General features: G+C 65.9%; 41 protein-coding genes and 4 pseudogenes (2 of these 45 cut by a window edge). 17 read left to right on the top strand and 28 right to left on the bottom strand.

Going from position 1 to position 57,671, the window contains the following annotated elements:
- Together IPL75_18540 and IPL75_18545 are read left to right on the top strand one after the other, a co-directional pair.
- Nucleotides 1-550, top strand: the 3' portion of a protein-coding gene (locus IPL75_18540) for a dehydrogenase E1 component subunit alpha/beta (GenBank protein ID MBK9242198.1). It extends 1,574 nt beyond the left edge of the window; only the last 550 of its 2,124 coding nucleotides appear in the window; the start codon falls outside the window, past its left edge; it ends in the stop codon at nucleotides 548-550.
- Nucleotides 551-850: 300 nt separating this feature from the next.
- Entirely contained in the window at nucleotides 851-1,792 is a 942-nt protein-coding gene (locus IPL75_18545; protein MBK9242199.1) for a hypothetical protein, read from the top strand.
- Between the two features lie 1,185 nt (nucleotides 1,793-2,977).
- Here the strand turns inward: IPL75_18545 and IPL75_18550 are convergent.
- From IPL75_18550 to IPL75_18565, 4 genes and pseudogenes are all read right to left on the bottom strand, one after another.
- On the bottom strand, nucleotides 2,978-4,558 hold the full coding sequence (locus IPL75_18550; protein ID MBK9242200.1) for a long-chain fatty acid--CoA ligase: 1,581 nt from the start codon (nucleotides 4,556-4,558) through the stop codon (nucleotides 2,978-2,980).
- A gap of 117 nt (nucleotides 4,559-4,675) precedes the next feature.
- Nucleotides 4,676-5,227 (bottom strand): annotated as a pseudogene (locus tag IPL75_18555) (c-type cytochrome).
- Between the two features lie 249 nt (nucleotides 5,228-5,476).
- A pseudogene (locus IPL75_18560) lies at nucleotides 5,477-6,229 on the bottom strand (cytochrome b N-terminal domain-containing protein).
- Nucleotides 6,229-6,687, bottom strand: a complete 459-nt coding sequence (locus IPL75_18565; protein MBK9242201.1) for a ubiquinol-cytochrome c reductase iron-sulfur subunit — start codon at nucleotides 6,685-6,687, stop codon at nucleotides 6,229-6,231. The pseudogene IPL75_18560 and the gene IPL75_18565 overlap by 1 nt, the downstream one beginning before the upstream one ends.
- A gap of 62 nt (nucleotides 6,688-6,749) precedes the next feature.
- Between IPL75_18565 and typA the strand changes: the two genes are divergently transcribed.
- Entirely contained in the window at nucleotides 6,750-8,588 is a 1,839-nt protein-coding gene (gene typA, locus IPL75_18570; protein MBK9242202.1) for a translational GTPase TypA, read from the top strand.
- A gap of 142 nt (nucleotides 8,589-8,730) precedes the next feature.
- Complete coding sequence (locus tag IPL75_18575) at nucleotides 8,731-10,359, top strand: DUF885 family protein (protein MBK9242203.1); 1,629 nt, start codon at nucleotides 8,731-8,733, stop codon at nucleotides 10,357-10,359.
- Nucleotides 10,360-10,366: 7 nt separating this feature from the next.
- Here the strand turns inward: IPL75_18575 and IPL75_18580 are convergent, their stop codons facing one another.
- From IPL75_18580 to IPL75_18590, 3 genes are all read right to left on the bottom strand, one after another.
- On the bottom strand, nucleotides 10,367-10,567 hold the full coding sequence (locus IPL75_18580) for a CPXCG motif-containing cysteine-rich protein (protein MBK9242204.1): 201 nt from the start codon (nucleotides 10,565-10,567) through the stop codon (nucleotides 10,367-10,369).
- 5 nt (nucleotides 10,568-10,572) lie between these two features.
- Nucleotides 10,573-10,941, bottom strand: a complete 369-nt coding sequence (locus IPL75_18585; GenBank protein MBK9242205.1) for a DUF423 domain-containing protein — start codon at nucleotides 10,939-10,941, stop codon at nucleotides 10,573-10,575.
- A gap of 69 nt (nucleotides 10,942-11,010) precedes the next feature.
- Nucleotides 11,011-11,457 carry a PaaI family thioesterase gene (locus IPL75_18590; GenBank protein ID MBK9242206.1) on the bottom strand — a complete coding sequence of 149 codons (447 nt, stop codon included), beginning with the start codon at nucleotides 11,455-11,457 and terminating at the stop codon, nucleotides 11,011-11,013.
- Nucleotides 11,458-11,526: 69 nt separating this feature from the next.
- Here IPL75_18590 and IPL75_18595 point away from each other — a divergent pair.
- Nucleotides 11,527-11,828, top strand: a pseudogene (locus IPL75_18595) (helix-hairpin-helix domain-containing protein).
- Here IPL75_18595 and IPL75_18600 read toward each other — a convergent pair.
- Genes IPL75_18600 through IPL75_18610 form a run of 3 tightly spaced genes read right to left on the bottom strand, consistent with a single transcriptional unit; the run spans nucleotide 11,819 to nucleotide 13,945 of the window.
- Nucleotides 11,819-13,456, bottom strand: coding sequence for an FAD-dependent monooxygenase (locus IPL75_18600; protein MBK9242207.1), 1,638 nt, complete (start codon nucleotides 13,454-13,456; stop codon nucleotides 11,819-11,821). The pseudogene IPL75_18595 and the gene IPL75_18600 sit on opposite strands and share 10 nt — an antisense overlap.
- 21 nt (nucleotides 13,457-13,477) lie before the next feature.
- The gene (locus IPL75_18605; protein ID MBK9242208.1) at nucleotides 13,478-13,771 is read right to left on the bottom strand and encodes a hypothetical protein; all 294 of its coding nucleotides are present in this window, start codon (nucleotides 13,769-13,771) and stop codon (nucleotides 13,478-13,480) included.
- A gap of 12 nt (nucleotides 13,772-13,783) precedes the next feature.
- Nucleotides 13,784-13,945 carry a nuclear transport factor 2 family protein gene (locus IPL75_18610; protein ID MBK9242209.1) on the bottom strand — a complete coding sequence of 54 codons (162 nt, stop codon included), beginning with the start codon at nucleotides 13,943-13,945 and terminating at the stop codon, nucleotides 13,784-13,786.
- A 373-nt stretch (nucleotides 13,946-14,318) separates the two neighbouring features.
- Between IPL75_18610 and IPL75_18615 the strand changes: the two genes are divergently transcribed.
- Entirely contained in the window at nucleotides 14,319-15,605 is a 1,287-nt protein-coding gene (locus IPL75_18615) for a beta-lactamase family protein (GenBank protein ID MBK9242210.1), read from the top strand.
- On the opposite strand, the gene IPL75_18620 is transcribed toward IPL75_18615, so the two are convergent.
- Complete coding sequence (locus IPL75_18620; protein ID MBK9242211.1) at nucleotides 15,524-17,005, bottom strand: alkaline phosphatase family protein; 1,482 nt, start codon at nucleotides 17,003-17,005, stop codon at nucleotides 15,524-15,526. The two genes, IPL75_18615 and IPL75_18620, sit on opposite strands and share 82 nt — an antisense overlap.
- Before the next feature lie 66 nt (nucleotides 17,006-17,071).
- On the opposite strand from IPL75_18620, the gene IPL75_18625 reads away from it, so the two are divergent.
- Nucleotides 17,072-18,070 carry a hypothetical protein gene (locus tag IPL75_18625; GenBank protein MBK9242212.1) on the top strand — a complete coding sequence of 333 codons (999 nt, stop codon included), beginning with the start codon at nucleotides 17,072-17,074 and terminating at the stop codon, nucleotides 18,068-18,070.
- Between the two features lie 34 nt (nucleotides 18,071-18,104).
- Nucleotides 18,105-20,741: a hypothetical protein gene (locus IPL75_18630; GenBank protein MBK9242213.1), complete on the top strand. Its 2,637-nt coding sequence runs from the start codon at nucleotides 18,105-18,107 to the stop codon at nucleotides 20,739-20,741.
- Here IPL75_18630 and IPL75_18635 read toward each other — a convergent pair.
- Nucleotides 20,710-22,437 carry a cation:proton antiporter gene (locus IPL75_18635; protein MBK9242214.1) on the bottom strand — a complete coding sequence of 576 codons (1,728 nt, stop codon included), beginning with the start codon at nucleotides 22,435-22,437 and terminating at the stop codon, nucleotides 20,710-20,712. The two genes, IPL75_18630 and IPL75_18635, sit on opposite strands and share 32 nt — an antisense overlap.
- Nucleotides 22,438-22,458: 21 nt before the next feature.
- Between IPL75_18635 and IPL75_18640 the strand changes: the two genes are divergently transcribed.
- Complete coding sequence (locus IPL75_18640) at nucleotides 22,459-22,902, top strand: VOC family protein (protein MBK9242215.1); 444 nt, start codon at nucleotides 22,459-22,461, stop codon at nucleotides 22,900-22,902.
- A 3-nt stretch (nucleotides 22,903-22,905) separates the two neighbouring features.
- Here IPL75_18640 and IPL75_18645 read toward each other — a convergent pair whose 3' ends face one another.
- The 9 genes and pseudogenes from IPL75_18645 to IPL75_18685 all read right to left on the bottom strand — a co-directional run bounded on the left by IPL75_18645 (nucleotide 22,906) and on the right by IPL75_18685 (nucleotide 39,122).
- Nucleotides 22,906-24,714: a hypothetical protein gene (locus IPL75_18645; protein MBK9242216.1), complete on the bottom strand. Its 1,809-nt coding sequence runs from the start codon at nucleotides 24,712-24,714 to the stop codon at nucleotides 22,906-22,908.
- A gap of 189 nt (nucleotides 24,715-24,903) precedes the next feature.
- Nucleotides 24,904-25,401 carry a transposase gene (locus IPL75_18650; protein MBK9242217.1) on the bottom strand — a complete coding sequence of 166 codons (498 nt, stop codon included), beginning with the start codon at nucleotides 25,399-25,401 and terminating at the stop codon, nucleotides 24,904-24,906.
- A gap of 219 nt (nucleotides 25,402-25,620) precedes the next feature.
- Entirely contained in the window at nucleotides 25,621-26,085 is a 465-nt protein-coding gene (locus tag IPL75_18655) for a hypothetical protein (GenBank protein ID MBK9242218.1), read from the bottom strand.
- Between the two features lie 72 nt (nucleotides 26,086-26,157).
- A pseudogene (locus tag IPL75_18660) lies at nucleotides 26,158-27,018 on the bottom strand (Fpg/Nei family DNA glycosylase).
- On the bottom strand, nucleotides 27,011-31,588 hold the full coding sequence (locus IPL75_18665; GenBank protein ID MBK9242219.1) for a DEAD/DEAH box helicase: 4,578 nt from the start codon (nucleotides 31,586-31,588) through the stop codon (nucleotides 27,011-27,013). The pseudogene IPL75_18660 and the gene IPL75_18665 overlap by 8 nt, the downstream one beginning before the upstream one ends.
- A gap of 60 nt (nucleotides 31,589-31,648) precedes the next feature.
- Nucleotides 31,649-32,953: a hypothetical protein gene (locus IPL75_18670; protein ID MBK9242220.1), complete on the bottom strand. Its 1,305-nt coding sequence runs from the start codon at nucleotides 32,951-32,953 to the stop codon at nucleotides 31,649-31,651.
- A gap of 10 nt (nucleotides 32,954-32,963) precedes the next feature.
- The gene (locus IPL75_18675; GenBank protein MBK9242221.1) at nucleotides 32,964-34,190 is read right to left on the bottom strand and encodes an aspartyl protease family protein; all 1,227 of its coding nucleotides are present in this window, start codon (nucleotides 34,188-34,190) and stop codon (nucleotides 32,964-32,966) included.
- 651 nt (nucleotides 34,191-34,841) lie between these two features.
- Nucleotides 34,842-36,482: a M28 family peptidase gene (locus IPL75_18680; GenBank protein MBK9242222.1), complete on the bottom strand. Its 1,641-nt coding sequence runs from the start codon at nucleotides 36,480-36,482 to the stop codon at nucleotides 34,842-34,844.
- 27 nt (nucleotides 36,483-36,509) lie between these two features.
- Nucleotides 36,510-39,122: a serine/threonine-protein kinase gene (locus IPL75_18685; protein MBK9242223.1), complete on the bottom strand. Its 2,613-nt coding sequence runs from the start codon at nucleotides 39,120-39,122 to the stop codon at nucleotides 36,510-36,512.
- 64 nt (nucleotides 39,123-39,186) lie between these two features.
- Between IPL75_18685 and IPL75_18690 the strand changes: the two genes are divergently transcribed.
- Nucleotides 39,187-40,137 carry a glycerophosphodiester phosphodiesterase family protein gene (locus IPL75_18690; protein ID MBK9242224.1) on the top strand — a complete coding sequence of 317 codons (951 nt, stop codon included), beginning with the start codon at nucleotides 39,187-39,189 and terminating at the stop codon, nucleotides 40,135-40,137.
- A gap of 7 nt (nucleotides 40,138-40,144) precedes the next feature.
- On the opposite strand, the gene IPL75_18695 is transcribed toward IPL75_18690, so the two are convergent.
- The 3 genes from IPL75_18695 to IPL75_18705 form a co-directional block, all read right to left on the bottom strand.
- Nucleotides 40,145-40,552 (bottom strand): type II toxin-antitoxin system VapC family toxin, encoded by a 408-nt coding sequence (locus IPL75_18695; protein ID MBK9242225.1) that lies wholly within the window; start codon nucleotides 40,550-40,552, stop codon nucleotides 40,145-40,147.
- Nucleotides 40,553-40,554: 2 nt separating this feature from the next.
- Nucleotides 40,555-40,827, bottom strand: a complete 273-nt coding sequence (locus IPL75_18700) for a prevent-host-death protein (protein MBK9242226.1) — start codon at nucleotides 40,825-40,827, stop codon at nucleotides 40,555-40,557.
- A 78-nt stretch (nucleotides 40,828-40,905) separates the two neighbouring features.
- Nucleotides 40,906-43,326 carry a protein kinase gene (locus IPL75_18705; protein MBK9242227.1) on the bottom strand — a complete coding sequence of 807 codons (2,421 nt, stop codon included), beginning with the start codon at nucleotides 43,324-43,326 and terminating at the stop codon, nucleotides 40,906-40,908.
- Between the two features lie 21 nt (nucleotides 43,327-43,347).
- Here IPL75_18705 and pgl point away from each other — a divergent pair, with 21 nt between their 5' ends.
- From pgl to IPL75_18730, 5 genes are read left to right on the top strand one after another with little or no spacing between them, the layout of a single operon-like run.
- A complete protein-coding gene (gene pgl, locus IPL75_18710) occupies nucleotides 43,348-44,118 on the top strand; it encodes a 6-phosphogluconolactonase (GenBank protein MBK9242228.1) in 771 nt (256 codons plus the stop codon).
- Between the two features lie 15 nt (nucleotides 44,119-44,133).
- The gene (gene gnd / locus IPL75_18715; protein ID MBK9242229.1) at nucleotides 44,134-45,153 is read left to right on the top strand and encodes a decarboxylating 6-phosphogluconate dehydrogenase; all 1,020 of its coding nucleotides are present in this window, start codon (nucleotides 44,134-44,136) and stop codon (nucleotides 45,151-45,153) included.
- Between the two features lie 3 nt (nucleotides 45,154-45,156).
- Nucleotides 45,157-46,341, top strand: coding sequence for a glucose-6-phosphate dehydrogenase (NADP(+)) (locus IPL75_18720; protein ID MBK9242230.1), 1,185 nt, complete (start codon nucleotides 45,157-45,159; stop codon nucleotides 46,339-46,341).
- A gap of 28 nt (nucleotides 46,342-46,369) precedes the next feature.
- Entirely contained in the window at nucleotides 46,370-47,326 is a 957-nt protein-coding gene (locus tag IPL75_18725; GenBank protein ID MBK9242231.1) for a hypothetical protein, read from the top strand.
- The gene (locus IPL75_18730) at nucleotides 47,323-48,246 is read left to right on the top strand and encodes a hypothetical protein (GenBank protein MBK9242232.1); all 924 of its coding nucleotides are present in this window, start codon (nucleotides 47,323-47,325) and stop codon (nucleotides 48,244-48,246) included. The genes IPL75_18725 and IPL75_18730 overlap by 4 nt, the downstream gene beginning before the upstream one ends.
- A gap of 27 nt (nucleotides 48,247-48,273) precedes the next feature.
- On the opposite strand, the gene IPL75_18735 is transcribed toward IPL75_18730, so the two are convergent.
- On the bottom strand, nucleotides 48,274-50,832 hold the full coding sequence (locus IPL75_18735) for a hypothetical protein (GenBank protein MBK9242233.1): 2,559 nt from the start codon (nucleotides 50,830-50,832) through the stop codon (nucleotides 48,274-48,276).
- 141 nt (nucleotides 50,833-50,973) lie between these two features.
- Between IPL75_18735 and IPL75_18740 the strand changes: the two genes are divergently transcribed.
- Complete coding sequence (locus tag IPL75_18740; protein MBK9242234.1) at nucleotides 50,974-52,143, top strand: DUF2029 domain-containing protein; 1,170 nt, start codon at nucleotides 50,974-50,976, stop codon at nucleotides 52,141-52,143.
- Nucleotides 52,144-52,263: 120 nt separating this feature from the next.
- On the opposite strand, the gene IPL75_18745 is transcribed toward IPL75_18740, so the two are convergent.
- The 3 genes from IPL75_18745 to IPL75_18755 form a co-directional block, all read right to left on the bottom strand.
- Entirely contained in the window at nucleotides 52,264-54,930 is a 2,667-nt protein-coding gene (locus tag IPL75_18745) for a PD40 domain-containing protein (protein ID MBK9242235.1), read from the bottom strand.
- Between the two features lie 222 nt (nucleotides 54,931-55,152).
- Nucleotides 55,153-56,658, bottom strand: coding sequence for a VWA domain-containing protein (locus IPL75_18750; protein MBK9242236.1), 1,506 nt, complete (start codon nucleotides 56,656-56,658; stop codon nucleotides 55,153-55,155).
- Between the two features lie 34 nt (nucleotides 56,659-56,692).
- Nucleotides 56,693-57,607, bottom strand: a complete 915-nt coding sequence (locus IPL75_18755) for a carboxypeptidase regulatory-like domain-containing protein (protein MBK9242237.1) — start codon at nucleotides 57,605-57,607, stop codon at nucleotides 56,693-56,695.
- Nucleotides 57,608-57,665: 58 nt separating this feature from the next.
- Between IPL75_18755 and IPL75_18760 the strand changes: the two genes are divergently transcribed.
- Nucleotides 57,666-57,671, top strand: partial view of a hypothetical protein gene (locus tag IPL75_18760; protein MBK9242238.1) — the 5' portion only. Its footprint extends 1,755 nt past the window's final position; only the first 6 of its 1,761 coding nucleotides appear in the window; it begins with the start codon at nucleotides 57,666-57,668; its stop codon lies beyond the right edge, outside the window.

Genomic DNA, 57,671 nt, shown 5'->3' on the forward strand with positions numbered 1-57,671 from the left:
GTATCCGTCCAACGCGCACGATGCGGCCGGCCTGTTGCGTACGGCCATTCGCTGCGACGACCCGGTCCTGTTCCTGGAACACAAACACCTGTATCGCCAGACGTACAACAAGGGCGGATACACGGGCACCGAGCACATGATTCCGTTCGGCAAGGCCGCCATCAAGCGCGAAGGCACAGACGTGACGGTGGTCACCTGGGGCGCACTCGTGCAGCGGTCACTGCTCGCCGCGCAACAGGCGGAGAAGGACGGCATCAGCGTGCAGGTGATCGACCTGCGCACGATCATGCCGTATGACTGGGACACCATTGCGACCGCGGTGCAGCAGACCAATCGCCTGGTCATCGCGCACGAAGACCAGCTCACCTGCGGCTTCGGCGCCGAGCTCGCGGCCCGCGCGGTCAGCGACCTCTTCGCGTATCTCGACGCGCCCGTGGCGCGCGTCGCTGCGATGGACAACCCCGTCGCCTACGCACCCGATTTGGAAGAAGTGATTCTTCCGGGATCTGCGGACGTGCTCGCCGCGATTCTCGCCACGGCGCGATACTGACGCGGACGGGCGCGCATCGACGCGCTGAAAATGGCGAAATGTCACAAATGTCCGAAATGGCGAAATGCGGACAAACCAATGCAGGGAAGAATGTGGGAATGTCTTTGCCCTCCAATGGTTGAATCTGCTTCTCCAAGATCATTCGTTCATTGCGCGCCTTCGACATTTGGGAATTCAGCCATTCACGCACTGCGCACATTTCGCCATTTCGGACATTTGTGGCATTTCGCCATTTTCATCGCCGGTTTGTGGCTGGCCGGAGGTGTCACGTTCGCACAGCCCGCAGCTTCGATAGAACGATTGCGACCGGTCGCCTCGTTGCCGGCCGAGATGTGTGGCCGGTTTCGCGAGGCCACCAGCTTTGTTCAAACATCCACCGGCGCGTACCTGGTCCTCGACCGGCGCGATCACACGGTGTTCAGCGTGGACAAGGCGCGCACGCGGGTGACCACGGTGATGAAGGCGGGGATGGAGAAAGGGAACGTCCTGCAGCCTGGAATGCTGAGCCTGTCGAAAGACGATACGTTTGCGGTGTCGGATGCACCGTTCGGTCAGGAACGTGTGCAGATGTTCTTCGACAACGGCGCGTCGCTCGGGGCGTTCCTGCTGCCCGGCATCACGGCGCCGCGGCTGACGACGGGGCCGCTGATCCTCAATGGCACCGGGTCGATGCACTTCACCGGCAAGACGCTCCTGATCAACGCACCCGACTCGGGCGCCCTGGTATCGGTGCTGAATCTGGAAGGTCACGTCGTCCGCCAGATCGGCACGCTGCGGGCCACGGGTCACGAAGCCGACAGGGCCCTGCACCTGGCGCTCAACGTCGGCTTGCCGCTCGAGACCGCAGACGGCGGAGTGATCTTCGTGTTTCAGACGGGCGTGCCGATGTTCCGCAAGTACGCAGCCGACGGCCGGCTCGAGTTCGAGCGGCACATCGAGGGCACGGTGCTCGACGGCTACGTGCAGACGTTGCCGACGACGTGGCCGACGCGCAAGATTGGCGACGGCACCTACCCGATGGTGCCACCCGTGATCCGCACGGCTGCCCTCTCGCCTGCAGGAGACCTCTGGGTCAGCCTTGTGGCGCCGTTCACCTTCGTCTACAACGCGGCCGGGGACAAGACCCGGACAGTGATGTTCGACGCGACGGGTGCGTTTTCGCCGACAAGCCTCTTCTTCAGCCGGGCCTCGGGGACGCTGAGGCTGCTCGTCATGCCGGGCTGCTACGAATTTTCCTCGTAGGGCGCGGGCCTCGGCCTTGAAGACGAGCTGCGTCCGAGGAAGCTCACGACGGTACGTAGCTGGTTGGTCGGGGGGGGGGGGGGGGGGGGGGGGGGGGGGGGGGGGCGGGGCGGGTGGCGGGGGCGGGGTGGGGGGGGGGGGGGGGGGGGGGGCCCCGCGGCGGGGGGGGGGGGGGGGGGGGGGGGGGGGGGGGGGGCGGGCGGCCCGGGGGGGCGGGGGCGGGGCGGGGGGGGGGGGGGTGGGGGGGGGGCGCGGGGGGCGGGGGGGGGGGGGGGCGGGGGGGGGCCGGCGGGGGGGGGGGCCGGGGGGGGGGGCGGGGGGGCCGCCCCGCCCGGGGGGGGGGGGGGGGGGGGGGGGGGGGGGGGGGCGGGGGGGGGGGGGGGGGGGGGGGGGGGGGGCGGGGCGGCGGGGGGCGGGGGGGGCGCGGGGGGGGGGGGGGGGGCGGGGGCGGCGGGGCGGGGGGGGGGGGGGGGGGCGGGGGGGGGGGGGGGGGGCCCGGGCCGGGGGGGGGGGGGGGGGGGGGGCGCCGGGCGGGGGGGCGGGGGGGGCGGCCGGGGGGGGGGGGCGGGGGGGGGGGGGGGGCGGGGGGGGGGGGGGGCCCGCGGGGGGCGGTGGGGGGGGGGGGGGGCGGGGGGGGGGGGGGGGGGGGGGCGGGGCCGCGGGGGGGGGGCCCGGCGCGGGGGGGCGGGGCCGGGGGGGGGGGGGGGGGGGGGGGGGGGCGGGGGGGGGGGGGGGGGGGCGGGCCCGGCGGGGGGGGGGGGGGGGGGGGGGGGGGGGGGGGGGGGGGGGCCGCGGGGGGGGGGGGCGGGGGCCGGCGCGGCGGCGGGGGGGGGGGGGGGGGGGGGGGGCGGGGGGGGGGGGGGGGGGGGGGCGGGGGGGGGGGGTGGGGGGGGCGGGGGGGGCGGGCGCGGGGGGGGGGGGCCGGGGGGGGGGGGCGGGGGCGGCCGCCCGGGGGGGCCGGCCGGGCGGGGCGGGGGGGGGGGGGGGGGGGGGGGGGGGGGGGCGGCCCGGGGGGGGCGGGGGGCGGCGCCGGCCGGCGGCGCGGGGGCGGCCCGGGGGGCCGGCGCGGCGCGCGCGGGCGCCGCTGCCCGCGCGCCCGGGGCGCCCGCTGGGCGGCCGGCGGCGCCCGGCCCGCGCGGGCTGCTCCTCAAGCCCGAGTGGCCCGGCCTTGAGACCCAGGCCGCCCTACGAGGAGCGCAGAGCGCGCTTGAAGACCTTACCGGTCGGTCCCAGTGGAAGTGACTCGCGAATCTCGACCGACCGAGGGTATTTATAGGCCGCGAGCTGTTCCTTGCTCCAGGCGATGAGCTCGTCGGCCGCGAGCGTCTGGTTGGGTTTGAGCACGACGAAGGCTCTGATTTCTTCGCCGAGGCGGTCGTCCGGCACGCCGATGACGGCGGCCACGGCCACGGCCGGGTGCGTCATCAGCACTTCCTCGATTTCACGCGGATACACGTTCATGCCGCCGCGCAGCACCATGTCTTTTTTGCGGTCCACGATCGAGACGTAGCCGTCGGCGTCGATGATGCCGATGTCGCCGGAGTGGAACCACCCGCCTTTGAGCGCCTCGGCGGTTTCCTCCGGGCGCTTGTAGTAGCCCTTCATGACGTTGTGGCCGCGGATGACCACCTCGCCGCGTTCGCCTGAGGGGACCGGCTGATCGTTGTCGTCCACCACGCGCACTTCACAGCCGAAGATCGGCAACCCGACCGTGCCCGGCTTGGATGGCAGCTGCACCTGGTTGAAGCACGCCACGGGCGACGTCTCCGAGAGGCCGTAGCCTTCGAGCACGCGCACGTTAAACGTCTTCTGAAAGTCTTCGAGCACGGCAACCGGCATCGGCGCACCACCCGACACGCAGAGCTTCATCTCGCGCGCAATCCCCGACACATCGGCGCCAGTCTGTCGAACCAGTTGCAGCAGGGCCCAATACATCGCGGGCACACCAATCCAGAAGTTGATGCGCTCATCCATCATGATCTTCAGGGTGGCGGCCGGGTCAAATCGCGGCAGCAGCACCAGCGTACCGCCGCTTGAGACGCCGGCGTTCATCTGCGCCGTCTGGCCCGTGGAATGGAACAAAGGCAACGTCACGAGGTAGCGATTCGTGGCCTCGGGTCCGCTGTTGAGCAGCGGCGTGTACATGTCGCGCGAGGCCATCGCATTCACGGTCATGTTGAAATGCGTGAGCTCGGCCGCCTTCGGCTGGCCGGTGGTGCCCGACGTGAAGAGCATCACAGCCGTGTCGTCAGGCGCAGACGGATGCGTGGGGCACACGGGCGGCTGCCCGTGCATCAACTGGCCCAATGTCATGGCGCGTTCTACGGTGGTGGGCGCCGCGGGGTTGGCCGTCATCACCACCATGTGGGCACAGGTGTCCACGCCATCACAGGCCTCGCGGGCCATGGCCGCCATAGGCAGTTCGGCGGTGCCTTCAAAGACCAGAACCGCTTTTGCGTCCGACTCTTTCAGATGGAACGCAATTTCGCGCGGCTTCAGCAACACATTGAGCGGCACGACGACCCCGCCCATCTTGAGGATGCCGTAATAGGCGATGGGAAAGTACGGCAGGTTCGGGCATGACAGCGCGACGTGGTCGCCGGCCTGCAACCCGAGCTTGCGCAGTCCCCCGGCCACCTGGCACGCCATGGCATTCAACTGCGCATACGTGAAGCGCGTCGGCCCCATCACCACAGCCTCGCGCGCGGGCGTCAGCTTCGCCTGATGGTCAAGCAAATGCGCAAGATTCAGTGTGGTCGCATTCATCTCCGCATCTCCCCAGTCCCCCAGTTCCTAACTTCCCCAGTTCCTAACTTCCCCAGTTCCTAACTTCCCCAGTTCCTAACTTCCCCAGTTCCCCAGTTCCTAAGTTCCCAATTTCCGACTAAGCCACTTCGCCAGCGCGCCTATCTCCGCCGGCGTCAGCTTGCTTGCGAATTCCTGCATCTCGCCATCGGGCTTCACAGACAACGGGTCGGTGATCTGCCGCACGAGACGGGCCTCGTCGATGCGAGCGCCCACATCAGTCAACGCCGGGCCGTCCTTACCGCCGACTGGCCCCATGACGTGGCACCGCAGGCAGTTGCGGTTGAACAACACGGCCACGGCCGACTCTTCGGCATGCACGACAGGCGCGGCGCCTGCCCGTCCGCGAGCGAGCGCCGCGAGAATGGCTTCGTTGTCGTGCTGGTTGGTCACAGGCGCGGTGCGCAGGCCCGGCGCGATCATCTGCGGGTCAAGCAGGTGCGACGCCACCCAGTCGCGCGGTTTGGAAACGCGTATCGGATCGATGACGCCGGCCATCTTGCTCTCGCCATGGCACGTGGCGCACGTCCCTTCCGACATCAACGCCAGACCGGCCTGCTCGCGCACATTCCAGTCGCCGCCCGCCGCAGGCGGCTTGTCCAGCGCGCCCATCACGGTGAGGGTGGTCATCGCGACCACACCGGCCGCGAGTCCGGTCAACAACCACTTCCGCTCTTTCAACCCACGCGTACGCGCGCGGTCGATCCACGGCAGCAACGCCAGCAGGGTCATCACCGCACCGGGAATGACGATGGCGCCGACCACTTCGAGACGGCCGGGAAAGTACTTCAGGAGTTGGAAGAGGCCGAGGAAGTACCACTCGGGGCGCGGAATGTAGTCAGCCGCTGTGGGGTCGGCCGGCGGTTCCAGCGGCGGCGCACCCTGCCAGGCCAGGGCGGCAAGAGCCACGCCCGCGACGATGGCGACGGTGAGGTCTCGCGCGGCCTGGTAGGGGAAAAACGACTCGCGGGTGCCCTGGCGCTCGGTGATCGGTCCCGAGATTCCGTGGCGACGCATCAAGTAGAGGTGAAGAGCCGTCAGTCCGAAGAGTGCCGGCGGCAGCACCAGCACGTGGACGCCGTACCACCGCGTCAGCGTGAGCGCGCCGATGTCCGGACCGCCGCGCAGCAGGTTCGCGACGAACTCGCCGGCGAACGGTGTGAGTTTCGAAATGTTGATGGTGACCACCGTCGCCCAGTACGCGCGCTGGTCCCACGGCAGCAGGTAACCCGTGAGGCCGAAGGCCAGGATGACGTGGAGCAGCACCAGGCCGACGATCCAGTTGAGCTCGCGCGGCGCGCGGTAACTGCCGAACAGCACCACACGCGCCAGGTGGATGACGGCCGTCACCACCACCAGGCTCGCGCCCCAGTGGTGCAGGCCGCGCAGGACGTGTCCGCCGCGGACTTCGGTGGTGATGTAGCGCACGCTGTCCCAGGCGTGGTCGGGTGTGGGCGCGTAAAACAGCGCGAGGAGCGTGCCCGTCACCACCTGCAGCGTCAGCCCGAACAGCAGGAGGCTGCCGAACGTGAAGGCCCATCCCGTTCCCGGGGGAAGGGGTTCGTCGAGCAGGTGATGTTTGATGGTGCGAAAGCCCGTGCGATGGTCGAGCCAGTCAAAAAGCCCGCGCATCAGACCTCCACCTCAAGTTCGGCCGTGTCGGGATTCACGCGCACGGGAAGTTGATGCAGGCCTTCCGGGGGTGGCCCCGCCACCACCTTGCCGGCCCGGTCAAACGTGCCGCCGTGGCACGGGCATTTGTAGTGCCCTTCCGCGGCATTCCAGGCCACGCTGCAACCCAAATGTGTGCAGGTGGCGGACAGGGCGCGGTAGGTGTCGCCGTCCTTATCCAGGAACACGACCATGCTCCGGCGGGTCTCGTGCCAGCCGTCGGCGTGCCGTTCGGTCAGGGTGGCCACCAGGGGGCCAGAGGGCGGAAGGTCAAACATTGAGGCGGCCGCCCGCCACTTGCGGGTGGTTTCCCGAGAACGCGGCACGGCCACGGCCGCGGTCAGTCCGGCCATGCCGGCGCCGATGAGCGCCGCGCCCGCCGCGACCAATCGAGTGAGGAAAGATCGTCGTGGTTCCATGTGCGGTAGGTATTCTAGCCGGACTCCTGCGCCGGGACCCTCCGGGGTAGTAAACTGGGAGGATGCTTTCGACGCCCGTGACCTCACAGAAGATCGCCAACCCGCTTCGGCGCAACATCGCCATCATCGCCCACGTCGACCACGGCAAGACCACCCTGGTGGATGCCCTGCTGCGGCAGAGCGGCATCTTCCGCTCCAACGAGCGGGTGGCCGAACGCGTGATGGACTCGAACGACCTCGAGCGCGAGCGGGGCATCACGATCATGGCCAAGAACACGGCCGTGCAGTATCACGACCACCTGATCAACATCGTGGACACGCCGGGCCACGCCGACTTCGGCGGCGAAGTGGAACGCACCCTCTCGATGGTGGACGGCGTCATGTTGCTGGTGGACGCCTCGGAAGGTCCCCTGCCCCAGACGCGCTTCGTGCTGCGGAAGGCCCTTGAACGCCGCCAGCCGCCCATCGTGGTCATCAACAAGATCGACCGGCCCGACGCGCGCGTCAGCGAAGTGCTCAATGAGGTCTACGATCTCTTCATCGACCTGGACGCCACGGAAGACCAGCTCGACTTCCCCGTGCTCTACACGAACGCCCGCGAGGGCACGGCCACCACGGACATCCTGGTGCCGGGCGAAAACCTGCAGCCGCTGTTCGACGCCATCATCGCGCACACACCGGCACCGCGCGGCGATGTGGATGCGCCGCTGCAGGCCCTGGTCGCCAACCTGGACTCCAGCGACTACCTGGGCCGCATCGCCATCGGGCGTATCTTCCACGGCCGGGTCAAGGTGGGCGACCCCATCGCAGTCTGCAAGCTCGACGGCACGTTCCAGCGCACCACGGTGACCAAGCTCTTTACGTTCTCGGGTCTCAAACATGTGGACGCCACTGAGGCGGCCGCGGGCGACATCATCGGCCTGGCCGGCATTGCCGACATCATGATTGCCGAGACCATTGCCGACGCCGAGAACCCGGTGGCGATCAAGACCATCGCCATCGACGAACCGACCGTGTCGATGATCTTCGGCATCAACACCTCGCCGCTGGCGGGGCGCGACGGCCAGTACGTCACGTCGCGACAGTTGAAGGACCGCCTGGACCGCGAACTCATCGGCAACGTCTCCATCCGTGTGGAGCCCACCGACTCACCCGAGCAGATGAAGGTGTTCGGGCGTGGCGAACTGCAGTTGTCGATTCTCATCGAGATGATGCGGCGCGAAGGGTTCGAGATGCAGGTCTCGCGTCCGGAAATTGTGACCAAGGCTGTGGACGGCGTTCGCATGGAGCCGGTCGAGAATCTGGTCATCGACGTGGCCGAGGAATATCAGGGCGTGGTCATCGCGCAGTGCGGCATCCGTCGCGGCACCATGACCAAGATGGTGAATCACGGCAGCGGCCGTGTGCGCCTCGAATTCGCCATCCCGGCTCGCGGCCTCATCGGGTTCCGCTCGCAGTTCCTCACGGAAACGCGCGGCACCGGCATGATGAACCACATCTTCCACGGCTGGGCGCCCTGGTCGGGTCCCATTGCGTCGCGTCCCACCGGCGCGCTCCTCTCGGACCGCGCGGGCGTGGTCACGGCCTACGCCATCGCCAACATGCAGGACCGCGGCGAAATGTTCGTTGCACCGGGCACGGTCGTGTATGAAGGCATGATCGTCGGCGAGAACTCACGCATCAACGACCTCGACATCAACATCGTGCGCGAGAAGAAGATGTCGAACATGCGCGCGTCGGGCGCCGACGAAGCCATCCGCCTCATTCCGCCCAAGGTGCACAGCCTTGAGCAGGCGATTGAGTTCATCAACGAGGATGAGCTGGTGGAAGTGACGCCGCACAATCTGCGCATGCGCAAGCGCGTGCTCGCCGCGAACATGCGGCCGCGCAAGGAGTCGTGATCCGGGCTCTCGTAGCGCGGCCTGGGTCTCAAGGCCGCGGCCCTACAGGGAAGTTCTCACACGAGGCCTGAAGGACTGAAGGTTCGCGCGGATCTCACCCCTCGAGCAACGCCGGCGTCTGTTTTCGCATTAGACTTTGCGAATGCTGTACCGCATTTCCGTCCTGCTCGCGTTCTGTGTCGTGGCAGTTCCAGCCGCTCGCCAGGCGCCGGCGGCCACGAACCCGGCCCTGGCCGCGTTGATCACACAGGCGCAGGGGGTGCGCGGCGACGCGTGGGCACCCATCCTGGCCGGCCTGGAGAAGATCGACCGTGCGACGCTGGATCTGGACGACCAGGTGGATTTCGACCTGCTCCGGTCGCACGCGCGCACACGCCAGTGGGAACAGACCGAACTCCGGCAGTGGGAAGTCGATGCCGCGGGCGTGATCGGCGTCGGCGCTGTCAGCGGCCTCTTCCTGCGTGACGGGTCATTGCCCGAGGTGAACGTCCGGTCGGCGATCGCGCAATTGCGAGGCCTTGCCAATTCCATCAGGACCAACCGGGAACGTCTGACCGCGCCGGCGCGCATCTGGACGGAAAACGCGCAGTATCAGGCGTACTACGCGCGGACGATGCTGGAGAAAGAGGTGCAGTCGCTCGACATTCCGAACACGGCGCTGCGTGCGGAATTCCTGGCGGCCTGCACGGATGCGATCCCGGTCATCCGTGAACACGAGGAGTGGCTCGAGAAGGTCCTGCTGCCGCGATCGACGCGGCCGCCGACGTGGAAACCGGAACAGATCGAGTTCTACCAATTCGTGCACGAGCAGCTCGATGAGTACGGCGTGGACGAGATGATCCGCGTCGCCGAGGCCGAGGACCGGAAGCTCTGGTCGGAGATGGAGGCGCTCGCCAGGCGTATTCATCCGTCCGGCGATTTGCGGACGGTCTGGGAACAGATGAAGGACGAGGCGCCGCCGTGGGAGGAGGTCATTCCCATGGCGCAGCGGTATGTGGACATGGCCAGCGACTGGCTGCGTGGACCCGGGGGGCACGTGGTGACGATTCCGGGCTACCTGCGCTACGGCGCGCGCCTGTCACCGCCCATGGCGCGGCGGACCCTGTCGTTCGGCGGCGCGACGTCAGGGCCGACGATTGACGGCATCCAGTCCGGGTTCTACATTCTCACGCCGCTCGAGGATCGGCTCACGGCCAAGGAGAAACTGAGCCGGCTCAGGTCCTACAATCCGTACTGGACGCACGTCATCTCGTACCACGAGTGGCTCGGCCACACCGTGCAAATCGCCTCGGCGCGGGCCAACGTGACCCGCCCGATGCGCCAGATGTACAACAGCAGCTACTTCAGCCAGTCGTGGTCGTTCTACCTGGAGAAGCTTTTCGAGGACGAGGGCTACTTCGAGACGTTGCCGCACATGGAGAACCTCAAGACGCAGCTGGCGCGCCGCCAGATGCGGATGTGGCGGGTGCAGCGCATCCTGACCAAGCTCAAGATGGCCAAGGGCGAGATGACGTTCGACCAGGCCGTGCAGGCATACATCGACCGCATCGGGATGGAGCCAGGCAACTCATTCATCGAGGTTCAGCGCGACTCGCAGTCGCCTTCGCCGCCCGGACGCGAAATCATCGGCGAGTTGATGATCCTCAAGCTGCGCGACGAGATCCAGAGCGCGCAGGGGCCCGCCTTCTCGCTGAAGGCGTTCCATGACCGCTTGATTTCCCACGGCGCGTTGCCGTTCACGCAGATCCGGCGGCTGATGCTTCGGCAGTAGATACCCCTCAGTCCGACCCGTCGCCGCGCGTGACGTCCACGTACCGGTACTCCTGGTCGCGGCTGACATGGACCTGCCAGGGCCGGCAGCACACTTCGCAATCCTGCACCAACGTGCCCATGACGTCCGGCTCCAGATAGATCTCCACCTGTTCGCCACAATACGGACACGTCACCGTGAACTCGGTCACGTCGTCATCACCAAACATGCTCATCAGGCACGGCCCTCGGCCAGCGCCAGGCAGGCCCAACCGGCCAGAAAGCACAGCCCGCCGATTGGCGTCACCATACCGACGGCCGTTGTACCGGTGAGCGTCAGTACGTACAGGCTTCCCGAGAAGAGGACGATGCCCAGGGCGAAGCACCAGCCGGCGGCAGTGGTGAGCCGAGCCGGCCGACGGGCGATAAGCACACCGACGAGCACCAGCGCGAGCGCGTGCAACAGTTGGTAACGCACGCCCGTCTCGAACACCGCGAGGTGGTCGGCCGACAGCCGCGCGCGCAACGCATGGGCGCCGAACGCGCCCAGGGCGACACCGACGAAGCCGGCCACAGCGCCCAACCGGATGAACAGACGATCCACAAAGTGATTCTATCCTCTGACCGATGGTGGACCGAGGAAGGTGCCGGAGCGGCCCCGCGCACGCGGGCTTCACCGACTCGGGATTCTGTTGAGCAGCATGTAATTCACCTGCGCGACGGCCACCTGTTTGCCCGCAGCATCAAACAGGTCCACTGCAACAGGGCACATCACACGCCCGAACTTGATGACCCGGGCCTTCGCCGTCACGTGGCTCAGACACGGCGACAGGAACCGGATATTCATGTCGGTCGTCGTCATCGCCTGATCAACCGCCGTCCCGGTGAGGACCGCAAAACAGGCCACCGAGTCGGCAATTGTCATCAGGATGCCGCCATGAAATGACTCAAAGACGCCATCGTACATGGCCTGGCGCGGGACCCGCAGTTCGCTGTATCCGTGGTCGAACGCCGTGGCTTCCATCTGCAACGTGGCATAGATCGGGATTCTCCGGATCCGGTCGAGAATGGCGGCTTCGTGTTCAGGAGCAATCATGAGGCCTTTCGTATGCAGCGACACGGAACGATTCTATCCTGCAGGTTCAGTGTTACTTTGGGGTGCGGAATAAGCAGCGAGGTGGTTCACGCCATGAGTCCCAGTAAAGTCATTCGCAGCCGCGTCAAGACACTGACGGACCTGCCGAACATCGGCAAGTCGATCGCCAGGACCTGGTGTTGCTTAGCATCACGCAGCCAGCGCACCTGACGGGCAAGGACCCGTACGCGATGTATGACCGCATTTGCCGGAAGACCGGCGTGGTCCACGACGCGTGCCTGCTCGACACGTTCATCTCCGTGACGCGCTTTATGGATGGCGAACCGCCGCAGCCGTGGTGGCACTACACGCCTGAACGGAAGCGACGCCTGGCGGCCGGTCGTGGCTATCGCTGAAGATACGCCAGCGCGCAGCGGGCGCCATCAAGAGCGGCGCTCATGATGCCGCCGGCCTGGCCGGCACCTTCGCCCATCGGATAGACATTGGCGAACCCGTCGGCCAGAGCCGTCTCACGATCGCGCGGCATCCGGATGGGCCCCGAGCTGCGAGACTCCAGACCGACGAGCAGGCCCGCCGCAGATCGGAACCCCGGAATGTCATGTTCGTACGCCAACAGCGCGCGCATGAGCGCCTTGCGCGCCAGCGGTGGCAACAGCGAGTCAATGCGACCAGGCACGGTGCCGAACGTATAACTGGAGTGTCTGGGCTTTGGCGTGGATCGACCCGCCAGAAAGTCGTCGGCGCCTTGTGCCGGCGCGGTGTAGTCGGCACCACCGGCTTCAAAGAAGCGGCGCTCCAGTTCCTCCTGGAAGGCCACGCCGGCAAACGGTCCGGCACCGTACTCGGCTGGGCCGAACGTGGTCACAAGGGCCGCATTCGCCCACGGCGACGAGTGAGTCGAATTGCTCATGCCGTTGGTGCACAACAATCCCGGCGTGTTGATGCTGCCGACGATGGTGCCACCCGGGCACATGCAGAAGGAATAGCTGGCCGGTATTCTTCCCTCCGCCTTGCAGATCAAGCTGTAGGATGCCGGGCCCAGCCGCGCGGCGTCGGGTCCGTCGCCATACCGGCCGCGCGTGATCAACTCCTGGGGATGTTCAATGCGCACGCCAAGTTGGAACGGCTTGGCCGCCACCTGGAGTCCCTGATTGTGGAGCAGGCGCACAGTGTCGCGGGCGCTGTGCCCCAGCGCCAGCCACAGGGCATCGCACGGCATCTCTCCCTGGGAGGTGCGAACGGCGCGCACACGTTTCTGCGACGCCCCGTCGTTTGCATCACCTGAATCAATGACCAGCCCGTCGAGCCGGGTGTTCCAGTGAAAGCGCACACCCCGTGCCTCCATGCGGCCGCGCAGCACCGGCAGGATCTTGTGGAGGCGATCGGTGCCGATGTGGGCTCGCGAATCAAACAGGATGTCGGGCGGCGCGCCACAGGCCACCAACTCCTCAAGGCACGGCACCTCGAGCGGGTCGTCCACGCGCGTGTAGAGCTTGCCGTCAGAGTACGTGCCGGCGCCGCCCTCGCCGAACAGAAGGTTGGACTCGGGGTTGGGAATCCGCGTCCGGTGGAAGCGCACCACGTCCCTGCCCCGCTCCTTGAGTTCCGCGCCCCGATCAATCACATCCACGGCAACGCCGTTCAGGCTCAGCACCAGGGCGGCATAGAGGCCCGCTGGGCCGGAGCCCACCACCACAACACGCCCAGCGCCCCTGGTGGGATTGGCCACCACAAAACTGCCCGGCTGCGGCGCCTCGACGATTTTTCCCGAGCGCACCGCGGCATCAAAGCGGATCCCCGAATAGTCCGCATCCACCACCAGGTCGACATGCACGATAAAGCGCAGCCGGCGGGTTTTGCCACGAAGACGGGCGTCAACGGAACGGCGAGCAATGCGGCAGCCCCGTACGCGCTCGGGGTCGATACCTGCAGCGGTCGCGGCCTTTTCGAGCAAGACGCGCTCGGGCTCGTTCACCCCCATGTCGAGGTTCAGAATGCGCCAGGTGCGCGCGGGAGGGACCATGAAATAGACGGACGTTCCGGCCTAGATCAACGAATCATCTTCGGGGTGACGATCGATCAGCGCGTCCACCTCGTCGAGTCCGAACTTGCACAACTGCACGACGGTGGCATCTCGTCGGTAGGCGAGCGGCAGGATGCCCAGGGCCTCTTCCCTGCTGTCGAGCTCCACGACGATCCAGGCCTTGTGCACGCCATCCTGACAGCCGAAATCCGCATGGGTCAGGAAGTGGGAACCGGTCTGCAGCAGCACTTTGACCGCGCGTGCACACGACACCAGACCGGATTCGTGTGACACCTCAACTAGGAAACGTGGCATGTGTGCAGTCTGCTACGAGGCGGCCCGGAATTCAAGGCGGCATCGTGGGGGCATGTCAAACGTGCAGTCGTCGGAAAAGAACGCCATGATGGCGTCCAGATCATGGGCGTTGAATGCGTCAGTGATCGCCTGCGGGGTGCTGCTCAGAACCGCCTGCTCTTCAGCCATGGACATGACCGGCATCGTATACTACGCGGCAAATGCCACCAGCACCCGCCTGGCTCCCGATAGCGAAAGACGTGACACAGGTGGCATCCCTGATCGGCTTTGCGTTTCTTTTCCTCGGGCTGGTGGGAAGCGCGTTTTCCCCGAAACTGAAGCAAGTCAGGCGAACGCTCATCACAATTGGCCTTTCCTTGCTGGGTGCGTGTTTCCTGGCTGGAGGAGTGGCTGCAGTCATCGCATTCGAAATGGCCCGGCGATTTAGCAACGAGGGGCTTTGATCGTTTGCGCGCGAGCGCCTGCCCCTCATTTGAATCTCACCGGGCCCTCATGAATTGGTGAGGACCTTCCGCTGCGCCTTCTGTCACTCTTCAGTAAGGCGCACATGAGTGAACCCAGGAACAAACGGAAAGAGACACAACTCACGCTGATCGCGGTGGCCGTCGGGCTCCCGATCGTCGCGGGCGTGGCCCTCGTCTCCTTCCTGGTCAACGTCAACAACCAGTCACTTCACTCCGACCCGCAAGCCGTGGCATCCGTGATGCACTCGACGCCATTGCCCGAGTGGACCGCTGCTGTGAAGCAAGCACAGCCAATCGTGCGTGCAGCCGTGGTGGATCAGAACCTGCCGGGGCTCTCGGTGGCGGTCGGTGTCGCCGGCAATATTGTGTGGGCGGAGGGATTTGGCTGGGCAGATCTCGAGAGCAAAAAGCCCGTGGCGCCCGGCATGCGCTTCCGGATCGGACACGTCTCCAAAGCGCTCACCTCCGCCGGAGTCGGCCTGTTGCGGCAGCAGGGCCGGCTGCATCTCGACGATGAGATCCAGACGTACGTGCCCACGTTCCCCAGGAAAGAGTGGCCGGTCACGCTGCGGCAATTGATGGGGAACGTGGCGGGCGTCATTCACTACAGAGATGATGAATGGGGTGACAAGCCCACGGCCCCCTGCGAACGGGCGTCAGACGGCGTAAAGAGTTTCGCGAATGATCCGCTGCTGTTCAAGCCAGAGACGCAGTATCGCTATTCCACCTACGGCTGGGTCCTGGTGAGCGCGGCGGTCGAGGCGGCGGCGAACGAGCCCTTCTTCACGTTCATGCGCAGGAAGGTCTTCGAGCCACTGGGCATGGTCGATACGGAGGACGACTCAGTGACCGAGCCTCGGCCGAACCGGGTAACGTCCTACTATCGGGGAAACCTGGGGCGCGAGCTCACCACACGCGTGGACTACACGTGTTTCGCGGGCGCCGGCGCATTCCTCTCCACACCTTCCGATCTCGTGCGGTTCGGAATCGCGATGACCACGGGCACATTCCTGCAACCAGCCACCGTCAGCATGCTCCAGTCACGACAGCAACTCACCACCGGCGAAGACACAGGTTACGGCCTCGGCTGGATGCTCGACACGGTTGAACTGGGCGGCACACAAACGCAGATGGTGGGCCACGCGAGCAGAACGATCGAGGGCGCCTCCACTTCCTTCCTGACGTTTCCCGAACGCGGCCTCGTCGTCGCCGTGATGGCCAATATCTCGTTCGCGGATACCAGGTCGATCGCGTTGGCGGTGGCGCAAGTCTTCGACACGGCGACGCATCAACACGCCGGAATCGAACTGCCGACGAGTTCCGGAATGGGCCGGCCATCCACGCGCGGGAGAGTGACGCCCAACCGGTGAGCGACGGTCGGACCGAGGTCGGTGATCGACGCGTCGAACGCCGCTCCCTTTGCCAGGCCCGGGCCAACGGCCAGGCAGAATCCATTGTGCAGGTGGTTTCCTGTCCGCAAACCGGAAGGGCGCGGTGGCATGCTCCCCAACGCCGGCGAGTGCGCGGATTCAATCGGCGCGTCCCGGTTCCAGACCACCAGCAGGTCCGGCAATTTATCGGTGTTCTCGCCGTGATACAAACGGTCACAGCGGATGACCTCGCCCACGATGGGGCCTCCCGTGGCGGGGTTGACCAGGCGCATGAGCTCGGCAGTCAAACGTGTGCAGTAGGCCTCCAGTTCGGCCCCAGGATTGATCACGCCGAATGGTTCCCTGCCGCGTACATTCAGGCGAACGGCTCCGCTGATTTCGTTGTGTTCGAGCTGAAAGGCCGGACGAAAGGCGTGCCTGGGAAGGGAGGGGTTCTTCAACCGCATCGCCTTCTCATACCAGCGGCGCCAGCGTGTGCTTGGTGGCCAGAGCGTTTTTTCCAACGCGATCAGGACGTCATCAAGAATGTGCTCGGCCGTGTAGTTCGGCCCCATGTCCAGATCGCTGAAGACGATCAACAAAGTGTCTGGCGACAGCCGTTCGCGCAGCTGCCCGACAGCCCTGTCGAGCGCCTGATAGATGCGCAGGAGCGGATCGGCGAGCCGCTCAGCCACATCCCGGGAATACGCCGGATGCATGGGGTCCACGAGGTGCCAGCACTGGTGCCCGGCACAATGAGCCTCTTTGTAGACGAGCAGAAAGAGATCCCAACGTTCTCGCGCCATCAACTCTTCGGCGAGCGTCGTCTTGTGCTCGATACTCTGCAGCAGATGGTCAAGAAAGACGGGCAGCTCGCTTTCGGTGAGCGCGTCCATGCGGCACAGCCAGTCCCCTGTGTCCGCACGATCCGTGCGGTCCTCCCCGAAGCGGCGGCTGAGTTCGACCGCCAGCTCCGGCGGGGTACTGCGAGTGAGGTTGTCGCGCCCATGCACGCGCCAGTCGGTGAGGTGGAGGCCGCCGAAGGGGCGGCTCGGCGGAACCTTCGGTACATCGATGACCGCCACGCGGCGCCCTGCGCGGTCCAGCACATTCCAGAACGGCTCCCGCTTGAGATGGGCGTCCTGTACGAAAGGCAATTCGTAGGAAGCGGGTTGAATGGAGTGAAAGTAATAGCGACCGTGGGCGCCCGGCGCCGTGCATGTGTAAAACGACGCCCAGGTCGCATCGTCTCCAAGCCCGGGCGGACTGCGCAGCACACCACGAACGCCCTCCTCCTCAAGCAATCGCAGGTTCGGCAAAGCGCCGGAGGACGTCCAGCGACGGACCAGCGTGGCACTGGCCGAATCCAGACCCAGCATCAAGACCTTGGGGGGCAGCAACGAGAAGCCATGATGGCACTCACGGGCCTACTGCGCAACGGGTGAGGCATGCGAGGATATCCGCTGATGCGCACACTCTCTCGCGTCGGCTGGTGCCTGGTGGTGGTCGATCTCATCGCCGCCGCTTCGCTTTTTTTTGCTCAAGATATCGGTGATGCGGCGACGCGTGGGATAGGCCAGGGCTTCGGCTCAGCACTGGGGATCATCGCCCTTGTCGCGGCGGCACTGCTCTTCTGGGGCGCTCGTGGCGAAGGACGATCAATTGCGCTGGTCCTCGGCGCCGTCATCGCAGGCGCACCTGTCGCGATGACCGTCACGCTCACCGTGTCGAACCACGGGCTCGGGCTCATTTTCCCAGACCTGCGTGCGCCAGTGCGCCCGGTTGAACCAAGCCCACAGTACGCCTACCCTGACCCCGCCAGCCGCGAAGCAGCGCTCGCGCTGGTCCTCAGCGACTACGACAAGCTTGCTGCGCTCCTCAACGCCACTCCCGCTCCCGACCTGATGGCGCGTGACGAGCGCGGCGAGTCCCTCCTTGTGTTGGCCACACGCACCGCCATCGCGGACGGTGGAAGGCGGGACGAGCTCGAGGGACTTCGCCTGATCCTGGCTGCCGGGGCTCGACCGCACGCCGACGACCTGATCGGCGACGAGGCACTGATCGAGACTGTGGCCCGCGCCAGCAATGAGCACGCCGCAACGGCGCTCGAGATGCTGATCGACGCCGGTCTCAGTCCTGACTGGCCCACTCCCGAGGGGAGCTCCGTGCTGTTCCACGAGCGGCTGACGCCGGCCGCCGCCCGCGTGCTGATCGCACGCGGTGTGAAGCGGGATGTTCGGGAGTCGCGCATGGACCGGGCCGACTGGTCGCCGGTCACCTATCACGCCGACTTGCGCCGGTGGGCCACCGCACTCACCCTGCTGGATGGCGGTGTGCCGCCCGACCATGGCACCCCGCCCGGCTCCGTGCTGGCGCGCGTGATGCAAACCAGCGAGCGGTCTCTCACCGACGCCGATCGCGCTGACCCGGCGTTCAAGGCATTGATGGCGGCGGTCAAGCGCTGACGCGGGCGATCAAATCTGGCTACACTCTTTGTCTATGTCCCACCTCTCGCGTCTCCTGTTGACCTGCCTTGTGTGCGTGCTGCCTGCCCTGTCGTATGCGCAGGAATTGTGGCCCGGCACCCGGTATGACCCGAAGATTCCCACCCTCACGGCCGTGCTGGGCTGGGATCACGGTCAGGAGATTTCGTCCCCCGACGCCATCACCACGTATCTGAAGGCGCTCAACGCGGCGGCGCCGGACCGGACGCGCCTCATTGAATATGCGCGGACCTGGGAGAATCGACCCTTGCACGTGCTTGTCGTCGGCAACCCGACGCGCATCGCGCAGTTGGACGCGATCAAGAAGGGCATGCAGCGCCTGGGTGATCCGCGCGGTGCGACGCAGGGTGAACTCGACCAGCTCGTCAGGGAGATGCCGGTCATTACCTGGCTGTTCCATTCGGTGCACGGCAACGAAATCTCGGGCGCTGACGCCGCACTGGCCGAGGCGTACCACCTGCTGGCGGCACAGGGAAACGCCGACGTGGACACGGTGTTTCGCGAGTCGCTGGTACTCATCGACCCGTCGCAGAACCCCGACGGTCGCGCGCGCTTTTTGGCGTCGAATCAGCAGGGTCGCGCTGCCGGTGTGCCTGACGCAGACCCGGCATCGGCCGAACACGACGAGCCCTGGCCCGGAGGCCGTACGAATCACTACCTGTTCGACATGAATCGAGACTGGTTTGCCATGTCGCAGCCCGAAACCAGGGGCCGCATCAAGATCATGCTCGACTTCTTTCCCCAGGTCGCCGTGGACCTTCATGAGCAGGGTGGCGATAACGAATACTATTTCGCGCCACCGGCCGACCCGGTCAACCCGCTGATCACACAGGAGCAGCGCAAATGGCTTGAGGCCATGGGCCGCGCCAACGGAGAGGTCTTTGACGGCAGGGGCTTCGGGTATTTCGTTCGCGAGGTGTACGACGCGTTTTATCCCGGGTACGGCGACTCCTGGCCCGTCTTCCACGGTGCCGTGGGCATGACATTCGAAATGGCGTCCGCGCGTGGCCTCCGTTTTCAGCGCCAGGATGGCACAGTGCTCACCTATCGCGAGGGCGTGATCAAACACTTCACGTCCGCCATCACCACAGCCATCACTGCCGCGAAGAACCGCGAGGCGATGCTCCGCGACTTCCTGGCGTACCGCCAGTCGGCCACACGCCTTGCCGACACCGGTCCGAAGGAATACCTGATTGATGCGGGCACCGACCCCGCCCGTGCGATGCATCTGGCCCAGCGTCTCGCGGCGCAAGGCATTGACGTGCGGCGCGCGGACGAGGCCATCAAGGTCGGCACACGCACGCTGCCTGCAGGCTCACTGATCGTGCCACTGGCCCAACCGGCCGGTCGCCTGGTGCGCAACCTGCTGGACGCCTCCATCGTGATGGACGAGGCGTTCCTCAAGGAACAGGAGCGGCGGCGCCAACGCGGACTGGGCGATCAGATTTACGACGTGACCGCGTGGAACCTCGCGATGTTGTACGACCTCGACGTGGTGCCGAATGCCACGCCGGTGACCACGCGATCGACGATCGTGCCGCGCGAGGCCACTGCGTCCACCACACCAGCGCCGCTGGCGGCGGCCAAGGTCGGCTACATCATGCCGTGGGGGCTCAAGGCGGCTGAGGCGGCCGTGGAGCTGTTGCAGGCCGGCGTCAAGATGACGAACGTGCCGCGGACGTTCACGATCGGCGGTCGCGCGTTTCCCGCCGGTTCCGCGTTCATCCGCATTCAAGGCAACGTGCCCGACGTCGTAGCGCGGTTGAGTGCAGCCGTGGCGAAACACGGCATCGAGCTGACGCCCATTGACTCGGCTTTTGTCGAGAGCGGTGTGTCGCTTGGCAGCAACGAAACGGCCACCCTCAAGGCGCCGAAAGTGCTCCTGCTTTGGGATACACCGACGTCGAGCCTGTCGGCCGGCTGGGCACGGTATGCGCTCGAGCAGCGGTGGAAGCAACCGGTGACCACCGTCCGCGCGGGGTCACTCGGTCGGATCGATCTGAACCTGTACGACGTCATGGTGTTGCCGTCCGGCACTTACGCCTTCAGCGACGACCAGATGCGCCGCGTCAAAGACTGGCTGAGCCGCGGCGGCACACTCATCACCATCGGCCAGGCGTCGGTCTGGGCCACCAGTGAACGCGCCGGGCTTGTGCCCACGCACCTGCTTCAGCGGGACGGTTCCGCCGCCGGCGCCGCTGACGAGAAAAAGACACCGCCCAAGATCGACATCGAGAAGTTCGACTACAACGCAGCCATCAAGATCGAACGGGGTTCACCGGACGGCACCGCCGGCGCGATTCTGCGCGTCAAGCTCGACAAGGAACACTGGCTCTCGGCCGGGCTCGACGATGAGATTCAGGTGGTGATGGAGGGGAGCCGGATGTTCATGCCGGTCAAACTGGATGCCGGCACAAACGTGGGCGTCTATGCCGCGAAGGACCGTGTGGTGGCCGCCGGCTTCATGTGGCCCGAGGCCCGCAATCTCATTCAGCAGAAGTCGTTCCTCATGCACGTCCCTGTCGGCCGCGGCCACGTCATCGCCTTTGCCGAAGATCCGAACTATCGTGCCTTCACGGAAGCCACCGCACTGTTGTTCATCAACGCGATCCTGCTGGGCGCGGGGTACTGACGTTTTCCTCCGCTCGTTGGACGGCCACCAGGTCGATTCTCGTTCGCAGTTCCGGGTGTCTGGCCACAAACGGCTCGAACCCGGCCTTGGTGAGCGTGAAGAGCTGTGTGTAGTCGATGGCCGTGACATCGGCGGACCGTGGCTCGCCGGTGAGCAGCGCCATCTCGCCGAAGAAGTCGCCGGGGCCCAGCCGAATCTTCCGACCGCGTACACCGACTTCGACCGTTCCCGACGAAATGAAGAAGACTTCGTCCGCCGGATCACCTTTGCGAATGATGCGATCGCCCGGGCGCGCCGAACGCGGGGTGAACAACGAGAGCAGTTCGGCACGCTTGCCGGCATCGAGACCCGCGAAGACCCACCATCGGCTGATGAGTTCGTCGCCGAGCACGGACGCGGGGCCGCCTGTGCGATTCGCGTCGAGCAACGACTGGAGCCGCGCCAGCCGCAGGTCCTGTGATCCCTCGAACCGCACCAGCAGTGACCGCCACCGGCGTATCCAGTTCAGAAGCGGCGTCACCACGGCAAAGGCCAGCGGGTTCAGCGTCAGGGACAGGATCGCACCGGCCAGGATCAGATCTCGGCCTTCGGCCGGCATCATGCCCAGCGAGATGCCGAGGGTGGCCAGGATGAACGAGAACTCGCCGATTTGCGCGAGGCTCGCCGAAATCGTGAGCGCCGTGCTGACGGGGTACCCAAGAAGCTGCACGATCAGAAACGCGGCAATCGACTTCCCCACCAAAATGACCGCCAGCACCGACAACACGGCCAGCGGCTCGCGAACCAGCACGGAGGGGTCGAACAACATGCCGACCGACACGAAGAACACGACCGAGAACGCATGCTGCAGCGGCAACGACTCTTCCGCCGCACGGTGACTCAACTCCGAATTGCTCAGCACGACGCCCGCACAGAACGCGCCCAGCGCAAACGACACGCCGAAAAACGCGGCGGCCCCGTACGCGATGCCGAGGGATATGGCCAGCACCGCCAGCGTGAACAGCTCGTGTGACCCCGTGCGTGCGGCCTGCTGCAGCATCCATGGCACAACGCGGGGGCCAGCCCAGGCAACGATGGTGAGGAACAGCGCGACTTTGCCGACAGTGATGCCGACAAGTAACCAAATGTTGCCGGTCGCGGCGGCATGGCCGCCAGCCGCAGGGTGCACGCCTGTCAACTCGGCCAGCGCCGGCAACAGCACCAGCGTGAGCACCATCGCCAGGTCTTCGACCACGAGCCACGCAATGGCAATGCGTCCGTTGGCGCCTTCGATCATGCGCCGCTCATCCAGCGCCCGCAGCACGACGACGGTGCTGGCCACCGACAGCGCGAGTCCGAGCACGAGTCCGGCCCCCAGCGGCCAGCCCCACATCGTTGTCAGACCGACCACCATCGCGGTCGCGACCACGATTTGCCCGACCGCGCCTGGCACGGCAATCCCCTTGACGGCCATCAGGTCGGCCATCGAGAAGTGCAAGCCAACGCCGAACATCAGCAGGATGACGCCGATCTCGGCCAACTGCCCCGCGATGACCGGGTCGCCGGAAAACCCTGGCGTGTACGGACCAATCGCGATGCCGGCCAGGAGGTAGCCCACCATCGGCGGCAGCTTGAGTTTTGATGCGCCAAATCCTAGGATAAACGCCGCGACAAACGCGAGCGCGAGCGTCAGAAGGAGTGTGGTCTGGTGTTCCATGCGCCGGAGGCAGATTACCCCATGAAGCTCGACATCTACCTGAACTACCGTGGCAACTGCGAAGAAGCCTTCCAGTTCTACGAGACACAACTGGGCGGCCGGATCACGAGCCTGGCGCGGCACGGCGATCAGCCCAATCCCAACATCTCCGCCGACTGGGGCGACAAGGTCCTGCATGCGCGAATCGAGATCGGCGCCACGCAGCTCATGGGCGCGGACATCCCGACGGCGGAACCCATGCGGAGCGCCTATCTGGCCCTGAGTCTGCCGAGTGAAGCGGCGGCCGAGCGCGTGTATGCGCTGCTCATCGACGGCGGCCAGGTCTTCATGAAGATGGAGCAGACACCCTTCGCCAATCGATTCGCGATGCTGCGCGACAAGTTCGGCACCTCATGGATGCTCCTCCATCAGCCAGCGGAGGACGCCCCACCGGCGCGCAAGGCCGGCGCCGACCCGTGGTACTGACGTTCACTTCTTGCCGAACGTGGCCCTCATGAACACCCATGCGTCCGGATCGAGCTCAACGTCAAGGGGCTCGACGTCACTCGGCAGGGAAAAGGTCCGGCTCTTCTGTGAGAGCTGCACGATGTGCGACGTGCGGTTGGTCTGGGGCGGCATCGGCGCCCCGCCTGCGCGACCCGCAGGGGCAGGCGCCGTCGTGGACACGCGCACCTCGATCGGCATTCGGTAAAGCCCGGCCGGCTGCGTCTGCTCCAGCGTGACCTGCACCTGCTTCGCTGCCGCGTCGTAGGTCCACGTACCGGTCACCTGCAAGGCGCCGCCGCGATTCAGGAGCTGCGTGAACAACCACGTCAGGTCCCGGCCGTCGGCCGGACACCGATCGCCGGCCGCCCGGCACGCGTCCTCCATCGTCCGCCTGAAGTCGGCAGTGGTGGCCGTCCCATCGCGATACTTCGCGTAGTACGCGCGGATTCCCTCCCAGAAGGTCTGGGTGCCGACGATGCCGCGGATGTTGTGGAGGACTTGGGAGCCACCCTGGTAGACCTGCGCGCCGTTGGCGATGACGCGGCTGATGTCCGCAAGGTCGTCGTGAATGATCGTCGAGCCGGGATTGGCGATCGCGTAGTTCAGCGCTGTGGCCTTGGCGCGGCGCACGCCCTCGAGGAACGCGTCGTGGCCGTCCTCGAATTCCTGATACAGCAACGCGAAGTACGTCGCAAACCCTTCGCTCAACCACACATCGTCCCAATCGGACTCGGTGACGGCATCACCCCAGTATTGATGCGCCATTTCGTGCGCGATGAGCTGACGGCCGGCCCCGGTGGCGCCGTAGCCGTAGAAGATGCTGGACGCGAGTTCCATGCCCCCGCCGACGCCATTGGCCTGCACCTGAGCGAGCTTCTCGTACGGGAAGGGGCCAATGCGATCGGTGAAGAACTCGAGTACGGGCTGGGTGTGAGCAGTGAAGGCCCGATGCCCGGCCTCCTGTTCCTGCGGAAAGACCCACGATGAGAGCGAGGCTCCCCGATAGGAGCCAAAGTGCTGGACGGAGTACGGTGCCACCGCCAGCGACATCAGCCACGTGCTGATGGGCACGCCCTCTTTCCAGACAGTACGCCGCAGGCCGCCGGGCAGGTCCGTTTCTTCGATGAGCAGCCCGTTTGAGACCACCTGGTACTTGCCCGGCGCGGTCACCGACGTGGTGTGCGTCGCCTTCATCGACGGATGGTCGAAGACCGCGCGGAAGTTGCGCGCCTTGTTCGGCCAGGGATTCGTGACCCAGCCGCGGTCACCGTGCCGGTTGTTGGCAATGAGGATGCCGGTGGCGGGCACACCCTTGAAATCGATCGCGAAGGAGAAGGACTCGCCTGGCGAGAAGCCGCGCGGCATAGTCACTCGCAGGCGGTCGTTGTCGTGCTGCCACGTCAGCGCCTGCCCGGCGGCCACCACCGACGTCACTGTCATGCCCTTGCCGCCGGTTGGTGCCGTGGCCGCGCCGCCCCGGCCACCGCCTCCCGGTTCCGCGCACGGATCAGCGAAGCCGTTCGGCATCTGCGCGGGCCGAGGCTGTGCACTGAACTTGCACAGGTCGAGCTCGACGGTCTTTACGCCAGGCTGGACGAACGTCAGGTCCACGCCCTGCTTTACCACCATCTCATTGCTGGCGTCGCTGAGGGTGTAGTCGAATGTGTAATTGGTGATCCTGATGCCGGGCTGGCGCGGATACGTGTCGGCGCGCATCGCAACGGTCGTGGTCGCGAACGCTGCGACACACACGACACCGGCCGCCGTCACAATCATCTGTCGGGTTCTCATCAGTGCTCTCCCATTTGCGCGTCAACTGCCGGACCTGAAGGTCCGGCCTCCGATGCGGCACGCCGGGTCTAAAGACCCGGCCTCCGAAGAGGGACGGTCCGACCTCCGAGACGAGGAGATTGTAGACCGGCAATCCTCCTCGGAGGCCGGGTCTTCAGACCCGGCTGATCTTCTTCGGAGGCCGGGTCTTCAGACCCGGCGTGGGCGGGCGTCTTGTATGAACTCGAGGATTTCCTCGCGGGAGTATTTTTGTGACCCCCAGAACCTGTAGGAAGCCTGCGCATCGACCAAGCCGGCACGTACCGGGTTGTCGATCACATACCGGATCACATCGACGAGATCATCCTCTTGCCGAAGTGTGCGGTCGAAGAAGCTCTCTTGCCACAGACGCTCGTGGCGCTCGCGCGCGAACCAAAACCCGGCGCGCTGCTTGGCCAAGCGTACGAAGCGGCGCAGGTCCGCGTCCTCCGTCAACCCTTCAACGAGCGCGTGGAGATGATCCGGCATGAAGCAGTACGCAAGAATTTCAAACCCCTCGAGTGTCGCGGTCTGAATAAAGTGATCGGTCGTCAGACCGACCACCGAACAGTCAACAAAGTGCGGACGGCGATCGCGCGTGCATATCGTCAAGAAATGGCGGTAGCCGCCGGAGCAGCCGGCGACTGGCAGACGGTGTGGACGACTCATGCCGGTGGAGCAGCAAACTCTGTGCCGGGCAGGTGCACTGTGACCTTGGCGCCGCCGGGTCTGAAGACCCGGCCTCCGAAGAGCGGGCGGCCACGCCGGGTCTGAAGACCCGGCCTCCGAAGACTGGGGCCGGCCTCCGAGCTCATTCTTTCGGAGGCCGGGTCTTTAGACCCGGCTACGATGCCGGACCTGAAGGTCCGGCCTCCGAAGAGGGACGGCCTACTTCATTCGTTCGTAGGTGGCGAACGACACTGTGTCCGGTTTGCCGTCGGCACCGTAGTTCATGTAGATGATGCCGATCGTGTTGCCGTCGGGCGACAAGACGTTGGTCAGTTGCTGCCTGATGCGCCCATCACGCCGGTAGGTGATCTCGGCGGTGCGCTCGCCCACCATCCGGACGGCGGCGGTCTCTGCGCTCCGCGAGCCGGTCATCGGCGTTTCCTTGTTGTCGAACATCGTTGTGTAACCCCACTGCGGGGTCAGCGTGCCGTCGGGCTGCAGTTGATTGATTGTGACCTTCATGCCGGTGCCTTCGTGTGGCTCGTAGGTCATGACGTTCGTGGACGGGCGAGTCGGGTCCGTGGCCTTGATCAGCCATTTGCCGAATCGCGGATTCGCGGCGGGCGCCGCAGCTTGTTGGGCACCGAGAACGGTGGCCAGCATCGTGAACAGGACAAAAGCCATCGAGAGTCTGCGCATAACGTCCTCCGGAAGGGTTGGGGTGCCTGACTATAGATCAGGATCCGGGTGCTGCGCTCAGGGGGTGTCGGGCGCGAGGCCGGGCACTCCCGGGCCCGACGACGCCGGCTGACAAGCTGGGCACCAATACGTTCGGCGCCCCTCAGTCTCAGTGGCTGAACAAATCGCTGCGCCACACTTGAGGCAGGGCTTTCCAGCTCGCCCGTAGACCCAGAGCTTTTCGTCCCGATTCAGGCGACCGGTCGTCATCCGCCCGCCCGCCGTGCCGGCGATGGTGTCGTCCTGCACATTCAGCCTGATCAGCATTCGGGCTCGCTCGAGTAGATCGTCGAGTTGCGTTTCCGACACCGCCGGCACGGCGACGAACGGATGCACGCCGCACAAGAACAACAATTCAGACTTGTAGACATTGCCAAGCCCGGCCACCGATTGCTGCCGCAAGAGGGCTTCGGCGATATGACGCGCGGGCATCGCGCGAATGCGATCGCGTGCTGCGGCCAGGTCCACGTCTGGAGCCAGCAAGTCGGGACCCAGTGCCGTGACGCGGGCATGCCGCTCCAGTTCCTTCTGCGTCAGGAATTCGGCGTCCTGCACCGAGAACGCGATCGCGATCCACGCGTCGGTCGTGATCACAATCCGGGCGTTGCGCCGTGGCGCCCTCCACCGTTCTCAGGGCCGATAGATGTGCCAGCTTCCGTTCATTCGCATGTGCGATCGCAAAACGAGATCACCTGACAATGCGATCAACAGGTGCTTGCCCCGGGCCGTGACGCCGTCAACGGAGCGCCCGGCGATCGGCGCACGGCGATCGACGACGACAAGTTGTGACAATTGCGACTCGAACGCGGTGATGACGAGGCCGGCGAGTGCGCGGTGGAGCGTGCGTGCCGCCCGGAAGATCGTGTCGCCTTCAGGCACCCTCGTCCCCCACCCCTGAGTCGTCATCCGGCGGCGGGTCTGTTGCCGAGCCGTCGCGTCGCGGCATATGCAGCCCCAGAGCGCCGCGCGTGAAGCCGGCCTCTTCCAGCCAGGACACAAACGGGTGGTCCACTGCCCGGACACCGCTGATCGTAGTGATGAGCATCGCGCGATGACCCCGCCGGTCGCCTCGGGCGAACGATGCAAGCTGGGCCGCGGTGGCCTGAGCCCGGCGCGTTCGAAACGGCTCGACCTCAGGGAGATTGACGGTGATCTCGCGATTGCCGCGCGCGACATACGCACTCATTTCACCGTCAACGACGATGACGGTGGCACCCACCACACGGGTGAGGTCGGGCAGTGGCCAGGGCAACGACGTGCCGTACGGATTGGCCGGGTCGGCTGCGGCCATGGTGACGGCACGTGCGTCGGGGCCGGCCTCTCGCAGCGACCGCAGCAGGTCCAGCGCACCAGGCAGCGCGAACTGGGTGGCGCCAAGGCCGGCGACAAAGTAGCCGCGCCTGACCCGCCCGGCGTCGTCCATCGCCTTGAGCGCAGGGTAGATCCCGGTGAAGCCGCCCTTGAGGCCTTCACTCGCGAGCGCCTCGCGGGTGAGCACGCCATGCCGGCTTAGCAGCTGTCGAACCACACTCGTCATGCGCACGGCAGGGGCCATGGCCGTGGCGGCGCGAGCCAGCGTCCAGCGGCCTTCCGCGGTCCGCGGCACAAGCCGTCGCGACCTGAACGCGGAGGATGGCTGGACGCGCCGACGCTTTTCATGTCGCGTGGTGTACGCACGCAGGGCGAAGAACGCGTCGTTGCTCACGAGGCCGCGCCACACGAGCTGCCACAACGCGTCAACGGTTTCGCCTGGGAATCCGCCGCCGGCCGCTTCGTGCACGCCATCGAAAAATGACGCGCCGTGCCGCGAGAGCCAGTCGAGGATCTTCTGCTCGCGTTCGGTGGGTGGATCCCCGGACGGGTCCGGCAGCAACGCGGCCATCTGGTCGCTCAGGTACAACGCCACGCGGCCATCGCGCTGTCCGAGCGGCTCCACCCCCACCCAGCGGATCTCGCCCGCCGCAGCCAGGGTGTCCAGCCATTCGGGCGAATAGCCGTGCAACCGGGCGCCCAGAATTTCGTGTTCGAGAATTGATGCGGGCAGCGCCGCGCCCTGGAGCTGCTCGATCACGTCGAGCAGCGCATCCGGACCGGAACGACGGCCACCAAGTGCATGCCACGTCACGGCAAATCGGCCGAGGGCCGCAGGGTCCACCGCCTCAACCTCACGCCTCAGGCGTGCGAGCGAACGGCGGCGAAGCTGGCGAAGGACGTTCACGTCCACAAACTCGCGCTCGGTACCGCCGGGACGGAATTCGCCCTCGATGACGCGTCCACGCGCGACCAGCGCGGCCAGGGCACCGCGCACGGCCGCTTCAGGCATGGCGAAGCGCCTTGCGGCATCCACCGGGTGAAACGGGCCGTGTGTGCGGGCGAAGCGCGATATCAGGTCGCCGGCGGGGTCGGCCACGGGCATGCGGAGCGCTTCCGGAATGCCGGCCGGTAAGGGCGCTCCCAGCGCGTCGCGATACCGCGCGACATCTTCGACGGCCACATACCGCAGCTCGCCGCCGATGGGCAGTGCGACTACGCGCCGGTCCGAGAGCAGATCGGGAATGGCTCGATCGGCCAGGCCTGGTTCCGACCGGGCCGCAAGTTCCTCTGCCGACAGATCACCAATCTCGAGCAGCAGGTCGTGGAGTGCGTCCACCGTTCGCGCGCGACGCGTGTCGTCGAGGTGCTGCAACTGCAGCTCCACCGCGGCAATTTCTCCGGCGTTGAGCAAGTCGCGCAACTCCGCGTCACCAATGAGGTCGCGCAGTTGTGTCTGGTCCACAGACAGCGCCTGGGCGCGCCGCTCGGCCAGCGGCGCATCGCCGTCGTACAGAAAATTCGCCACGTATCCAAACAACAACGACGCGGCAAACGGCGACGGTGTCCGCGGATCCACAATCGCCACCTTGATCGACCGCTTGCGAATCTGCAGCAGCGTGTCTACCAGGGCGGGCATATCGAAGATGTCGCGCAGGCATTCACGGTACGTCTCGAGCAACACGGGGAACGACCCGAAGCGAGCCGCCACGGCGAGAAGGTCGCCGGCCTTCTTGCGTTGCTGCCATAGTGGCGCACGCATGCCGGCGCGTCGCTTGGGGAGCAGCAGGGATCGCCCCGCATTTTCTCGGAACCGCGCGGCAAAGAGCGCCGTGCCGCCCAACTGCTGCAACACCAGCGCCTCTACTTCTTCCGGGTCCGGCAGCAGCAACTCCGCATCTGGCGGTACATCCACGTCAGGCAGCCGCACCACAAACCCGTCGTCAGACCACAAGGTCTCGGCGTCCACGCCAAGCTCGCGACGGATTTTGCCGGCCACCGCCATGCACCATGGCGCATGGATGCGTCCACCGCGGGGCGAGAGCAGGCACACGCGCCAGTCACCCAGTTCGTCGCGGACGCGTTCGATGACGACCGTGTCGGCGTCGGGCACAGCCCCAGCGGCGGCCTGGTCGCGGACATACCGCACCAGGTTCTCCGCCGCGACCGGGGTCAGGTCATGGTCCCGCGTCAGATGGGCGACGGCGGTTGCGTCAGGCCAGCTCGCGATCGAGTGCGTCAACGCGCCGATGGCGATGCCCAGTTCGAGCGGCCGTCCGGCGCGGTCACCTTTCCAGAACGGCATCTTGCCCGGCTGCCCTGGCGCAGGCGTCACCAGGACACGGTCGTGCGTGATCTCCTCCACGCGCCAGCTTGACGCGCCCAGAACGAAGGTCTCGCCGACTTTCGTCTCAAAGACCATCTCCTCGTCGAGTTCACCTACGCGGACGCTGCCGCGACCCGAACCCGCGAGGAACACGCCGTACAGTCCACGGTCGGGGATGGTGCCGGCATTGGCAATCGCGAGCCGTTTCGCACCGCTGCGGGTACTGAGCGCGCCGGTGGCCCGATTCCAGGTGACGCGCGGCCGGAGTTCAGCGAATTCATCGGACGGGTACCGTCCCGACAACATGTCGAGGACGCCGTCGAACACCGACCGGCTGATCGACTCAAACGGGGCGGCACGGCGGACTATGTCGAACAGGTCCTGATCGCGCATGTCCTCCACGGCGACCATGGCGACAATCTGTTGTGCGAGCACGTCCAGCGGGTTACGGGGGTAGCGTGACGCCTCTACCTTCCCTTCGTGCATCAGTTTCGCCACGGCCGCGCACGCGAGCAGGTCGCCGCGGAACTTCGGGATGATCACGCCCTCGCTCACCGCATCGATCCGATGCCCGGCGCGGCCGATGCGTTGCAGACCGCTGGACACGGACGAGGGTGCTTCGATCTGAATCACCAGATCGATCGCGCCCATGTCGATGCCCAGTTCCAGCGAAGACGTCGCGATCAGCGCCGGCAACAATCCAGCCTTGAGTCGATCTTCGATCTCTACGCGCTGTTCCCGGGCTAGCGATCCGTGGTGCGAACGCGCGATCGTTTCACCGGCGAGCTCGTTGATCGCGGCAGCGAGACGTTCGGCCAGCCGGCGACTGTTCACGAAGACCAGTGTCGACTTGTGCGCCCGGATGAGCTCGACGAGCCGTGGATGAATCGCGGTCCAGATCGACGCACGCTGGGTGGCCGAGGCCGGACCGCTCGCGACGTCAGTCACCTGGCCAATGCGTGAGAGGTCTTCCACCGGAACCTCCACGTGCAGTTTGATGGGGCGCCTGACACCCGCATCGACGATCGTGACCGGTCGAAAACGGGCCGGCGTGGTCGAGGTCGCGGCAAACTCGTCGTGAATGTCCTTATGAGCGTGTCCAGTGCGGACGGGCGCCTTCGAGGCAGGACGACCCGCGCGGCGACTGGCCGGCTTCTCAACGCCTCCAAGGAACCTCGCCACTTCATCAAGGGGACGTTGTGTGGCGGAAAGGCCGATGCGTTGCAGCGGCCCCCGTCGCAAAGCCTGCAGCCGTTCGAGCGACAGCATCAGATGCGCACCACGCTTGGTCGGCACCAGCGCATGAATCTCATCGATGATGACGGTTTCCACCGACGCGAGCACCGACCGCGCGTTCGACGTGAGCAGCAGGTACAGCGACTCGGGAGTTGTGATCAGAATGTCGGAAGGCGTCCGCTGGAATCGCGCGCGGTCAGCCGCCGGGGTGTCGCCGGTGCGCATGCCGATGACGGGGACGTTGACCTCCACACCAAGGGCCGCTGCGGCATTGCTGATGCCCACAAGCGGTGCGCGGAGATTCCGTTCCACGTCAACCGCCAGTGCCTTGAGGGGCGAGACGTACAACACGCGACAGCGCTCAAGCCTGGCCGGCACCGGCTGGAACATCAGCCTGTTGAGGCACCACAAGAACGCCGCAAGCGTCTTTCCCGATCCGGTGGGCGCGAGGATCAGTGTGGAGTCGCCCGACGCAATGGCGGGCCAGCCCGCCGTCTGGGCGGGTGTCGGCGCATCAAAGACGGCGGTGAACCAGCGGCGCACCGGTGGCTCAAAGATGCGCAGGGGCACGTCCACGGCCCTCTTGCTCGGGGTCGGTGCTGGTTGTCGGGGTCCCGGAGTCCTGGAGTCCAGGGGTCACTTCCTGGCGTTGATGGTGACGTCTAAAGTCTGGGGAACGGTGCCGGCCTTGAGTTCGAGGCCGTCCGACCTCAGTCCTTTTTGCCGCAGCAACGGGACCAGTTCCTCTCGAAAGAACACCTGTGCCGCAGCGGTGCTATAGACGTCGCCGGGCTTCAGCTTCCATTTCTTCTGCAGGTTGGCCGCATCCTGGGGTGCCAGACCGGTGACCGTCAGCGTGCCCATTCGGAACTGCGGCCCCTCGGCGACTTCCATCGCAAAGCGCACTCTTTGCGTAGACGGAGTGACGTGCGCCACATACGTCACGGCTGCCGCGAGGTGGCCCACGGTGCCGTACAGGTCCCGGACCCTGCGGATTCCGTCGTCGAGTTTTGTGCTGTCTGCCACGTCGCCCGAGCGGAAAGGAAGCAAGGGGATCAATTGATCGGCCGGGAGCCGCGAGTTGCCATTCCAGTCGGCGCCGTCCCACTGATACACCGAGCCTTCATCAAAGGCCAGGCTGACCACGACGCCACCGCAACTCGAATCAAAGGACGCCTCCGGCGCACCAACAACCGCGGCCCAGTGTCCGCGCTTGTGATACACGCCAAGCAGGGTACCGGCTGACATGCCCACCAGATACGCCCGCGAATAGTCGGTACCCGAAAGCGGGTCCGTGACTGCCTTCACTTCCTTCTCCATCGCCGGCGACGTGCCGGTCGTCCGCACGGCGCACACGCGGGGGCTCGGGTTCGTCACCTTGGCCACGTATTGCTGAGCCTTGGTCTTGAGATTCAAGAACGGCACAACCTCGACCGCACCCGGCAGGCCTCGACTGGCCACCGACTTCTGGAGTGCCTTCGCCAGGGTGATTCGCGCGCCGTCGTTGCCGGGCACCGTGCCGTCGAACGTCGGCATGTCGCGGCCGACCTCACCAGTGAGCTCGGCCGCAGTCATCCACACAAAGTTGTCGAACACGACCGGCATCGTCCAGGTCGCTTCCACAATCTCAAGAGTGACAGTGACGCGGTTGCTGGCAGTGGCGTATCGGTACGAGACCTTGTCGAACAGGCCGGTCTCGGCCATGCGACTAGCGGCACCTTCCAGTTCCGCAAGGCGTACCGATGTGCCGGCCGACAACCCGCTCGTGCGCACGACCTCTTCGGCTGAGTACCGTTTCAGTCCCGTGACGGCCACCTTCTCGAGCACGAAGCTCGCGTCGGGTGGCGGTTGCTGCGCGCCGGCCGGCGCGACGGCACACACGCACACCACGGCGACAGCCGCGCGTCTGGCGCGGCGCACTGTCAACATCAGTCCGTGCATATCGAACATTCTAGGGCTCCACCATCCGCCGAAGGGTCAGCGTCAGCACGCCGCGCATATTTCGCCGACGCGCGGTCAATTTGATCTCAGTCCCTTCCGGCTGCCGCAGACGCTTGAACAGATCCACCAGAGCCAGCGGAGCCAGGCGCTCACCGTTCACTTCAATGATCTCGTCGCCCGGCTCAAATCCCGCCTGCGCGGCCGGTGAATCCGGGATGACACCTTCAACCATCACCCGATCGTGCGGCGAACCGAGCGTCGCCAGCTGCAGACCGCTCATGGTGCCGTCAAACGGGTCGTTGATGCGTTCGTTTGGCACCAACGCCATCCTGGCTCGGCCGTAGTCGAAGAACACCGAAAACCGCTTCAGCACGCTCGCACCGACATTCAAGTCGAACTGCCGGCTGCTTGAAAGGACGCCTGAGTTTCGGTCAGGCAAACTCACGATGCTCTCAGGCAGGCGAAACTCTCCCAGTTCCAGCACGGGCACCCTTGCGCGATGCCCAGAGAACTTGCCACCCAGCCCTTCGCCCAACGGCATGGCCACGCCGCCCAGAAGCTCTGGCAGGCGATGCCGACGCGCGAACTCTTCCGTGGTGATGGCGCTGCCTGAGTTGCCAGTGTCAACGATGGCTCGGACCTTGACCACCTTGCCCGCCGGCAGATGCATCCGCATCTCGACAACCGGCGTGCGATCGATCGCAAACCTCATGGGGACAAGGACGGCGTGTGCTGGCGCCCTGAAACTCCGATGGTGGAGAAGCACTCGCTCACCCAGGTAGTCGATCTCCACGACAAATCGCCGAAAAAAATCAGCACCGAGAATGCCGTGTATGTCGCGTCCGACCAGGGCTGACGCGCGGGCGTAGTCTTCGACCCGGAGAAAGTCATGGTCAATTGATCCGCCCGCAAACGGGAACTGAATCTGAAGTGCCCGGCTCAGCACACCCGCCTGCCGCACGCCTGGACCAATTACGCCAACGTTCAGGACATCCGAGAGCTTTCCTCCGGCGGCTTTCGCCACTCTGATGTCAATGAAGGACGTGGTCGTGCCAGTGTCCAACACAAACATCAACAGTTGATCCTTGTATGCCCCGGAGACCAGAACGCCGTCGATGGCCTTTAATTCAGGCGTCTGCGCGAGGCCTTCGATTGCCGGCGCCTGAGCCCACAAGGTCAGCGCAGCGAGTGCGGCCAATATTCCTCGCCGCGCAAGGCTCCATGCCGTATTTTTCATCGGGCTCTTAGGCTACACCGACGTCCCCATTCGTGCCGACGCGATGGCCGCCGGCAGGTCGGTGTCGATTTGCTCCTTCTGCATCGCGGCGTTCAGCAGCATGGGCGAAAGATTACGCCCGGCAGCGGCCCGGCGGTCAACGGAACGTCAGGGGTTGTGCCGGGATTCGGCCACGGCCGACCGGGCCAGCCCCGGCCTCACCTTTTCAGGTATCTTCCTGTCACAGGAAGATATGTAGATTGAGACACCCCATGTCCGGACTCACTCGCATCGAAATCGCCGCGCTGATTGCGGTCGTTCGGCTCGAGCCTCACGCCTACGGCGTGGCGATTCACGAAGACCTCGAAGGCTTTCTCGGCCGGCCGGTGTCGCTGGGAGCGACTTATTCCGCGCTGAAACGACTCACGCGCCGTGCCCTGCTTCGGACCACGGTCTCAGCGCCGTTGGCTGTGCAGGGCGGCCGGGCAAAGCGACTCTACGCAACCACCAGCAGCGGCCGCACGTTCCTGCGACACGAACAGGTCGAGGCCACCCGGCTCTGGCAGGCGCGACCCCGGCGGTTCAACTTCGATCGCCCGCGCCTGAAACCAACAGCTGAACCCGACGCAGACGGTCAATGTCCACGGCGCGCACGACCGGCGGCCGTCTTGTTCATCGGCGCCCTTGCGGCTGCCCGTGCCTGGGCACCGACACGGGAATGGGCTTGTCGATGCTCGGCCGCTCGCTGGTGTCGGCCATCGCCCAGAGTGTGGCAAAGACCGTACGGGCCACGGCTTCCATCTTCTTCGGATCGAGGAATCGGGCGTCGTCTGACGGTTGGTGGTAGCGCCGGTGCAGCCCGGTGTTCCAGCCGATCGTGAGGATGCCTCGTTCGAGGAACGGACCAGCATCGGTCCGTGGATAGAAGAACTCGCTGTCCCACCGATCGTCCGCGCGATTGAGCGCCATGTTGAGATAGCCTCGGTTCACCTGCTCGATGAGCGCATTGACCTTGTCGCTCAAGACGCCGGGGCCGATCAGATACACCTCGTTGGGTCCGGGCACGGCCGGTGAGTTCTCGTCTGCGGATCCGGCGGCGCGCGTGGCGCCAATCATGTCGATGTTGATGTGCGCCACCACCGATGACAATGGCACCGGCGGGTTCGCCACAAAGTACCGCGACCCCCACAGCCCCACTTCTTCCCCACTGTCCCACACGAAGACCATCGAACGCTTCGGGCGCTCGCTCTTCATCATCTGCTCGACGATGGACAACATCCCGGCGCTGCCGGAGGCGTTGTCGTCGGCCGAGTTGTAGATGTCATCACCCTCCACCGTGCGCGTGCCCACGGCGCCGTCCAGGTGGGCCATCACGGTGATGTGCTCATTGCGGAGCACCGGATCCCGGCCTTCAATTTTCGCGACGACGTTGTAGGGACGATGCGGCACAGTGGACGCGCGGATATTGAACGTCACTGACTTGTTGAGCGTGAACGCGGCCGGATAGTCTTCAGCGTCACCGCGAGCGACGATTTCATTTATTGTGAAGCGTTCGCCCGCCATCAGGGCGTCCGTGCCCATCGGCGACAAGAGAGCTGACGTCACCTGGGCCGCGGCATAGGCCGACGGCACCCAGGGATCCAGTTCCCGTCGCACCAGGTTCTGCCGCTGCAACTGCTGCCACCAGCCGGGCTGCGTGCTGGTCTGCGGAATCATCAGCACTGCCGCGGCGCCGCGACGCACGGCTTCGGCCACCACGTTGCTCGCGCCCACGGTGACACGGCCGAACTGCTGAATCACCACGCCTTTCGGCATGGCGCGCGGTCCGTGGGTCAGCACGACTTTGCCTCGCACGTCCAGGCCGGCGTACGGATCGATGCCCTTGTCGGGAATGACCCAGCCATGGCCGACGTAAACCACGGGCCATGTGCCGGTCAGCGGCTGGCCAGAGAAGGAGCGCAGGACGAAGTCGGCATCAAGCGCAAACCGCTTGCCGCCAATCTCGATGTGCGACGCGGCCGAATCCACACGCGATTCGATCATCGTGTACGTCTGGAGGTACGTGCCGTTGTCGCCGGCCGGCGTCACACCGGCGGCCTTCAGGCGATTGACGATGAAGTCGGCGGCGCGGTCGAAACCTGGTGACGGCGTGGCCCGGCCGCGCAGGTCGTCGGAGGCCAGGAACGCCAGGTCACGCGCCAGTTGGTCGGCTGTGATGCCATCGGCGGCCCGACGAACGGCGGTTGGGAGTGCTGCGGAGCCGGCGGTCTGGGCCGCGACCACGGCGAGAGCAACGAGTGTGCGTAGAGCCATGGCGCATGATACCCGGGGTCACGGCGCTCACCGACCTCTCCAATTCACGAAGACGGCGAGCGGCTGCTCGGCGCCGACGACCTCGAGCACGACGGCCACAAAGCGCCCGTCGCTCGCCACGTCGTACTCGAGCCATCGGGGCACGTCGAAGAGCGCGCGGACCTGGCCCGGCGCGCCGGCTGCATCGATCGGGACCGCCATCAACTTGTTGTCGTTCGAAATGAAATACAGTTCGCGGCCGTCGCGGCGCCATCGGGCCATGGACCCACCCGCACTCGAAGCCGCAGTCTTTGCACCGGTCACCGGGAACGCGGCGACGTACACCTGGGCCCGACCGGATTCGTCCGAGGTGAAAGACAGGTGAGTGCCATCGGGTGCCAGGCGCGCGTCCTGTTCAGAGGACGCGCCGGCGAAGAGCGTAGTGACACGGCTCGCGTCGGCGAGTGAGACGAGCATCAGGTCCCAGTCGCCGAGTTCAGTGCGCTGTTGGTAAATAATCTGCGAGCCATCCGCAGTGACAACGTTCGGAAACTGAAATCTCGGTGACGTGAGCAGTCGTCGTTCGACGCCGGAGGTGAGGTCCTTGTGAAACAGGTTCGGTGGGCCGCCTTGAGCGGCGGCAAACACCACGGCTCGGGCGCCAGGCAGCCAGGCCGCGCCGGTTTCCATGCCCGGTGAGGTCGTCACGGGCGCCTCGATGCCGGGTCGTGAGAGGTCCGTCTTCCAGATATCCCGGGTACCGAGTTCCGGGCGCGTGCGTGTAAAGAGCAACGTGGAGTCGTCAGGTGAGAGTCGAACGGTGTTGTACGTGCCGGGATTGCCGACCTGCCCATGTACCTTCCCCACCTGATCGAACCAGGCCAACCGGCTTTCATCGCTGTGCCACTGCACCGCGATCGTGCCATTCGTGGAGGCCGCGACGTTCGACCAGCCCGTGGCGGCGGAATAGGGCACAGGGCCGATGATGGACACGGGCTCGCCCACCGTCTGGCCTGCCGCGAGGTCCACGCGCTGAGCCACCACGGTCCCCTCACGCACAAAGACTAGCCAATCGGGGTCGATCCACTGCGCTTGTGACGTCGCGCTGACCAGGGGTGTGCTGCGGCCGTCCGGTTCGGCCAGCATGATCCGGCCTTGGAAGTCTGGTGTGAGCTGGGTGTACAGAAATCGTCGTCCGTCTGACAGGTATCGCGGCCACAGCACACGTCCGCCCCCGTCCGGCGCCGCCATCACCTCCACTGGGACGCCCCCGCCAGCCGATACCCTGGAAATGCGGGCACCCTGAACCGTGGCGAACAGAATGTCGCCCTGCTGTCCCCAGCTGCCCGACAGGCCGACGGTGATCGGCACGTCGCACACCTTCACGGGCGCCCCACCAGACATCTCCACGCGCTTGAGTTGTCCTCGCACAAAGAAGCCGAGCGACTGGCCGTCGGGTGACCAGAACATCGAGGTGGCCCCATCCGTGCCGGGCACCTCACGGGCTGTCTCATCTGCGAGCGGCCGCAGCATGATGTTCGACGGCACACCAGGCCTGAATGCCACGAATGCCACGGATGCTCCGTCAGGCGACACCGACACGGTCGTGGCTTCGATGCCCATGCCGTAGAGTGCGCCGGTGGGAGCCGGCAGCGCGAATCGTACCGGAAATGGCGCCAGGGCCGTCGATCCCTGCGGCCCACTTCTCGTCAACCACCACGTGGCCGCCGATCCAATTGCAAGCGCCGCCGCGACAAGCGCGATGGTGATGACACCACTCATCGCGCGACGCGTGACCGGCGTGGTGGCATCGGGCGCGCCCCACGGCGCGGCAAGGTCGTCCAACGCGTCGCCGATATCTCGGAGGCGCTGCCGGCGGTCCTTCTCGAGGCAGCGCTGAAGCAGGCGCCGCAAGGCGACGGGCGTATCTGCCGGCAGCGCGCGCCAGTCCGGGTCGCGTTCGAGGATGGCGGCAATCAAATCGGATGAAGATTCGCCCTTGAACGCGGACTGGCCGGCGAGCAGTTCGTAGAGGACGCAGCCAAACGCCCAGATGTCGGTGCGGCGATCGACCGCCTGCCCGCGCGCCTGTTCCGGACTCATGTAGGCCGGCGTGCCGACAACCGCGCCCTGCACTGTGACCGCGATCATGGTGTCGTGCTCGGCCGTGGACTCTGGCGCCGTCGACGTCTTCGCAATGCCGAAATCGAGGACCTTGGCCGCGCCGTCCGGCGTCACCATGATGTTGGCGGGCTTCAGATCGCGATGGATGATGCCCTTTTCGTGCGCGGCGTCGAGGGCCATCGCAATCTGATGCGCCAGCCGCAGCGCCTCCGGGCGTGACACACCGCTGCGCAGGCGATCGCGCAGGGTCTGACCGGGCACGAGTTCCATCGCAATCGCGGGACCGGCCACTGAATCCTCGAGTCCGTACACCTGCGCGATGTGAGGGTGATTCAGCGCCGCGAGGAGGCGAGCCTCACGCGAAAACCGGGCCCGGTACTCCGCGTCACCCGCGAGGTCGGGCGGCAGTATCTTCAGCGCGACCTCCCGGTGGAGCGATGTGTCGTACGCGCGGAACACCTGGCCCATGCCGCCCGCACCAAGGGCGGACCGCACTTCGTACGGACCGACGCGGGTTCCGGGCGGCAAGGTCGACATGGGGTGCGTTCATTCTAAGCCCGATGACTTACCATGGCTGCGTCACAGTTCCGGAATCCCGCTCATGACACGACGACTGCTCGCCCTCCTGCTGCTCACCCAGGTCGCGTGTGCTGAGCAACCCGCGCCACCACCAGCGCCCGCCCAGTCGGCAACCGCCACAGCGGTATCGCCAATGGCGCCATCCGACGTGGGGGCGTTCTTCAATTGCCTGCGCGAGAGCGGCCACACCGTGGTCGGTGCGCATCGCGGCGGCCCGGTGCCCGGATTCGCTGAAAACGCCATCGAGACGTTTGCCCACACCACGGGGCTCGCACCGGCGTTGCTCGAAATCGACATCGCCCGCACCCGCGACAACGCGCTGGTGTTGATGCACGATGACACGCTCGACCGCACCACGACCGGATCGGGTCCCGTACGAAGCCGCACGCTGGCGGAGATCCAACAACTACGCTTGAAGGACGAGGCCGGCACCGTGCTGGACGCGCGGCCACCGACCCTGCGCCAGGCCCTCGACTGGGCAAAGGACCGCGCCATCCTTGAACTCGACGTCAAACGTGGCGTGCCCTACGAAGACGTGCTCGCAGAAGTGCGATCCGCCGGCGCACTCTCACGCGTGGTCTTCATCACCTATAGCGACGATGCGGCTGTGCGGGTGCATAAACTGGCGCCGGAGATGATGCTGTCGGTCTCCATGGACGAGCCGCGCGACATCAGCGCCCTTGAACGCCGCGGCATCGATCTCACGCGGGTGCTGGCCTGGACCGGCACCGAAGCCCCCAACCCGTCGCTCAACGGCGCGCTTGCCGCCCGGGGAATTGAGGCCATGTTCGGCACACTCGGCTCTCCGACCTCGTCGTGGGATGGTCGGTTTGCGCGCGACCGGCGCGACCGGTATGCCGAATTCGCGAAGACGGGCCTGCAGTTGATCGCCACCGATCGGCCGACCGAAGCGGCCCGCGATCTTGATGCGAACGACGGCGTGTCCGGCATTGGCGCGATGCGCTGCCGGTAGGCAGCGATTACCCGAGATTCCTGGACGCCTCGGACAGGCGATCGTCGGCGCAGAGGAACTGGATGTCGTCGCCTTCGGCGCTCGCCAGCAGCTGCTCGAACGACGCCAACTGAATGGCGTCGGCGCCGCGCAGCACATGTTGCCCGGCCAGGGCGCCCGCCGACCGCACGAGCGAGTCGTTCACGTCGACCGTCAGGAATGCGTTCCAGTCGGCGTCGAACTGCCGCAGTACACGCCGGTACTCCACGTCCGAAAGCCTGCCGTCGCGCCGGCACCTGGCAAACGCCGCGCACACTTCGGCGTACGCGATCGAAGACGTCGCGATGAGGGTGGCGGCCCGGGCCAGGGCCTCGATTTCCTCTGAATCGGGCTCATCGAGATACAGCTTCGCGAGCACACTTGAGTCGAAGTACACCGTCAACGACGGTCCTCAACGATCATCGCCGACGCGAGCGTGCCGCCGCGGTGCGGGATGCGCGGATGGAGCCCCACCGGCTTGCCGCCGTTCCACCGGGCCTTTCCTGCCGCCACCAACCTGACCGCCCACTCCAACTTTTTGGGAGTTTCGGCGGGGCCGATACTGGCGATCACCACTCCGCGGTCCGTCACCAGGATGCGTTCCCCGGCCTGGGCTCGCCGCAGGTGTTCACTCAACTGGGCCTTCAGAACCCTGACGCCTACCTGGGTCATATTCTCCGCTCCTTTGTAGGCACAATGATACCATCGTTGTGACTACTTAGGGCAAACATCTCGGATGTCGCCCGAGTCTTACCTGGCGGCGACCGCCTCAAGCCGTGCCTTGAAGGGCGAAGTGGGCGAGAGAAACGGCTTCAGGATGTCGAGCGCCTGGGCGGCTCTGGACCTCGCTTCATCCCGGCGCCCAGCCTCGTCCCAGCAGAGGGCATCCACCGAGATCCGATTGCCCTGCCACTGCGGCGGCATTGGCCCGGCGCTGGCGGCGTCGGCATCGCGCGCGACGACCAGGGCGCGCGGGCATTGGCCGGCGTTCTGGTAGGCCATCGCCGCGTCGACCAGGATCATCCACCGCGTTTGGCGAATCGAATCCCCTGCGGCGTCCGCTTCGAGCAGGGCGCGGTCGGTGAGACCAATCGCGCGCGGACGGTCGCCGGCTTCGGCCCAGCGCCGCGCCGCTTGCACCTGGAGGCGGATCGCCTCAAATGGCCCGGCGTGGCCTCGCGCCAGATCGGCCGCCTCTTCAAGGGCGGCCGCGGCTTCCACCACCTTCTTCTCGGCGTACTCGATCGACGCGCGTGTGCGAAGTAGCGCGATCCTGGCGCTGCGGCCGTCGGGGTGACTCGCGGCGGACCGCAACCCTTCGTCGACGGCTCCTCGCGCCTCTGCGGAGCGCTGGTTCCGGACCAGCGCCAGCGCGTGGCCATTCATCACCAGCGCCTTGAAGATCGGCGCCGGCATGGCGCTCGGCATTTCTGTATCGGGGATCGTCCGGCTCAGCTCGACCGCTTCGGTGGTCAACGCCAGAAAGGCCGGGAAGTCACGATCGCACGTTTCCTTGATCTGCCCCGACGAGACCAGGAACGACGCGCGATCGGCGACGGAGAGCTCTCGCGGGCGGCTCGCCAGGATTGCGGAGCCCTCGCGATCGTAGGCCACCGCCTCCTGGCAGTTGCCACGGCTGAGCGCCATGCCGCCCACCAGATTCAGCGCGTTGGCGAGGGCTGTTGCGCTTCCGCTCTCGCGAGCGCGCGCGAGCGCCTGCCGGCTCATCGCCTCACCGGACGCCTCACGGCCCATGGAAAACGCAAACGACGCCAGGGTCGCGCCCAGTGTGGCAGCCGTTTCGTCGTCGAGCGTGGAGTCAGCCGCGAGCCGCTCACTTGCGCGGTCCGCGAGATCGCTGACGGTCATCTGGCGTTGGCCCGCGTACGCAGGATTGGCGCTTTGAATGAGGGCATAGAGAAAACGTGCGGTCGCCTCGGCCCGGTGCCCGGCCCTGACCGCGCGCACCTGCTGCCACACCCCGTAGCCAAGCGTCGCGCAGAGCGCCAGCACCAGCACGGCGGCCACCGAAATCGACCCGGCATGACGGCGGCTGTACTTGCGCAGTCGATACATCGCGGTCTGCGGGCGCGCCAGCACGGGACGCCGATCCAGATAGCGCTGCAGGTCGTTCGCGAAGTCGAGGGCGCTCGCATACCGATCACCGGGCGCTGCCGCGAGCGCCTTCATCACGATGGACTGGATGTCGCCGCGAAGCACCGCGCGCAACCGTTCAATCGAGAGGCCGCGGCGCTCGGCCACGCCGGCGTCAGCCACCTCGTCGAGTCGCCGCCCGGTGGTCGCGCCGGTGGCGCGCTCGGCGACGCCGACCAGGGAATTGCGACTGCCGAACGGCCATGTGCCCGAGAGCAGCTCGTAGAGCACGAGCCCGAGGCTGTAGATGTCGCACGCGGTAGTGACCGCCTCGCCGCGCAGTTGCTCCGGGCTTGCGTAGAGCGGGGTGAGCTGTCGGGTGGTGGTCAGCGCGCCCTCGGCATCCAGGAGCTTCGCGGTGCCGAAATCCAGGAGCTTCACCGCACCGCCGGCTGTGACCATCAGATTCTGCGGCTTGAGATCCAGATGCACGATCAGGCGCGTGTGGGCCGCATGCAGAGCGTGGCACGCGGCAACGATCAAGCGAATTCGGTCGTCCACGCCGGCACGCGCGTTGTCGGCGTATTCGTCAATGGGTTGGCCCTCGACGTACTCCACCACCAGATACGGCTGGCGACCTTCGGTGGTGCCCGCGTCGAGCACCCGGCAGATACCGGGATGGTCGAGGCCGGCGAGCATCTGGTGCTCACGCGCGAAGCGGGCAGCCGGCTCGCCGTCGCTCAGGTGCAGATGCAGCAGTTTGAGCGCCACGCGGTGCGCGACGCCAGCGACGTCCCGTTCGGCGGCGTACACCGTGCCGGTGCCGCCGCGACCCAGCAACGAGAGAATGCGGTAGGGGCCAATCCACTCGGGTAGCGGAAGCGTGCCGGCCTCGGGCGCTTCCTGAAGATCGCCGCGCACCTGTTCCTCGGCCTCAAGCGAAGCCAGCAGCGCCCTCGCCTGATCGCGCAGCTCCGGATCGGCCGTTGCGAAAAACGCCTCGCGATCGGCGCGGGGCAGACGCTCGGCCTGCTCACAGAGGTCCTGGACGCGCTGCCAACGTTCAGCGGGTGTCATGCCCAGAGCTTATGCCGAAAAATGCGGGGCCCGACGTATGCTGGCCGTGTGAGCCATGAGGAAGTGCGCGTGTCCGCCGACATCGGTGCGCTCAGTATTCGAGTGGCCGAGGCGGCAACGACAATCATCAGCGATGCCGTGAAAAGCCGCGGCAGATGCGCTGTGGCACTGTCAGGCGGTGGCACGCCGAAGGCGCTGTACACCCTGCTCGCGTCGAGGTTTCGCGACGCGATCCCCTGGACGCGCGTCCACGTCTTCTGGGCCGATGAGCGCTACGTGCCTGCCGGCGATGCGCACAGCAACTACACGATGGCGAAAGAGGCGCTCCTCGACCATGTTCCCTGTCCGCCTGGAAACATCCATCCGATGCCGACGACGTTCCCGTTGGCCGAGGATGCGGCGCGAGAGTACGAGCGGGTACTGCGCGGGCATTTCGGCACTGACGTCCCGCGCTTCGACCTCATCTTCCTTGGCCTCGGCGAGGACGGGCATACCGCATCGCTCTTCCCAGGATCTCCATCTCTCCAGGAGCAGGCACGATCGGTGGTGGCTGTCAGCGCGCCGGCCACGCCATCCACGCGCATCACGCTGACCATGCCGGTGTTGACGCGAGCCGCCCACATTCACGTGCTCGTCGCCGGGGCCAACAAGGCCAGTGCGCTCCGTCACGTGCTGAGCGGAACGGCTGACCCCGCGTTGTTTCCGGCGGCCCGCCTTCGATCCGCCGAAGGGACACTGACCTGGTGGGTCGATGAGGACGCCGCAGGATCATCAAGTGTCATACTCGGATAGGGAGCCCCACCAGCGATGCAACTTGGAATGATTGGTCTCGGACGCATGGGCGGCAACATGGTGCGTCGCCTTCTTCGTGGCGGCCACCAGTGCGTGGTGTTTGATTCACAGGCCGCGAGCGTCGCCACATCGGTGCAGGACGGCGCCACCGGATCGCAGTCGCTCGAAGAGTTCACCAGGTTACTCGCGACACCGCGGGTGATCTGGCTCATGGTGCCGGCCGCGGTCGTCGAAGCCACACTCGACGCGATGGCTCCCCACCTCCAACCCGGCGACATCGTCGTGGACGGAGGGAACTCGCATTACATCGAAGATATTCGCCGGGCGAAGGCGCTGGATGCGCGCGGCATCCGCTATCTGGATGTGGGTGTGAGCGGCGGGATCTGGGGCGCCGAGCGGGGCTATTGCCTGATGATTGGCGGAGACGCCGGTTCGGTTGCGCATCTGGATCCGATCTTCGCGACATTGGCGCCGGGCATTGATGCGGCCACGCGGACAGAAGGTGCAGCTGCCCGGCAAAGCACGGCCGAGCACGGGTACTTGCACTGCGGTGCCCCCGGCGCCGGGCACTTCGTGAAGATGGTGCACAACGGCATCGAGTACGCGTTGATGGAGTCATACGCGGAAGGGTTCAACCTTCTGGCGCACGCCAATGTCGGCGCACAGCAGCGCGCCAAGGATGCCGAGACGGCGCCGCTTCAGCATCCGGAATATTTTCAATACGACATTCCGTTGCCGGACGTGGCCGAACTTTGGCGACGCGGCAGCGTCATCGGTTCCTGGATTCTCGACCTGACGGCTCGGGCGCTCGCCGAGCAGCCGGACCTGAAGCAGTTTTCCGGGCGCGTGTCTGACTCGGGTGAGGGGCGCTGGACCGCGGCCGCCGCTATCGAGAGCAGTACCCCGGCCCCGCTCCTGACCGCCGCGCTGTTCCAGCGGTTCAGTTCTCGGGGCGAAGACGACTTTCCCAACCGCCTGCTCTCGGCCATGCGCTATCAGTTTGGCGGTCATCACGAGCGCCCGGGGGACAAGTAGCCGATGGAGCACTCGGACGCCCTGGTCTTGTTTGGAGCGACGGGCGACCTCGCGTATCAGCAGATCTTTCCGGCGCTGCAGGCCATGGAGCGCCGCGGCAATCTGAACGTACCAGTCATCGCGGTCGCACGGCCACCGTGGACGAATGACGAACTTCTCGCGAGGGTGAGGGAGAGCTCCGGTGCCGCCGACGGTGCTCGAGTGGTGGTGGAGAAACCTTTCGGCCGCGACCTGGCGTCCGCCGAGGCCCTTAACGCCACCCTTCACGAAGCGTTCCCTGAAGACGCCACGTACCGCATCGACCACTTCCTTGGGAAGGAGCCGGTCCAGAACCTGCTGTATTTCCGTTTTGCGAATGCGTTTCTGGAGCCCATCTGGAACGCTGCGCACGTTGATGGCGTGCAGATCACGATGGCGGAAACCTTTGGCGTGCGCGAGCGCGGGCATTTCTACGAAGAGGTGGGCGCGGTTCGTGATGTCTTTCAGAATCACCTCCTCCAGATCCTCGCGCTGTTGACCATGGATTCGCCGGTCGCGAACACGGGCACAGCAATCGACGCAGCCAAGGTCGCGCTGCTGCGCGCCGTTCGCCCTCTGCGTGCATCTGACATGGTGCTCGGCCAGTATCGCGGCTACCGCGCCGAGAAAGGTGTGGCCCCGGACTCCCAAGTGGAAACCTACGTGGCTGCGAAACTCGCGATCGAGAACGAGCGTTGGGCCGGGGTCCCGATCTGGATCCGCGCCGGCAAGTGCCTGGCCGCCACCGTCACGGAGGTGCAGGTCACCTTCAAACATCCCGCGCACTCCATCTTTGACGAGGCGTCGGATGGCCACCCCAATGAACTGTGCTTCCGGCTGAGCCCGGACGTCCTGATCTCGTTGACGACGCGCGTGAAGACGCCCGGCGAAGCGATGGTGGGTGAAGATGCGTGGCTGGCCGCCCGCCGGATTCGCAGCGATGAGATGGCGCCTTACGAGCGGCTGCTGGGCGATGCCATGCGCGGGGAGCGGTCGCTGTTTGGCAGCGAGGTCGGCGTTGAGGCCGCCTGGCGCATTGTCGAGCCCGTGCTCACTCGCAGTGACGCGCCGTACGAATACGACGCCGGATCCTGGGGACCGCCGGAAGCCGAACGGCTCATCGGGCCGGCCGGCGGCTGGATTCATCCGCAGGTCAAGGGAGTCGGCTGAACCCTCGGTTTGGCGCTACACTCCTCGCGTGGGAACGGGCACGAGCCGACGTCACCGAGTCGTGCTTGCCAGCGTGCTGTTGGCTGCCAGTGCAGCCTGTGGCTCGACGTCGAGTCCGACCTCCCCCACTCCACCGGTACCGGTGCCGCCCGCGGTCAACCCTCTGACCCAGAGTGGGACGTGGACGATGTATCTGACGATCGATTCGTGTGTCAGCTCACGGTCGGGGTGCCCAACCGGCGTCACCGGGGACCTGATCGAGATGACGCTTCGGACGGGCACTCTGGGCCAGTCACTCGCCGGGGTACTTCAGTCGCAGACCGCGTGGATCCCTAGTTTTCCCGTCGCGGTCACTGGTCAGTTGCAGCCCGACGGAGCCGTGCGTTACACCGGCTCGTACCAGTCCGAGTCTCCGACCTTTAGCTTCCGTGCGCTGGAGGTGCAAGAGCTCGTGGTGCGCCCGGACACTACCGCAGGCCTTGCCGGCACTCTTCAGATCCGTGAGACGACCCAGTCCGAGGTGAACACCGTGAAGGCCACGGTCCGGTCGGCCTCGCGCCAGCCATTCGCGGACACGCCAAGAATTTTTCAAGGAGCGTTCGAGGGGTTCGGGACCCTGCGATCGTGCGAGGGCACCTGTCCCAATCGGACCCTTGGATCGCGCGTCACGTTAGTGCTGAATCTGAATCAGACCGGCAACGCAGTGGACGGGGTGTACGGCACGATGAACGTGTCAGGGCCCGTCAACGGCAGCGCGATCAGCCTGACCGGGGAGTGGCTGGGCGCCCTCGATGAGATTGGCCTTGGCACAACCCTCTCACGGCTCGAATCGTTCACTGGATCGCTCGATTCAATCGGTCGCCTCACCGGAACGATGCGCGTATACAGCGAAGGCGTTTACAACTCCGGACGTGGCGCAGTCACCGTCAAGTCGCCCTTTACGGAACGGCTGACCATCGAACTGACAATGGTGATTCGCCAATGATGAAACGACGAATCTGGCTGGCGCTGATGATCGCTGCGGCGGCATGCTCCAAGTCGCCGACGCAACCGACTGCGCCTCCTGCGGCCACCAATCCACCCACGGTGGTGACGGCAATCGTGGAGCAGTGGCGGGGGCTGTTCGACATCACCAGCTGCACCGGACAGGGCGGCGACTGCACGGGACCGAAGACAGCCGAGTTCATGCTCACGTTGACAGGGGCCGGGTTCGGCCTCGAGGGTGTGCTGGTGCTGCTCGACAAAGAGCGCACCACGGTCAACGTCTCAGCGCCTGCCGCGACTGGCACACCCGCCTTTACCGCAGAAGGGTACAGCGTGGCGACAAACAGCACCTACCCCGTGCGGACCGCCGTGTCGGCGATTGACCTGCGGTTCGACGCCGCCACAGGCCTCACCGGTTCGATGACGTACACCAACACCACCTTCCGCAGCTTCAGCCGTACGGTCAAGTTCAGGTCGGCGGTGCGCCAGACTCCGGCCGAGCGGCCGGGCGCCTTCCATGGAACATGGGAGGGCTACTATCGAACGCTCTCCTGCACGGGTGAATGCCAGATTGGTGGAGGTGGATACAATTTCCCGACGGGCGGAATCCTCGCGATGGCGTTTTCAGCGACGGGCGCAGAGTTCATCGGCTCGGTGATGTCGCACGCGGTCGCGGGTACGGTGCAGGCCGGCGAGTTGCAGGGGACCGGGGCGGCGCTGACCGCCGACCTGTGTCAGCAGTGTTGGGACTGCTCGGGCGTGTGCCAGAGCGCCGTGCGCACCATCAGCGCACGCGTGGACACGCTTGGACGAATGACCGGGACATTCGAGTACTCGCGCAAGGGCGTGACCGGTAACAAGGACGAGCACTTTCGGCAGACCATGATCGTCGAAATGGTCAGTGTGACGCGCCGCTGGTAAGTCCGCCACAGGACGCGCGACGCGGCTTCAGCGCCGGCCGAGTCGCAGAATCGTCAGCGAATACGGCGGCAGCGTGCGTGTGAAGGTGGCGCCAAGCCCGGTCACGGTCGTGGTGACAGGCACGATCTTCCGCGGCTCCTCAAACGAATTCTCGTCCGTCGGATTCGCCGACGTGATCGTGGTCAGGGTCCCGGTCGCCGCAATGGCTGCCGCGCCGAAATCAAACGTCATCGCGGCCGCATCCGGCCCGGTGTTGATGGCCTTCACGATGACCTCGCCGGTGCGATCATCGCGGCCCGCGATGGCCAGTACGGTATCGATGCGCGGATACGTCGCCTCGTTGATCAGCACGTTGTCCACGTAACCACGCACCGTGCGGCCCCGCACCTCGAGGCGCAAGTCGTACCAACGGCCCGTCTCGATCCGATGCCGGACCGCGCGGCCGACGATGGCGTCGCTGGCCTGGATGGCAGATTGTGTGTTCCCCCACCCGGCGACGTTCCATTGCACGCGACGGCCGTCCACCTCACCACCCATCACGAGGAAACCTTCGGCGCCAGAGATCTTGCGCGCCTTCAGCGAGATCGTCGTGTTCGCCGCACTCGATCCCGTCAGGTACGAAAACGCCACTTCATTCGCGCTCTGGCGATACGCCCCTTCCGTGACCTGCCACGTGCCGCGCGACCCCTGGCCACGGCCCGTCACCGGCGACCATGGCGCAGGCGCGCCGGCAAAATTCGACTGGTGCACCACTTTGCCATCGCGCTCGACGCGGACGTCCTGGAACTCGGCTGCCGTGTTCCAGGTGCCGAGGCCGACCGGGCCGTCGATCGCCTTGTCTCCCACCGGGGCGTACGCCACCGTCGCCGGCAACGAGACCGACGGCAGATTCTCGGCAAACAACTTCTGTACGAAGTAGGTCGCGCGCGCAAACACGCGGCTGCTGTCGAAGTGGATCATGTTCACTTCCCAGTCGCGGTGATTGACGTTCTCAAGCAGCGGCGCGTAGCTCGCCATCTTCACCAGATCGGTGTTCTTCTCGACGCTCATCATGTAGGCCGCGTCGTTGATGGCGGCAATCCAGTTGCCACGCCCGACGCCGGCGTTGGTCGCGAACTCGCCGATGTATAGATCCCAGCCCTCACGTTTGTAACTGGCGAAGCTGTCGAAATTTTCGATCGCCCAGTTCACCGGCTTGTAGGCGTGTTCGTCGATGATGTCGATGGGCCCCACTGCGTCGATGGCACGGCGGTCGAGGCCGGCGATCCATGAACTGAGCACGACCGGCATCTGCGGATACCGCGCCTTGATGGCCTTGTAGAACTGCGCCACGCGCTGGCCGTACCGTGCGCCCTGCTGCTCATTCCCGATCTCGATGTACTTCAGGGGGAATGGCGCCGGATGGCCGTGCTTCGCGCGCATCGCACCCCAGGTGCTGCTGACCGGTCCAATCGCGTACTCAATCGCGTCGAGCGTGTCTTCGATCAGCGCCGGCACCTCCGCATCGTCCAGGAAGGTACCGCTGCGGAAGGAACATGAGACGCCAACGTTGACCACCCAAAGTGCGTCGGCGCCCACGTCCTCGGCGAACTGCAGGAACTCGTGGTAGCCGAAGCCATCGGTGCTCCAGTAACCCCACGGGCTGTAGGTGCCAGGGCGCTGCTCGATGGGACCGAGCGATCGCTTCCACTGCGGCCGGCTTTCCACCGTGATGCCTTCGGCGAAGCAGCCGCCGGGGCCACGGATGAAACCCGGCTTCATGTCCGCGATGACCTGCGCGAGGTCGGGGCGTGCCCCATTGGGGCGATTCTTGAAGGTCTTCTCGGGGAACAACGACACCATGTCGAGCCACACGCGGCCCGGTGTGTCGAATCGCAGCGCGAGGCGGCCCGAGGCTTCGCTGCCCTCCGCCGTAAGGCGCACTTCGTGCTTCTGCCAGTTGCCGACAGGAATGGTCACCGGCCGCTGGGCCAGTGTTCGGCCGTTGGCCGACTGCAGCAGGGCCGTCACGGTCATCGGACGTTCGGCGCGCGCAAAAAAGCTGAGGCGATACCCATCGCCCTGGACAAACCTCATCCCCCAGTGACCGGCGTTGACGAGACGCGCGCCGGCTGCCGTGGTGTCCACCTGAAGTGAATGTGGTGTGGCGTCGTTGAGTGGACGCTCCACCGACAGGCCGATGGTAGCCGTGGCGCCGGTGGCCGGCTCAATCGTCCATGCGGGATGCGGGTTGGTTTCATCCCAGCGGAGGCGCCAGTTACTCGGTTGGCCGGTATCAAAGTGTGCGGTGCGAGGTGGCACGATGAAACTGCCCTCGCGGACGCAGGCGGGCGGAAGGTTCGCATCCTCGAAGCCCCGGTTACGCACCAACTCTGCGTACAGGCCGCCATCACCGGCGTGATTAATCTCCTCGTAGAAGATGCCGTAAAGCGTTGGCGGGATGGCCGCGCCGTCTTTGTTCACATCTACTGTGATCCGGCCTGTGCCAACTGGGCGCTGCGGTGTCTGTGCCACCAGGGTGAAGCCGGCCGCGGCAAGTGCCGCCGCGGTGAGGACGCCAGGAACCAACGACTGGATTTTGAACACGAGGCATTGTAACCACAGCCATCGCAGTGTCGCGGCCTTGAGGCCCAGGCCGCGCTACGGTCCGGCGATCGCCATCGCGGGGCCGGCGGTGTCTACATCCCTGTAGCCGGGTCTGAAGACCCGGCGAATTTCAGGGGTACCATGACGCAGATGCTCAACTCCGGCAGTGGCCACGGCCTCTTTGCAGCGCTGCGCCCATTGCTGCTGCCGGTGTTGCTGATCGCGCTGGCCCTGACCGCGTACAACACGCGCATCAGCCGCGAGATGGTGGACTTCGAGGTCTACCGCACGGCAGGCCGCCGCGCGATGGCCGCCGAGCCGCTGTATCAGGCTGCCGACGGACACTACACATTCAAGTACCTGCCGGCGTTTGCGGTCGCCATGGCGCCGATGGCCATCCTTGGGCATGATTCGTCGCGCGTCGCCTGGTTTGCGCTGTCGTGTGCGTGCCTCATCCTCTTGCTGCGCTGGTCGGTGGTGGCGCTCCCTGAACGACGCTGGTCTGAGCGCTCCCTCATCGTGGTCACGCTGATCCTGTTGGCGAAGTTCTACATGCACGAACTGGTGCTGGGCCAATCCAACCTGCTGTTGGGCATCGTGCTTGTTGCGGGTCTCGGCGCGTTGCAGCTGGAAGCACCGCGACTGGCCGCCGGCTGTTTCGCGGTGGCGATCTTCATCAAGCCGTATGCAGTGATTCTGCTGCCGTGGATGCTCGTGTCGTATGGCGTGGCGCCGGGTCTGGTGGCCGGCGCGGTCATCCTCGCCGGCCTGCTGCTGCCGGCCGTGCTCTACGGATGGGCCGGCAACCTGGCGCTGCTCGGCGAGTGGTGGCACATCGTGACCAGTTCGACGGCGCCGAATCTACTCGGCGGCGACAACGTGTCGCTGGCATCGATGTGGGCGAAGTGGATCGGTCCTGGAACGCTGGCCACTGTATTGGCTGCAACGTCGGTGATCCTGCTTCTCGCGGTCGCGGCCACCATGTGGCGGCAGCGCAAGCGAGTGCTGGAGCCCGACTATACGGAGTTTGCGTTCCTGCTGTTGCTCATTCCGCTCATCTCGCCGCAGGGATGGGACTACGTGTTGCTGCTCGGCACTCCTGCGGTGGTGTGCGTGATCGACCGATGGCGCGAACTGCTTCTGCCCTGGCGCGTGGCCAGCGGCGCCGCGCTCGCTGTGATGGGCTTTTCGATGTTCGATCTCATGGGCCGCGCGGCCTACGGCCAGTTCATGGCGTGGTCAGTGGTGACGGTCTGCGCCATCGTCGTGGCCGCCACCCTGGCGCAGATCCGGCTTCGGGCGCTGGCGTGAAGGACATGCCGGGTCTGACCAGCCTGCGCCAAGGCGACGGCGGTCCGCCGAAGCTTCAGCGAAGGCGGAAGACCCGGCCTCCGAAAACAAGACCCGGTACCCGAAGAGGTAGACCAGGGGCTATTTCTTAGCGGCTTGGGGCGCGGCCACTTTCCAGATATTCGCTTCCACCTGCTGCGCGCCGTAATAGATGGTTCGGCCGTCGGGCGAGGCGACGATCGTAAAGTCGCCGTCAGGCGGCAGCGGTAGCTTCACATCCACGCGACGACTCTTGAGCGTGACGATGTTCTGGATCATCAGATCGCTATCGGGCGTGATGTACAGCACGCGTGTGTGATCGGGCATCCAGGCCAGTTCCCCGCCCCCGACATCATTGAGGCGCGTCACCGTGCCCGCGGCCAGGCTGTACAGCCCGTTGCCGGCGAACCCCCCGGACGGAGTCACGAGATAACCAACCAGCCAGCGGCCATCCCGAGACCAGTTGGTGGGAGCGAACAGGTTCCCGGCCACCACTGGGGACTTGATGAGAACCGCGGTCTCGCGCGTCAGGGGACCGGGCATCGCACCGAGCAGCCAGCTCCCGCCCATCAAAGTTGCCAGCAGCTGCCGCCCGTCGGGCGACACGGCCGTGTAATTCACCTCGCCCATCGGCCCGGTGAGCCGGGTTCGGCCACCCCCATCGCGGCGAATCAGCCACCCGGAGTACGGCCCTTCCTTGTTGGAATAAAACGCCAACGCCCCATCCGGCGTGAACCGTGGAAACCGATCGCGTGCCGCGTCATCGGTGACGCGCGACAACTCGGTTCCGTCCGACCGCATCACGAACAGGTCCTCTCGACGCTCGCGCAGGTTTCCGAGGGCGAGCCACTGGCCGTCGGCCGAGACATCATGCGGCGCAAGAATCCCGGTGCGGCGCTGCAGCATGGTCACGCTCCCGGCCCGCTCGGTGGCCGGGTCAAACGCGATGGCCGCAGGGTTCACCGACGTCACCATCGATCTGAAGATCAGCGACGCGCCATCCGCCGTCAGATGGGGCAGGTCCATGGACACGTCCACACCCACCGCCACGGGCTCCGGAGCGCCGGTGGCTTGCCCCGATGCTTCGTCGATGCCCATGCGCCAGATCCCCATCGACCCGCCGCGGTCACTCGCAAAGTAGAGATAGCGACCGTCGGGCGACCACACCGGCGCCCAGTCCGCGGCCGCGTCGTCGGTCACCGGCACACGAAGCCCGCCGGCGGCCGGAATGGACGCGAGATCGCGCTGGCCGTCCACGGTCTGCCAGAACGCGATGCGCTGCCCGGACGGCGACCATGCCGGCTGGATGGCATCGCCGTCGTCGATCTTCACCGGCGCGCCGCCGTTGAGGTCCACCGTCCACAACGGACTGACGCCATTGCGGGAGTACACGCTGCCCACTTCCTCGGCGCTGAAGACGATGCGCGTGCCGTCGGGCGACCAGGCAGCATTTGCGCCGAAGTCGGTGAGCCGGCGTGCGGATTCACCGGTGGCGCCCACGATGAAAATGCCGCCGCGCCCACCGCCTTCATTAAAGGCAATCTGCTTGCCGTCAGGCGAAAACGCCGGCCACACTTCATGGCGAGCAGGGTCGCCGGCCACAAGCGCGGGGTTCCTGCCGCCCACGCGTTGCACGTAGATGTCGGCCGTTCCCCGCGAGTTGCTCGAGTACGCAAACGACCCGCCGTCTGGAGAAACCGACGGACTGTTTTCCACGCCGGAGGCGTCGGTCAGCTGCGTGAACTCCGCCCAGGTGCCCTGCGGTACGTGCGACGTCCGGCCGGCCCACCACGCGCCAAACAACGCCGCGGCCACCACAACAGCCGCAACGGCTCTGGTGATCAGGCGGCGCGAGGTGGGTGCGGGCGCTGACGCGGTCGCGCCGGGGACCGCCATCGACGTGCCGCTGTCGGCCGCGCCAGCGAGTGTCTTCGCAATCTCCACACGCGCCTCGCCGATGTCGCGCAGCCGGCCGCGCGCGTCACGATCGAGGCAGCGCTCCAACAGGCGACGGATGCGCGGCGGCGTGGCAGGCGGCAGCGCCGTCCAATCAATGTCCTGACGCAGTACAGCGGCGAGCACGTCGGATATTTCGCCGCCTTCGAAGACACGGCGGCCCGTCAGCATTTCGTACAGCACGATGCCAAAGGCCCAGATGTCGGCGCGCCGGTCGACGTTTTTGCCGCGGGCCTGCTCGGGCGACATGTAGGCGGCCGTGCCGATGACCATCCCCATCTGCGTGGCGTGGGCTGTGAGTGTGGGCGAATTGGCCGCGTTCGTGCCGGACGCGCCGGCGGGATCGACGGCCTTCGCCAATCCGAAGTCCAGCACCTTGACGGCGCCGTCCTGGCGCACCTTGATGTTCGCCGGCTTGAGGTCGCGGTGAATGATGCCCAGGTCGTGCGCGGCCTCCAGCGCCTCGGCAATCTGCCTCGCCATCTGCAACGCATCGTCGAGGGGCACGGGGCCGCGGGCGATGATCTCGGACAGGTCCTGCCCGTCCACCAGCTCCATGACGAGCGCGCGTACGCCGTCCGACTCCTCGACGCCGTAGATCTGCGCGATGTTCGGGTGATTGAGCGACGCCAGGGTCTGCGCTTCGCGCGTGAATCGCGCCAGTCGCTCCGCATCATGGGCGAACAGCTCTGGCAGCACCTTGATCGCGGCTTCGCGATTCAGTTTGGTATCGCGGGCGCGATAGACCTCACCCATTCCGCCTGCGCCAAGTTTGGCCACGATCTGATACGGCCCAAGTTGCCGGCCGATCATTAGCGTGGCCTCTGGTTGGCTTCGGCGAGACCTCGCCATAGCTGCGACCGCAGGGAGCGTTCAGCGGCGGCGGGGCCGCCTGCGCCGAGTGGAGCGATAATTTCGTACGCGCCCAACCGGGCTCCGGGATTAAGTGACATGCAACCGCCCGCGCATCATATCGCGGACGCGCGATGAAGATCCTCGGCCTTGAGGAACAGGCCGAGCTACGGACCGCCACGCCTACCTGCGGAGCGTCACCTGGATGGGGATGTGGAGCCAGCCGCGAGTGCCTGTGGCGGCGCTTGTGACGAGCACTCGAATCGTCGAGCGGCCGCGAGGAATTTCCAGGCGTATGTCTATGGGCACGCCGCCTGGAGGAACCGGAGTTGTTGCCGGCACCTGGGCCGTCTCCTCACCTGATGCCCTGACCTCTGCGTCGGCGTCGATGGCAATCCATCGGACAGTGAGCTGGTCGCCCTTCTGGGCCAGCACCGGAGGGTCATCGTAGCGAACCCGCAACGCCAGCTTCACATTCCCCGGAGCGCCGGCCGCGAGTTCGACCACCGCATCACCCACCAACTTCAAGTCGCCGCCCGGCATGCCCTGACTCAACGCGTCGTCTTCCGAAAACGGCCCGGTCGCTTTCGAGACCGGCTCGGCCACGTATCCCTGCCGCGAGCGCACTCGAGCGCCGGGGATCCGTACGCGAATATCCAGCTCGTGGAACTTGCCATCCGGGTTGTACGGTTCGGGGCGGATGCCGAGCACGTAGTAATCGTTGTTGTCGGACAGCAGCGTTCGCGCGGCGTTCCGGCCATCCCAGCTGTCGGTGAAAGCCCGTCCGCCTGTGTTCTCAGCGAGGGTCTTCATGCCTTGCTTGTCGAAGAACACCGCCTGATTGACGGCCTTCCGTCGCTCGGGCGTCTGCTGCTCCATGGGCCCCTCGAGCGCCAGTTCAGGCGCCATCAGCCCGCGGGGATCCATCGTGTAGACGGGAATGTTCATCTGCGCCGCTCGCCTGAGCTCCCCGAGCATCGTCGTGAACTCGAGATCCAGCGTGGGGTCATTCGGAATCGTCAACTCGGAATCCAGCGCGCGGCCTTTTGGATTCGCGTGGAGGAACGGCGGCTTCTCACTGACGTACACGATCACGCGTCGGGTGTGCCGACTGCCGTGCATGGATCGGATGACGTTCCGGAACCATAGCTCTGCCCGGCCTGCAGAAAAGCCAGCGGCCGCTTCAGTGACCCGGTTGAACGACCGGGCGATCAGCGCGGGGTCGGACGTGAAGTCCACGCCAAGATCCGAACGGGTCTGGTAACTCACGGCCACGAGATCTTCCGGCGACAGGGTATTCAGGAACTCCGTCAGCACACGCTTGGTCTGCACGATGTACGCCCCGGAGATGGAGCCGATCATGAAGACAAACGTCCGTCCTCCCGCGGTGGCGCCGAAGTTCGAGAACTCCCGTGGCTGCGGGGCTGGAGGGTTGTCCAACGAAAAATTGCGGCGCTCTGACCGAACCAGGACGTGCTCGAACTCGCTGACCTGCTGTTGCACGCCCTGCGCTTTCACAATGAAGTCTGCCGGCGTCAGTCCGTGAATGCGCCGATCGTTCTTGTCGGTGACGATCACGTCGGCACGAACGAGAATCGACGACGTTCGGAAGACTGGCTGCTGGGACGGGGCCTGGGCCCATGCCACCAACGACGCCAGGAACAGGCATAGGCTGGACCGCATTGTCATCGCTCCCTGAAGGTCAAGTCTAAGCCCCAGACCCCTACTTCGCGGCACGCACGATCAGCGTCACTTCGTTCTGTACGCCAGGCCTCACTTCGTGGACGGCCACGCTGGTTTCATAGCCGCGGACCCGGCACGTGACGCGATAGGTCCCAATGCGCACGCCCTCAAAATCGAATCGACCACGTGCATCCGCCACGGCTCCAAACGCCGTCAGGCCGGATCGCGGGTCCACCGGCTGAAAAAGGACCGACGCGTCGGGAATGGACGCGCCGAACACGTCAAACACCCGCCCGCGCACCTGGCCCTGCGGCGGTCCCGGCTTCGTTCGGCCGGCCAGGGACGCCGCCGTTGGATCGATCGCGACCTGCCACGTCAGCGCTGACGGATCCTGTCCGGCGCGCTTGAGCACCTGTTCGCCGTAACCGAACACATCAAGGACTACGTGGTCCGCGGTTGCCAGCGAGAAGCAGGGATCTGGCCGCCCCGTCGGCAGCACCTCGTAGCTCCGCGCACGGCCACCGTCACGTGCGACGGTCAGGTACGCCGTTGGCAGCTGATCGCCGCTCCGGGTCCTGAACTCGCCCGTCGCAGGGAAGGACTTCACACACTCGACAATCGGAGCGGCCATCATCACAAGTGCGACATCTGCGGTGCGGGCCACCGGGACCTCGACGTTCGAGATGGTCAGGTGGAAACCGAACAGATGAGTTGCAACCCGGTACGGCCCGGGTGGAATGCCGTCGAACCGGAAGCGGCCGGACTCATCGGACAACACCTCCAGTTCCACCTGTCCCGCAACCGGCTTCGACGAGCGCACCGTCACGAACGCGCCCGGAATCGGCGCGCCGCTCTCATCGACCGTCCTGCCAGCGATCTGTCCTGGTGTGGCCTGCGCCCCCGCACCAGCGGGCACCAGCAACAGGGCGAGCGCGATTGCGTGACTCAGGGCCATCCGCCAACTTTACTGCGTTGTTTGTTATCCTGCTGCCACCGTTTTCCAGGATGTGCCTATGCGA

It is taken from the genome of Acidobacteriota bacterium, assembly GCA_016716905.1.
GTDB lineage: Bacteria > Acidobacteriota > Vicinamibacteria > Vicinamibacterales > SCN-69-37 > SYFT01.

Coding starts and splice junctions, on each gene's coding strand:
- IPL75_18730 (MBK9242232.1), top strand. CDS start 47,323: ATGATGAAACGACGAATCTGGCTGGCGCTGATGATCGCTGCGGCGGCA.
- IPL75_18550 (MBK9242200.1), bottom strand. CDS start 4,558: ATGAATGCGACCACACTGAATCTTGCGCATTTGCTTGACCATCAGGCG.
- IPL75_18630 (MBK9242213.1), top strand. CDS start 18,105: ATGTCCCACCTCTCGCGTCTCCTGTTGACCTGCCTTGTGTGCGTGCTG.
- IPL75_18720 (MBK9242230.1), top strand. CDS start 45,157: ATGGAGCACTCGGACGCCCTGGTCTTGTTTGGAGCGACGGGCGACCTC.
- IPL75_18650 (MBK9242217.1), bottom strand. CDS start 25,401: ATGAGTCGTCCACACCGTCTGCCAGTCGCCGGCTGCTCCGGCGGCTAC.
- IPL75_18640 (MBK9242215.1), top strand. CDS start 22,459: ATGAAGCTCGACATCTACCTGAACTACCGTGGCAACTGCGAAGAAGCC.
- IPL75_18740 (MBK9242234.1), top strand. CDS start 50,974: ATGACGCAGATGCTCAACTCCGGCAGTGGCCACGGCCTCTTTGCAGCG.
- IPL75_18755 (MBK9242237.1), bottom strand. CDS start 57,607: ATGGCCCTGAGTCACGCAATCGCGCTCGCCCTGTTGCTGGTGCCCGCT.
- gnd (MBK9242229.1), top strand. CDS start 44,134: ATGCAACTTGGAATGATTGGTCTCGGACGCATGGGCGGCAACATGGTG.
- IPL75_18605 (MBK9242208.1), bottom strand. CDS start 13,771: ATGCCACGTTTCCTAGTTGAGGTGTCACACGAATCCGGTCTGGTGTCG.
- IPL75_18610 (MBK9242209.1), bottom strand. CDS start 13,945: ATGTCCATGGCTGAAGAGCAGGCGGTTCTGAGCAGCACCCCGCAGGCG.
- IPL75_18655 (MBK9242218.1), bottom strand. CDS start 26,085: ATGGCTTTTGTCCTGTTCACGATGCTGGCCACCGTTCTCGGTGCCCAA.
- IPL75_18750 (MBK9242236.1), bottom strand. CDS start 56,658: ATGACAATGCGGTCCAGCCTATGCCTGTTCCTGGCGTCGTTGGTGGCA.
- IPL75_18690 (MBK9242224.1), top strand. CDS start 39,187: ATGACACGACGACTGCTCGCCCTCCTGCTGCTCACCCAGGTCGCGTGT.
- IPL75_18580 (MBK9242204.1), bottom strand. CDS start 10,567: ATGTTTGGTGATGACGACGTGACCGAGTTCACGGTGACGTGTCCGTAT.
- IPL75_18575 (MBK9242203.1), top strand. CDS start 8,731: ATGCTGTACCGCATTTCCGTCCTGCTCGCGTTCTGTGTCGTGGCAGTT.
- IPL75_18700 (MBK9242226.1), bottom strand. CDS start 40,827: ATGACCCAGGTAGGCGTCAGGGTTCTGAAGGCCCAGTTGAGTGAACAC.
- IPL75_18635 (MBK9242214.1), bottom strand. CDS start 22,437: ATGGAACACCAGACCACACTCCTTCTGACGCTCGCGCTCGCGTTTGTC.
- pgl (MBK9242228.1), top strand. CDS start 43,348: ATGCGGGGCCCGACGTATGCTGGCCGTGTGAGCCATGAGGAAGTGCGC.
- IPL75_18745 (MBK9242235.1), bottom strand. CDS start 54,930: ATGATCGGCCGGCAACTTGGGCCGTATCAGATCGTGGCCAAACTTGGC.
- typA (MBK9242202.1), top strand. CDS start 6,750: ATGCTTTCGACGCCCGTGACCTCACAGAAGATCGCCAACCCGCTTCGG.
- IPL75_18680 (MBK9242222.1), bottom strand. CDS start 36,482: ATGGCTCTACGCACACTCGTTGCTCTCGCCGTGGTCGCGGCCCAGACC.
- IPL75_18600 (MBK9242207.1), bottom strand. CDS start 13,456: ATGGTCCCTCCCGCGCGCACCTGGCGCATTCTGAACCTCGACATGGGG.
- IPL75_18705 (MBK9242227.1), bottom strand. CDS start 43,326: ATGACACCCGCTGAACGTTGGCAGCGCGTCCAGGACCTCTGTGAGCAG.
- IPL75_18670 (MBK9242220.1), bottom strand. CDS start 32,953: ATGCACGGACTGATGTTGACAGTGCGCCGCGCCAGACGCGCGGCTGTC.
- IPL75_18675 (MBK9242221.1), bottom strand. CDS start 34,190: ATGAAAAATACGGCATGGAGCCTTGCGCGGCGAGGAATATTGGCCGCA.
- IPL75_18645 (MBK9242216.1), bottom strand. CDS start 24,714: ATGAGAACCCGACAGATGATTGTGACGGCGGCCGGTGTCGTGTGTGTC.
- IPL75_18685 (MBK9242223.1), bottom strand. CDS start 39,122: ATGTCGACCTTGCCGCCCGGAACCCGCGTCGGTCCGTACGAAGTGCGG.
- IPL75_18615 (MBK9242210.1), top strand. CDS start 14,319: ATGAGTGAACCCAGGAACAAACGGAAAGAGACACAACTCACGCTGATC.
- IPL75_18625 (MBK9242212.1), top strand. CDS start 17,072: ATGCGCACACTCTCTCGCGTCGGCTGGTGCCTGGTGGTGGTCGATCTC.
- IPL75_18565 (MBK9242201.1), bottom strand. CDS start 6,687: ATGGAACCACGACGATCTTTCCTCACTCGATTGGTCGCGGCGGGCGCG.